At 69.8% G+C, this 57,671-nt stretch carries 55 protein-coding genes (2 of these 55 running past the window's edge); 37 read left to right on the forward strand and 18 right to left on the reverse strand.

Annotated elements, in window-relative coordinates; translation table 11 throughout:
• The 11 genes from E0497_RS09365 to tpiA all read left to right on the forward strand — a co-directional run.
• Window positions 1–498 carry the 3' portion of a riboflavin synthase gene (locus E0497_RS09365; protein ID WP_137724587.1) on the forward strand. 120 nt of this gene lie to the left of the window's left edge, so the window shows 498 of its 618 coding nt (coding positions 121–618); its start codon lies off the left edge, out of view; it ends in the stop codon at window positions 496–498.
• A 98-nt stretch (window positions 499–596) separates the two neighbouring features.
• Window positions 597–1,844, forward strand: a complete 1,248-nt coding sequence (locus tag E0497_RS09370) for a bifunctional 3,4-dihydroxy-2-butanone-4-phosphate synthase/GTP cyclohydrolase II (RefSeq protein ID WP_137724514.1) — start codon at window positions 597–599, stop codon at window positions 1,842–1,844.
• Window positions 1,841–2,326 (forward strand): 6,7-dimethyl-8-ribityllumazine synthase, encoded by a 486-nt coding sequence (gene ribH, locus E0497_RS09375; RefSeq protein ID WP_137724515.1) that lies wholly within the window; start codon window positions 1,841–1,843, stop codon window positions 2,324–2,326. The genes E0497_RS09370 and ribH overlap by 4 nt, the downstream gene beginning before the upstream one ends.
• Window positions 2,327–2,334: 8 nt before the next feature.
• Window positions 2,335–2,796, forward strand: a complete 462-nt coding sequence (locus E0497_RS09380; protein WP_137724588.1) for a PH domain-containing protein — start codon at window positions 2,335–2,337, stop codon at window positions 2,794–2,796.
• 32 nt (window positions 2,797–2,828) lie between these two features.
• On the forward strand, window positions 2,829–4,934 hold the full coding sequence (gene uvrC / locus E0497_RS09385; protein ID WP_137724516.1) for an excinuclease ABC subunit UvrC: 2,106 nt from the start codon (window positions 2,829–2,831) through the stop codon (window positions 4,932–4,934).
• 41 nt (window positions 4,935–4,975) lie between these two features.
• A complete protein-coding gene (gene rapZ / locus E0497_RS09390) occupies window positions 4,976–5,842 on the forward strand; it encodes an RNase adapter RapZ (RefSeq protein WP_137724589.1) in 867 nt (288 codons plus the stop codon).
• A complete protein-coding gene (locus tag E0497_RS09395; protein WP_137724517.1) occupies window positions 5,839–6,861 on the forward strand; it encodes a gluconeogenesis factor YvcK family protein in 1,023 nt (340 codons plus the stop codon). Before rapZ ends, E0497_RS09395 begins: the two co-directional genes overlap by 4 nt.
• On the forward strand, window positions 6,858–7,835 hold the full coding sequence (gene whiA, locus E0497_RS09400) for a DNA-binding protein WhiA (protein ID WP_170312930.1): 978 nt from the start codon (window positions 6,858–6,860) through the stop codon (window positions 7,833–7,835). The genes E0497_RS09395 and whiA overlap by 4 nt, the downstream gene beginning before the upstream one ends.
• Before the next feature lie 111 nt (window positions 7,836–7,946).
• A complete protein-coding gene (gene gap / locus E0497_RS09405) occupies window positions 7,947–8,966 on the forward strand; it encodes a type I glyceraldehyde-3-phosphate dehydrogenase (RefSeq protein WP_031937510.1) in 1,020 nt (339 codons plus the stop codon).
• Between the two features lie 19 nt (window positions 8,967–8,985).
• Entirely contained in the window at window positions 8,986–10,197 is a 1,212-nt protein-coding gene (locus tag E0497_RS09410) for a phosphoglycerate kinase (RefSeq protein ID WP_137724519.1), read from the forward strand.
• Between the two features lie 3 nt (window positions 10,198–10,200).
• Window positions 10,201–10,986: a triose-phosphate isomerase gene (gene tpiA, locus E0497_RS09415; RefSeq protein ID WP_137724520.1), complete on the forward strand. Its 786-nt coding sequence runs from the start codon at window positions 10,201–10,203 to the stop codon at window positions 10,984–10,986.
• Window positions 10,987–11,130: 144 nt separating this feature from the next.
• Here tpiA and speG read toward each other — a convergent pair whose 3' ends face one another.
• A complete protein-coding gene (speG, locus tag E0497_RS09420) occupies window positions 11,131–11,655 on the reverse strand; it encodes a spermidine N1-acetyltransferase (RefSeq protein WP_137724521.1) in 525 nt (174 codons plus the stop codon).
• A 136-nt stretch (window positions 11,656–11,791) separates the two neighbouring features.
• Between speG and secG the strand changes: the two genes are divergently transcribed.
• The 3 genes from secG to ppc are packed head-to-tail and all read left to right on the forward strand — an operon-like array spanning window position 11,792 to window position 15,271.
• Entirely contained in the window at window positions 11,792–12,025 is a 234-nt protein-coding gene (secG, locus tag E0497_RS09425) for a preprotein translocase subunit SecG (protein ID WP_137724522.1), read from the forward strand.
• Between the two features lie 2 nt (window positions 12,026–12,027).
• Window positions 12,028–12,438 carry a PPOX class F420-dependent oxidoreductase gene (locus tag E0497_RS09430; protein WP_137724523.1) on the forward strand — a complete coding sequence of 137 codons (411 nt, stop codon included), beginning with the start codon at window positions 12,028–12,030 and terminating at the stop codon, window positions 12,436–12,438.
• Between the two features lie 52 nt (window positions 12,439–12,490).
• Window positions 12,491–15,271: a phosphoenolpyruvate carboxylase gene (gene ppc / locus E0497_RS09435; protein ID WP_137724524.1), complete on the forward strand. Its 2,781-nt coding sequence runs from the start codon at window positions 12,491–12,493 to the stop codon at window positions 15,269–15,271.
• A 64-nt stretch (window positions 15,272–15,335) separates the two neighbouring features.
• On the opposite strand, the gene E0497_RS20425 is transcribed toward ppc, so the two are convergent.
• A complete protein-coding gene (locus E0497_RS20425) occupies window positions 15,336–15,482 on the reverse strand; it encodes a hypothetical protein (RefSeq protein WP_161987404.1) in 147 nt (48 codons plus the stop codon).
• Window positions 15,483–15,727: 245 nt separating this feature from the next.
• Between E0497_RS20425 and E0497_RS09440 the strand changes: the two genes are divergently transcribed.
• The 6 genes from E0497_RS09440 (at window position 15,728) to E0497_RS09465 (ending at window position 20,827) form a co-directional block, all read left to right on the forward strand.
• Window positions 15,728–17,017, forward strand: coding sequence for a TerD family protein (locus E0497_RS09440; RefSeq protein WP_137724525.1), 1,290 nt, complete (start codon window positions 15,728–15,730; stop codon window positions 17,015–17,017).
• A gap of 41 nt (window positions 17,018–17,058) precedes the next feature.
• Window positions 17,059–17,514: a tellurite resistance TerB family protein gene (locus E0497_RS09445; protein WP_137724526.1), complete on the forward strand. Its 456-nt coding sequence runs from the start codon at window positions 17,059–17,061 to the stop codon at window positions 17,512–17,514.
• A gap of 125 nt (window positions 17,515–17,639) precedes the next feature.
• Window positions 17,640–18,215 (forward strand): TerD family protein, encoded by a 576-nt coding sequence (locus E0497_RS09450; RefSeq protein ID WP_137724527.1) that lies wholly within the window; start codon window positions 17,640–17,642, stop codon window positions 18,213–18,215.
• Between the two features lie 175 nt (window positions 18,216–18,390).
• Window positions 18,391–18,966, forward strand: coding sequence for a TerD family protein (locus E0497_RS09455; protein WP_137724528.1), 576 nt, complete (start codon window positions 18,391–18,393; stop codon window positions 18,964–18,966).
• An 89-nt stretch (window positions 18,967–19,055) separates the two neighbouring features.
• Window positions 19,056–20,171: a DUF475 domain-containing protein gene (locus E0497_RS09460; protein ID WP_137724529.1), complete on the forward strand. Its 1,116-nt coding sequence runs from the start codon at window positions 19,056–19,058 to the stop codon at window positions 20,169–20,171.
• A gap of 26 nt (window positions 20,172–20,197) precedes the next feature.
• Complete coding sequence (locus E0497_RS09465; RefSeq protein ID WP_137724530.1) at window positions 20,198–20,827, forward strand: TerD family protein; 630 nt, start codon at window positions 20,198–20,200, stop codon at window positions 20,825–20,827.
• 46 nt (window positions 20,828–20,873) lie between these two features.
• Here E0497_RS09465 and E0497_RS09470 read toward each other — a convergent pair whose 3' ends face one another.
• Window positions 20,874–22,193: a VWA domain-containing protein gene (locus E0497_RS09470; protein WP_137724531.1), complete on the reverse strand. Its 1,320-nt coding sequence runs from the start codon at window positions 22,191–22,193 to the stop codon at window positions 20,874–20,876.
• Between the two features lie 146 nt (window positions 22,194–22,339).
• Here E0497_RS09470 and E0497_RS09475 point away from each other — a divergent pair, with 146 nt between their 5' ends.
• The 7 genes from E0497_RS09475 to E0497_RS09505 are packed head-to-tail and all read left to right on the forward strand — an operon-like array spanning window position 22,340 to window position 30,773.
• Entirely contained in the window at window positions 22,340–23,530 is a 1,191-nt protein-coding gene (locus E0497_RS09475; protein WP_137724532.1) for a hypothetical protein, read from the forward strand.
• Window positions 23,527–24,729 carry an HpcH/HpaI aldolase/citrate lyase family protein gene (locus E0497_RS09480; RefSeq protein WP_137724533.1) on the forward strand — a complete coding sequence of 401 codons (1,203 nt, stop codon included), beginning with the start codon at window positions 23,527–23,529 and terminating at the stop codon, window positions 24,727–24,729. The genes E0497_RS09475 and E0497_RS09480 overlap by 4 nt, the downstream gene beginning before the upstream one ends.
• Window positions 24,726–26,021, forward strand: coding sequence for a phosphoribosyltransferase family protein (locus E0497_RS09485; protein ID WP_137724534.1), 1,296 nt, complete (start codon window positions 24,726–24,728; stop codon window positions 26,019–26,021). Before E0497_RS09480 ends, E0497_RS09485 begins: the two co-directional genes overlap by 4 nt.
• Window positions 26,018–27,145 (forward strand): cysteine protease StiP family protein, encoded by a 1,128-nt coding sequence (locus tag E0497_RS09490; RefSeq protein WP_137724535.1) that lies wholly within the window; start codon window positions 26,018–26,020, stop codon window positions 27,143–27,145. The genes E0497_RS09485 and E0497_RS09490 overlap by 4 nt, the downstream gene beginning before the upstream one ends.
• A 41-nt stretch (window positions 27,146–27,186) precedes the next feature.
• Window positions 27,187–28,005 carry an HAD family hydrolase gene (locus tag E0497_RS09495; protein ID WP_137724590.1) on the forward strand — a complete coding sequence of 273 codons (819 nt, stop codon included), beginning with the start codon at window positions 27,187–27,189 and terminating at the stop codon, window positions 28,003–28,005.
• Entirely contained in the window at window positions 28,002–29,198 is a 1,197-nt protein-coding gene (locus E0497_RS09500) for a TerD family protein (protein ID WP_137724536.1), read from the forward strand. The genes E0497_RS09495 and E0497_RS09500 overlap by 4 nt, the downstream gene beginning before the upstream one ends.
• 27 nt (window positions 29,199–29,225) lie before the next feature.
• Complete coding sequence (locus E0497_RS09505) at window positions 29,226–30,773, forward strand: TerD family protein (RefSeq protein WP_137724537.1); 1,548 nt, start codon at window positions 29,226–29,228, stop codon at window positions 30,771–30,773.
• A gap of 21 nt (window positions 30,774–30,794) precedes the next feature.
• On the opposite strand, the gene E0497_RS09510 is transcribed toward E0497_RS09505, so the two are convergent.
• From E0497_RS09510 to tkt, 6 genes are all read right to left on the reverse strand, one after another.
• A complete protein-coding gene (locus E0497_RS09510; protein ID WP_137724538.1) occupies window positions 30,795–32,648 on the reverse strand; it encodes a TerD family protein in 1,854 nt (617 codons plus the stop codon).
• 334 nt (window positions 32,649–32,982) lie between these two features.
• The gene (pgl, locus tag E0497_RS09515) at window positions 32,983–33,732 is read right to left on the reverse strand and encodes a 6-phosphogluconolactonase (RefSeq protein ID WP_137724539.1); all 750 of its coding nucleotides are present in this window, start codon (window positions 33,730–33,732) and stop codon (window positions 32,983–32,985) included.
• Window positions 33,725–34,636 carry a glucose-6-phosphate dehydrogenase assembly protein OpcA gene (gene opcA / locus E0497_RS09520; protein ID WP_170312926.1) on the reverse strand — a complete coding sequence of 304 codons (912 nt, stop codon included), beginning with the start codon at window positions 34,634–34,636 and terminating at the stop codon, window positions 33,725–33,727. Before opcA ends, pgl begins: the two co-directional genes overlap by 8 nt.
• Window positions 34,633–36,174, reverse strand: a complete 1,542-nt coding sequence (zwf, locus tag E0497_RS09525) for a glucose-6-phosphate dehydrogenase (RefSeq protein WP_137724541.1) — start codon at window positions 36,172–36,174, stop codon at window positions 34,633–34,635. Before zwf ends, opcA begins: the two co-directional genes overlap by 4 nt.
• A 3-nt stretch (window positions 36,175–36,177) precedes the next feature.
• The gene (tal, locus tag E0497_RS09530; RefSeq protein ID WP_137724542.1) at window positions 36,178–37,296 is read right to left on the reverse strand and encodes a transaldolase; all 1,119 of its coding nucleotides are present in this window, start codon (window positions 37,294–37,296) and stop codon (window positions 36,178–36,180) included.
• Between the two features lie 5 nt (window positions 37,297–37,301).
• Window positions 37,302–39,404: a transketolase gene (tkt, locus tag E0497_RS09535; RefSeq protein ID WP_137724543.1), complete on the reverse strand. Its 2,103-nt coding sequence runs from the start codon at window positions 39,402–39,404 to the stop codon at window positions 37,302–37,304.
• 206 nt (window positions 39,405–39,610) lie between these two features.
• Between tkt and E0497_RS09540 the strand changes: the two genes are divergently transcribed.
• Window positions 39,611–40,600: a heme o synthase gene (locus E0497_RS09540; protein ID WP_137724544.1), complete on the forward strand. Its 990-nt coding sequence runs from the start codon at window positions 39,611–39,613 to the stop codon at window positions 40,598–40,600.
• Between the two features lie 60 nt (window positions 40,601–40,660).
• Here the strand turns inward: E0497_RS09540 and E0497_RS09545 are convergent, their stop codons facing one another.
• Window positions 40,661–41,626: a quinone oxidoreductase family protein gene (locus E0497_RS09545; protein WP_137724545.1), complete on the reverse strand. Its 966-nt coding sequence runs from the start codon at window positions 41,624–41,626 to the stop codon at window positions 40,661–40,663.
• 23 nt (window positions 41,627–41,649) lie between these two features.
• Between E0497_RS09545 and E0497_RS09550 the strand changes: the two genes are divergently transcribed.
• Window positions 41,650–42,003, forward strand: a complete 354-nt coding sequence (locus E0497_RS09550) for a hypothetical protein (protein ID WP_137724546.1) — start codon at window positions 41,650–41,652, stop codon at window positions 42,001–42,003.
• 61 nt (window positions 42,004–42,064) lie between these two features.
• On the opposite strand, the gene E0497_RS09555 is transcribed toward E0497_RS09550, so the two are convergent.
• From E0497_RS09555 to mptB, 5 genes are all read right to left on the reverse strand, one after another.
• Window positions 42,065–43,033, reverse strand: a complete 969-nt coding sequence (locus E0497_RS09555) for a COX15/CtaA family protein (protein ID WP_137724547.1) — start codon at window positions 43,031–43,033, stop codon at window positions 42,065–42,067.
• A 47-nt stretch (window positions 43,034–43,080) separates the two neighbouring features.
• Window positions 43,081–44,664 (reverse strand): hypothetical protein, encoded by a 1,584-nt coding sequence (locus E0497_RS09560; protein WP_137724548.1) that lies wholly within the window; start codon window positions 44,662–44,664, stop codon window positions 43,081–43,083.
• A gap of 57 nt (window positions 44,665–44,721) precedes the next feature.
• Complete coding sequence (locus tag E0497_RS09565; RefSeq protein ID WP_137724549.1) at window positions 44,722–45,519, reverse strand: ABC transporter permease; 798 nt, start codon at window positions 45,517–45,519, stop codon at window positions 44,722–44,724.
• The gene (locus tag E0497_RS09570) at window positions 45,516–46,406 is read right to left on the reverse strand and encodes an ABC transporter ATP-binding protein (RefSeq protein WP_137724591.1); all 891 of its coding nucleotides are present in this window, start codon (window positions 46,404–46,406) and stop codon (window positions 45,516–45,518) included. Before E0497_RS09570 ends, E0497_RS09565 begins: the two co-directional genes overlap by 4 nt.
• A 77-nt stretch (window positions 46,407–46,483) precedes the next feature.
• Window positions 46,484–48,187: a polyprenol phosphomannose-dependent alpha 1,6 mannosyltransferase MptB gene (gene mptB, locus E0497_RS09575; RefSeq protein WP_137724550.1), complete on the reverse strand. Its 1,704-nt coding sequence runs from the start codon at window positions 48,185–48,187 to the stop codon at window positions 46,484–46,486.
• 155 nt (window positions 48,188–48,342) lie between these two features.
• Between mptB and E0497_RS09580 the strand changes: the two genes are divergently transcribed.
• The 8 genes from E0497_RS09580 to E0497_RS09615 are packed head-to-tail and all read left to right on the forward strand — an operon-like array spanning window position 48,343 to window position 55,254.
• Window positions 48,343–49,065, forward strand: a complete 723-nt coding sequence (locus tag E0497_RS09580; RefSeq protein ID WP_137724551.1) for a helix-turn-helix domain-containing protein — start codon at window positions 48,343–48,345, stop codon at window positions 49,063–49,065.
• Between the two features lie 59 nt (window positions 49,066–49,124).
• Window positions 49,125–50,570, forward strand: coding sequence for a Fe-S cluster assembly protein SufB (gene sufB, locus E0497_RS09585; protein ID WP_137724552.1), 1,446 nt, complete (start codon window positions 49,125–49,127; stop codon window positions 50,568–50,570).
• Entirely contained in the window at window positions 50,570–51,766 is a 1,197-nt protein-coding gene (sufD, locus tag E0497_RS09590) for a Fe-S cluster assembly protein SufD (RefSeq protein WP_137724553.1), read from the forward strand. The genes sufB and sufD overlap by 1 nt, the downstream gene beginning before the upstream one ends.
• Window positions 51,767–51,816: 50 nt before the next feature.
• On the forward strand, window positions 51,817–52,605 hold the full coding sequence (gene sufC, locus E0497_RS09595; RefSeq protein WP_137724554.1) for a Fe-S cluster assembly ATPase SufC: 789 nt from the start codon (window positions 51,817–51,819) through the stop codon (window positions 52,603–52,605).
• A 4-nt stretch (window positions 52,606–52,609) separates the two neighbouring features.
• Complete coding sequence (locus tag E0497_RS09600; protein ID WP_137724555.1) at window positions 52,610–53,869, forward strand: cysteine desulfurase; 1,260 nt, start codon at window positions 52,610–52,612, stop codon at window positions 53,867–53,869.
• A gap of 2 nt (window positions 53,870–53,871) precedes the next feature.
• Window positions 53,872–54,387: a Fe-S cluster assembly sulfur transfer protein SufU gene (gene sufU, locus E0497_RS09605; RefSeq protein ID WP_137724556.1), complete on the forward strand. Its 516-nt coding sequence runs from the start codon at window positions 53,872–53,874 to the stop codon at window positions 54,385–54,387.
• Window positions 54,384–54,782, forward strand: coding sequence for a metal-sulfur cluster assembly factor (locus E0497_RS09610; protein ID WP_137724557.1), 399 nt, complete (start codon window positions 54,384–54,386; stop codon window positions 54,780–54,782). The genes sufU and E0497_RS09610 overlap by 4 nt, the downstream gene beginning before the upstream one ends.
• Before the next feature lies 1 nt (window position 54,783).
• Complete coding sequence (locus E0497_RS09615) at window positions 54,784–55,254, forward strand: DUF1990 family protein (protein WP_241665816.1); 471 nt, start codon at window positions 54,784–54,786, stop codon at window positions 55,252–55,254.
• Window positions 55,255–55,268: 14 nt separating this feature from the next.
• Here the strand turns inward: E0497_RS09615 and ku are convergent, their stop codons facing one another.
• From ku to E0497_RS09630, 3 genes are all read right to left on the reverse strand, one after another.
• Complete coding sequence (gene ku, locus E0497_RS09620) at window positions 55,269–56,111, reverse strand: non-homologous end joining protein Ku (RefSeq protein ID WP_137724559.1); 843 nt, start codon at window positions 56,109–56,111, stop codon at window positions 55,269–55,271.
• Window positions 56,112–56,181: 70 nt separating this feature from the next.
• Complete coding sequence (locus E0497_RS09625; RefSeq protein WP_137724592.1) at window positions 56,182–57,303, reverse strand: lycopene cyclase family protein; 1,122 nt, start codon at window positions 57,301–57,303, stop codon at window positions 56,182–56,184.
• Window positions 57,300–57,671, reverse strand: the end of a protein-coding gene (locus tag E0497_RS09630) for an SDR family oxidoreductase (RefSeq protein WP_137724560.1). Its footprint extends 399 nt past the window's final position; the window shows 372 of its 771 coding nt (coding positions 400–771); its start codon lies off the right edge, out of view — the gene reads right to left on this strand; it ends in the stop codon at window positions 57,300–57,302. The genes E0497_RS09625 and E0497_RS09630 overlap by 4 nt, the downstream gene beginning before the upstream one ends.

Genomic DNA, 57,671 nt, shown 5'->3' on the forward strand with positions numbered 1-57,671 from the left:
ATCGCCGTCAACGGCGTCTGCCTGACTGTGGTCGACGTGGTCGACGGGAACGCGTTCACCGCCGACGTGATGCGCGAGACCCTGGTGCGGTCGAGCCTCGGGGCCCTCGCGCCGGGCAGCCGCGTCAACCTCGAACGGGCCGCCGCGGTGAACAGCCGTCTCGGTGGCCACATCGTGCAGGGGCACGTCGATGGCACCGGCACGGTCATCTCCAGAAGCCCGTCCGAGCACTGGACGGTGGTGCGAATCGCGCTGCCGGCCACCATTTCCCGCTACGTCGTGGAGAAGGGGTCGATCACCGTCGACGGCGTCTCCCTGACCGTGTCGGCGCTCGGCGGGCAGCCCGGCGACGAGTACTTCGAGATCTCCCTGATCCCGACGACGCTCGCGCTCACCACCCTCGGGGCCGCGGAGCCGGGTACCCCGGTCAACCTCGAGGTCGACGTCATCGCCAAGTACGTCGAGCGTCTGCACACCGCCACCCACCAGCCGGGATAACGACCGGATATCGACAGGTCGTACTGTTGAGGTGCATCCGAGCCGATGCACCGGGACTTACTCGAGCACACCAGTTCAAGAAGTTGGAGACCGAGAACGTGACCAGGTTCGACAGCATCGAGCGCGCAATCGCCGATATCGCTGCAGGTAAAGCGGTCGTGGTCGTCGACGACGAGGACCGTGAGAACGAGGGCGACCTCATCTTCGCGGCCGAGAAGGCGACCCCCGAACTCGTGGCGTTCATGGTGCGCTACACGTCCGGTTACCTGTGTGTTCCGCTCGACGGCGACGATTGTGACCGGCTCGGGCTGCCCCCGATGTACGCCACCAACCAGGACAAGCACGGCACCGCGTACACGGTCACCGTCGATGCGAAGGACGGCATCGGCACCGGTATCTCCGCGTCGGACCGGGCCGCGACGATGCGTCTGCTGGCAGATCCGGCCTCGGGTGCCGCCGACTTCACCCGTCCGGGCCACGTCGTCCCGCTGCGCGCCAAGGAGGGTGGCGTGCTGCGTCGCCCCGGCCACACGGAGGCGGCCGTCGACCTGTCCCGGATGGCGGGTCTGCGTCCGGCCGGCGTGATCTGCGAGATCGTCAGCCAGAAGGACGAGGGCCACATGGCCCAGACCGACGAGTTGCGGGTCTTCGCCGACGACCACGACCTCGCGCTGATCTCCATCGCCGACCTCATCGCGTGGCGTCGTAAGCACGAGAAGCACGTCGAACGGGTCGCCGCGGCCCGCATCCCCACCCGTCACGGCGACTTCACCGCCGTCGGCTACCGCAGCATCTACGACGACGTCGAGCACGTCGCCCTCGTCAAGGGCGACGTCACCACCGACGACGGCAACGACGTGCTGGTCCGCGTGCACTCCGAATGCCTCACCGGTGACGTGTTCGGTTCGCTGCGCTGCGACTGCGGTCCGCAGCTCGACGCCGCCCTCGAGATGGTCGCGGAGGAGGGCCGCGGTGTGGTTCTGTACATGCGCGGTCACGAGGGCCGTGGCATCGGTCTGATCCACAAGCTGCAGGCCTACCAGCTGCAGGACGCCGGTTCCGACACCGTCGACGCCAACCTGCAGCTCGGGCTGCCCGCGGACGCCCGCGACTACGGCATCGGCGCACAGATCCTCGTCGACCTGGGGATCACGTCGATGCGGTTGCTCACCAACAACCCGGCCAAGCGGGTGGGACTCGACGGCTACGGCCTGCAGATCACCGATCGGGTGCCGATGCCGTTGCGTGCCAACGCCGAGAACCTCACCTACCTGCGCACCAAGCGGGACCGGATGGGCCACGACCTGGTCGGTCTCGACGAGTTCGAGGCCGGTGACGCGCTGTGAGCGGTGTCGGGCGCCCCGACCTGCAGTTGGGGATGGCGAAGAGCCTGAAGCTGGCGATCGTCGCCGGACAGTGGCATCCGGAGATCAGTGAGGCGCTGATCGCCGGTGCCAAGCGGGTCGCGAAGCAGGCGCAGATCGAGGAGCCCACCCTGATCCGGGTCGCCGGTGCGATCGAACTGCCCGTCGTCGTGCAGGAACTCGCCAAGTCGCACGACGCCGTCGTCGCGCTCGGTGTCGTGATCCGCGGCGGCACACCGCATTTCGAGTACGTGTGCGACGCGGTGACCGCCGGTCTGACCCGGGTCTCGCTGGACGAGGCCACCCCGGTCGGCAACGGTGTGCTCACGTGTGACACCGAGAAGCAGGCCCTCGACCGGTCCGGGCTGCCCGGGTCCGTGGAGGACAAGGGCGGCGAGGCGTGCGCGGCGGCCATCGACACCGCCGTCACGCTCGCGCAGCTGCGCCGGAAGCGGGCGGGGTGACCGCCACGATGACCGAACGGCAGGGCGACTGGGATTTCGAGGTCCGGTCGAGGAAGTCGTCCCGGTACGCGATGATCGTGGCCGGTGTGCTGGTGGCCGTCCACGTCACGCTCGCGGTGCTGCTGCGGGTGTCGTCGACCGGCGTCTACTTCCGGCTCGTCGACCAGTTCGCGCTCGCCGGGATCGGGATGCTGCTCGCGGGCGGCATCCTCATGCTCACCCGGCCGCGGCTGCGGGTCGGCCCGCGGGGGATCGCCGTCCGGAACGTGCTCGGTGAGCGGATCGTCGAGTGGGATCTCGACCGGGGCCTGTCGTTCCCCGACGGCGCGTCGTGGGCGCGGATCGAACTGCCCGACGACGAGTACGTGCCGGTGATGGCGATCCAGGCCAACGACGGCGACCACGCCGTGGCCGCGGTGCGCCGGTTCCGGGAGCTCGAGGCGAAGTACACGGGCTCCCGCACCGAATGAGCACTGTCGGTCCCGCCGACTAGCCTGGACACGTGCCCGATCCCTCGACGTACCGTCCCGCCCCCGGAACCATCCCGGTGGCGCCGGGTGTCTACAAGTTCCGGGACCCGCACGGGCGGGTGATCTACGTCGGCAAGGCGAAGAGTCTGCGGTCGCGGCTGAACTCGTATTTCGCGGATGTGGCGTCGCTGCATCCACGGACCCGGCAGATGGTCACCACTGCCACGAGTGTCGAGTGGACGGTCGTCGGCACCGAGGTCGAGGCGCTGCAGCTCGAGTACAACTGGATCAAGGAGTTCGATCCGCGGTTCAACGTCCGCTACCGCGACGACAAGACGTACCCGGTCCTCGCGGTCACGTTGAACGAGGAGTTCCCGCGGCTGTTCCTCTACCGCGGTCCGCGTCGTAAGGGGGTGCGCTACTTCGGCCCCTACCCGCATGCGTGGGCCATCCGGGAAACCCTGGATCTGCTGCTGCGGGTGTTCCCGGCCCGCACGTGCTCGGCGGGGGTGTTCAAGCGGCACCAGGGGATCGGCCGGCCGTGTCTGCTCGGCTACATCGACAAGTGCAGTGCGCCGTGCGTCGGCCGGGTCACCGCCGACGAGCACCGGGAGATCGTCGAGAACTTCTGCGATTTCCTGGCCGGCCGCACCGACCGGCTGGTTCGGCAGCTCGAGGCCCGCATGCAGGCGGCCGCCGAGGACCTCGACTTCGAGACCGCGGCCCGGCTGCGCGACGACGTGGGAGCCCTGAGGAAGGCGCTCGAGAAGCAGGCGGTGGTGCTCGGTGACGGCACCGACGCCGACCTGGTGGCGTTCGCGTCGGACGATCTCGAGGCAGCCGTGCAGGTGTTCCACGTGCGGGGCGGACGGGTCCGCGGGCAACGCGGCTGGGTGGTCGAGACATCCGAACGCGGCGACAACCCCGACGCCTCGGTCGCGCTGGTGGAGCAGTTCCTCACCCAGTTCTACGGCGAGCAGGCCGCGCTCACCGACCAGCCGGGCCCGCAGGGCGACCGTGGCACCGCGGTGCCACGGGAGGTGCTGGTGCCGGTGCTGCCGGACGGCGCCGACGAGATCGAGGCGTGGCTGTCGGGGCTGCGCGGGTCGGCGGTGCGGCTGCGGGTGCCGCAGCGCGGCGACAAGAAGGCGCTCGCCGAGACGGTGGAACGGAACGCGAAAGAGGTGCTGGCGCAACACAAGCTGAAGCGGGCCGGGGATCTGACGTCCCGGTCGGAGGCGCTGCAGGGCATCCAGGAGGCCCTCGACCTCGACACCGCGCCGCTGCGCATCGAATGCGTCGACATCAGCCACGTGCAGGGCACCGATGTCGTCGCGTCGCTCGTCGTGTTCGAGGACGGGCTGCCCCGCAAGTCCGACTACCGGCACTACGCGATCAAGGAGGCCGCCGGCGACGGCCGGTCCGACGACGTCGCGTCGATCGCGGAGGTCACCCGGCGCCGGTTCCTGCGGCACCACCGGGACACCGCCGCCCTGGACACCACCGGCTCGGACACCACCGGCGGTGACCTGTCCCCGGAGGCCGCCCTGGACCCGCAGACCGGGCGTCCACGCCGGTTCGCGTACCCGCCCAACCTGTTCGTCGTCGACGGTGGCGCCCCGCAGGTCGCGGCCGCAGCCGCGGTCCTCGACGAACTCGGGGTCACCGATGTCGCGGTGATCGGTCTGGCCAAACGCCTCGAGGAGGTGTGGGTGCCCGGCGAGGAGGATCCGGTGATCCTGCCGCGGACCAGCGAATCGCTGTATCTGCTGCAACGTGTTCGCGACGAGGCGCACCGGTTCGCGATCACATTCCACCGCAGCAAGCGGTCCAAGCGGATGACGGCGTCGGCGCTGGATGCGGTCCGCGGGCTGGGGGAGACGCGGCGTACCGCCCTGGTCCGGCACTTCGGGTCGGTGGCCCGGTTGCGGGAGGCGAGTGTCGAGGAGATCACCGCGGTCCCGGGGATCGGGGTCACCACGGCACGGGCGGTCCGGGCGGCACTCACGGGTGAACCCGGCGTCACGGGTGGACCCGATGCCACCGGTGGACCCGATGTCACTGCGGTGACCGTGCCGGTGGGGGATGATGTGACAGGCATCGACCAATCGGAACGAACAGGACACGACACCGAGTGAACGACCACGAGAAACGGGACGACTCCGCCGTGGGGCACACCATGGAGGTCGCGCTCGTCACGGGACTGTCGGGTGCCGGGCTGAGTACGGCTGCGAACGTCCTCGAGGACCTCGGCTGGTATGTCGTCGACAACCTGCCGCCGGAACTGATCACCCGCATGGTGGACCTCGGACTCGAATCCGATCCGCCGATCCGTCGGCTCGCGGTCGTCATCGACGTGCGCAGCCGCCCGTTCTCGGGGGATCTGGGCCGGGTGATCACCGACCTCGAGGAGATGCCCGTGCAGATGCGGGTGCTCTACCTGGAGGCCACCGATGCGGTGCTGATCCGCCGGTTCGAGCACGTGCGGCGCAGCCACCCGCTGCAGTCCGACGGCAAGGACGGCACCCTGTCCGAGGGCATCGCCGCGGAACGGACGAAACTCGCGCACGCGAAGTCCGTCGCCGACCTGGTCGTGGACACGTCGCAGCTCGCGGTGCGGGAACTGCGGGAGAAGATCGAGACCGCGTTCGGCGGTGAGGGCAGCGGTGACATCCAGGTGACCGTGCAGTCCTTCGGGTTCAAACACGGACTGCCGATGGACGCCGACCTGGTGTGCGACGTCCGGTTCCTGCCCAATCCGCACTGGATCCCGGAGCTGCGCCCGCACACCGGTCTCGAGGAGGCGGTGCGCGACTACGTCCTGTCCCGGGACGGGGCCGACGAGTTCCTCGACACGTATCTGCGGTTACTGGAGTTGACGACGGCGGGTTACCGTCGAGAGGGGAAGCGCTACATGACGATCGCGGTCGGATGCACCGGCGGCAAGCATCGCAGTGTGGCCGTGTCCGAGGCCCTCGCGGCCCGACTGCGGGAGACGGACGGGCTCGCCGTCCGCGTCGTCCACCGCGACGTGGGACGCGAATGAGCGGGATGCCACAGCAGCGGATCGTCGCGTTCGGTGGCGGGCACGGCCTGTATGCGACGCTGCGCGCCGTCCGCCGGCTCAGCCCCGACGTCACCGCGGTCGTGACGGTCGCCGACGACGGCGGCTCGTCGGGCCGGCTGCGCAGCGAACTCGGCATGATCCCGCCCGGTGACCTGCGGATGGCGTTGGCGGCGCTCGCCGGTGACGGCGCCCACGTCCGGTCGTGGACCGACACCGTCCAGCACCGGTTCGGCGGTACCGGCGCGCTCGCCGGGCACTCGGTCGGCAACCTCATCCTGGCCGGGCTCACGGAGGTCCTCGGCGATCCGGTCGCCGCCCTCGACACCGTCGGACGGCTCCTCGAGGTGGAGGGGCGGGTGCTGCCGATGTCGACGGTCGCCCTCGAGATCGAGGCGGACGTGGTGGGGCTGGAAACCGATCCGCGGGTCAGCCGCTGCATTCGCGGTCAGGTCGCGGTCGCGACCACACCGGGCAAGGTGCGACGGGTGCGGTTGTGCCCGCCGAACCCGCCGGCGTGCCCCGACGCGCTCGCCGCGGTCGCTGCCGCCGACGTCGTCGTCCTCGGTCCGGGATCGTGGTTCTCGAGTGTCATCCCGCACGTTCTGGTGCCGGAGTTGCTCGCCGCGATCATGCGGTCGACGGCCCGTAAGGTGCTCGTCCTGAACCTGGCACCGCAGCCGGGGGAGACCGCGGGATTCTCCGCCGAACGGCATCTGCACGTACTCTCCCAGCACGCACCCGAATTCCGGGTCGATCACGTGATCGTCGATTCGGCGTCCGTGCCGCCGGGCCGGGAACGCGACCATCTGTGCCGGGCGGCCGGTCTGCTCGGGGCCGACGTCGTCTACGCGGACGTCGCCGAACACGGCACGCACACGCATCATGCGGGCAAACTCGCGGCGGTGCTGGACAGGCTCGGCGCGCGGGCCGACCGTGACGAGAACGACGACACCGCCGGACGGCGAGTCGGGGGAAGGGAGAGCGCCTCGTGGCGATGACAGCCGAGGTCAAGGACGAACTGAGCCGGCTCGCGGTGACGCAGGTCAGCTGCCGCAAGGCGGAGGTGTCGTCGCTGCTGCGGTTCGCGGGTGGCCTGCACATCGTCGGCGGCCGGGTCGTCGTGGAGGCCGAGGTGGATCTCGGTTCGATCGCCCGGCGGCTCCGCAGCGAGATCCTCGACCTGTACGGCTACCACGCGGACATCCACGTGCTGAGCCCCGGCGGGTTGCGCAAGAGTTCCCGGTACGTGGTGCGGGTCGCGAAGGACGGTGAGGCCCTGGCCCGCCGCACCGGCCTGCTCGACATGCGCGGCCGCCCGGTGCGCGGTCTGCCCACGCAGGTGGTCGGCGGCGGTATCGGCGATGCGGAGGCGGCGTGGCGGGGTGCGTTCCTGGCGCACGGTTCGCTCACCGAGCCCGGCCGGTCGTCGGCGCTCGAGATCAGTTGTCCGGGCCCGGAGGCGGCGCTGGCGCTGGTCGGTGCGGCCCGCCGGCTCGGGATCACCGCGAAGGCCCGCGAGGTGCGCGGCACCGACCGGGTCGTGGTGCGTGACGGTGAGACGATCGGCGCGCTGCTCACCCGGATGGGGGCGCAGGACACGCGGTTGACGTGGGAGGAGCGCCGGATGCGGCGGGAGGTGCGGGCGACGGCGAACCGGCTCGCGAACTTCGACGACGCGAATCTGCGCCGGTCGGCGCGGGCTGCGGTCGCCGCGGCGGCCCGGGTGGAGCGGGCCCTCGACATTCTCGGCGAGGACGTCCCGGACCATCTCGCGGCGGCCGGTGCGCTGCGCGTCGAGCACCGGCAGGCGTCGCTCGAGGAGCTCGGGCAGTTCGCGGATCCGCCGATGACCAAGGACGCGGTCGCCGGACGGATCCGGCGGCTGCTGTCGATGGCGGATCGACGCGCCAAGGAGACGGGCATCCCGGACACCGAGTCGGCGGTCACCGCGGAGCTGCTCGAGGACGCGTGACCGTCTCGCCCCGGTCCTGGTGAGCGGGGCAGATGCGCGTCCGGAAGCGCGGGCACATTATGGTGGGGGCCGAACACTGGCATTCCAGAGTGATGGGCAAAGGAGCTAACTGTGACGGTCCGGGTAGGCATCAACGGCTTCGGTCGTATCGGACGTAACTTCTTCAGGGCGGTCGATGCGCAGAAGGCGCTCGGCACCACCGACATCGAGATCGTGGCGGTCAACGACCTCACGGACAATGCGACGCTGGCTCACCTGCTCAAGTACGACTCGATCCTGGGTCGTCTGCCGTACGACGTCTCGCTCGAGGGCGAAGACACCATCGTCGTGGGCGACACCAAGATCAAGGCGCTGGCGCACCGCGGTCCGCTGAACGAGCTCCCCTGGGGCGAGCTGGGCGTCGACGTCGTCGTCGAGTCCACGGGCATCTTCACCGACGCCGCCAAGGCCAAGGGGCACCTCGAGGCCGGCGCCAAGAAGGTCATCATCTCCGCGCCCGCCAAGGGCGAGGATCTGACCGTGGTGATGGGCGTCAACGACGACCAGTACGACGGCAGCCAGAACATCATCTCCAACGCCTCGTGCACCACCAACTGCCTCGGCCCGATCGCCAAGGTCCTCGACGACGAGTTCGGCATCGTCAAGGGTCTGATGACCACGATCCACGCGTACACGCAGGATCAGAACCTGCAGGACGCCCCGCACAGCGACCTGCGTCGCGCGCGTGCCGCGGCCCTGAACATCGTCCCGACCGGCACCGGTGCGGCCAAGGCCATCGGCCTGGTCCTCCCGCAGCTGCTGGGCAAGCTCGACGGCTACGCCCTGCGCGTGCCGATCCCCACGGGCTCGGTCACCGACCTCACGGCGAACCTGCGCAAGCCGGCCACCGCCGAAGAGATCAACGCCGCGATGAAGGCTGCCGCCGAGGGTCCGCTGAAGGGCATCCTCAAGTACACCGAGGCCCCCATCGTGTCTTCGGACATCGTGACGGATCCGCACTCCTCGATCTTCGACGCCGGCCTGACCAAGGTCATCGACGACCAGGTCAAGATCGTCTCCTGGTACGACAACGAGTGGGGCTACTCGAACCGCCTCGCGGACCTCATCGGCCTCGTCGCCAAGTCCCTCTGATCGGAGTTCGACGACCATCATGGCTGTCAAGACTCTGAAGGATCTGCTGGACGAGGGGGTCGAGGGCCGCACTGTGCTGGTGCGCTCCGACCTCAACGTCCCGCTGGACAACGGCACGATCACCGATCCGGGCCGCATCGTGGCGTCCGCGCCGACCATCGCGGCACTGGCCGAGGCCGGCGCCAAGGTCATCGTGATGGCACACCTCGGCCGCCCGAAGGGTGCGGTCGATCCGGCGCTGTCGCTGGCCCCGGTCGCCGCGAAGCTCGGCGAGGTGCTGGGCCGCAACGTCCAGCTCGCCGGTGACGTCGTCGGCCAGGACGCGCTCGCGCGTTCCGAGGGCCTCACCGACGGGGACGTGCTCCTGCTGGAGAACGTCCGCTTCGATCCGCGTGAGACCAGCAAGGACGACGCAGAGCGGGCCGCGCTCGCGAAGGCACTCGTCGAGCTGGTCGACGGTGACGGCGCGTTCGTCTCCGACGGTTTCGGTGTCGTGCACCGCAAGCAGGCGTCGGTCTACGACGTCGCGGCACTGCTGCCGCACTACGCGGGCACGCTGGTCGCGGCCGAGATCGAGGTCCTGCAGAAGCTGACGCAGGACTCCGAGCGCCCGTACGCGGTCGTGCTCGGCGGCTCGAAGGTATCGGACAAGCTCGCCGTGATCGAGGCGTTGGCCCCCAAGGTCGACACCCTCGTCATCGGTGGCGGCATGTACTACACCTTCCTTGCCGCACAGGGCATCTCGGTGGGCAACTCGCTGTGCCAGGAAGAGATGATCGGCACCTGCAAGGACCTGCTCGAGCGGTTCGCGGACGTCATCCACATCCCGCAGGACGTGGTGATCGCGGACTCGTTCTCGGCGGATGCCGAGTCGAAGACGGTCTCCGTCCTCGAGATCGAGGACGGCTGGATGGGCCTGGACATCGGACCGGAGTCGGTGGAGCGCTTCGCGGCGATCCTCTCGGGTGCCAAGACGGTGTTCTGGAACGGCCCGATGGGCGTGTTCGAGTTCCCGAAGTTCGCGGCCGGCACCAAGGGTGTCGCCGAGGCGATCGTCGAGGCCACCGGCAAGGGCGCGTTCAGCGTCGTCGGCGGCGGCGATTCCGCGGCGGCCGTGCGTCAGCTCGGTCTGCCCGAGGACGGCTTCTCGCACATCTCGACCGGCGGCGGTGCGTCCCTCGAATACCTCGAGGGCAAGACGCTTCCCGGCATTTCGGCACTGGAGGACTGACGCATGGCTCGTAAGCCTCTGATCGCCGGCAACTGGAAGATGAACCTCAACCATCTCGAGGCCATCGCACTGGTGCAGAAGCTGGCGTTCGCGCTGCCGGAGAAGTACACCGAGAAGGTCGACGTGACGGTGATCCCGCCGTTCACCGACATCCGCAGCGTGCAGACGCTGGTCGAGGGCGACAAGCTGCACGTCAGCTACGGCGCCCAGGACGTCTCGGCGCACGACTCCGGCGCCTACACCGGCGAGGTCAGCGGTTCGATGCTGGCCAAGCTGGGCTGCACGTTCGTGGTGGTCGGGCATTCGGAGCGTCGCCAGTACCACGGCGAAACCGACGAGATCGTGCTCGCCAAGGCTCAGGCCGCGCTGCGTCACGGCATCACCCCGATCGTGTGCATCGGTGAGGGCCTGGACGTCCGCGAGGCCGGCGACCACGTCGCGTACAACGTCGCACAGCTGAAGGGTTCACTCGCGGGCCTGTCGGCCGACGACATCGCGAAGACCGTCGTCGCGTACGAGCCCGTGTGGGCCATCGGCACCGGCAAGGTGGCCTCGGCCGCCGACGCCCAGGAGGTCTGCAAGGCGGTGCGGGACACGCTCGCCGAGCTGGCCGGCCCGGAGATCGCCGAGCAGGTGCGGGTCCTCTACGGCGGATCCGTCAACGCCAAGAACGTCGGTGAGCTCATCGCTCAGCCCGACGTCGACGGCGGCCTGGTCGGTGGCGCGTCGCTCAAGGCGGACGAGTTCGCGCAGCTGTCGGCGATCGCCGCCGGCGGTCCGCTGCTCTGACGCGGCGGACGCCACTGCGGTGATCTGATCGATCGCAGTACGAGACGCGGTGGGCGCGTGGACCTTTCGAGGTCCACGCGCCCACCGCCGTTTCGGCGTCGATGTGACCGCCGTTTCGGCGTCGAGATCGCCGCCGTTGCGGTCCTAGTCCCGTGTGGCGAGGAAGTCGCGTTGGAAGATGCCCATGCGGGTGGCGTCCCGGTAGCGGCCCGCCGCGAAGTATTCCTCGCGTAGCACTCCCTCGACGGCGAAGCCGACCTTCTCGTAGATGTGGACGGCGGCATGATTCTCGGTGTCGACGAGTAGATACACCTTGTGCAGGTTGAGGGTCGCGAACGCGTGCGCGAGCACCTTGCGGGTCGCGACGCCGGCGTATCCGCGGCCCTGATGTCCGGGGGCGACGATGATCTGGAACTCGCAATTGCGGTGGATGTGGTCGATCTCCACGAGTTCGACGAGGCCCACCGCATTGCCGTCGACCTCGATGACGAAACGCCGCTGCCGCTCGTCGTGAACGTGCCGGTCGTACAGTTCGGTGAGTGCGGCGAGCGACGTGTACGGTTCCTCGAACCAGTACCGCATCACCTGCGCATCGATGAACAGTGCATGCACGAACGGCAGGTCCGCTCGCTCGAGGGGACGAAGGGCGACGGTCGAATTGTCGGTCACGGATCGAGCCTATCGGCGACGGACCCGATGCGGCAGGACCGGCGCGACGGGAGTGCGGACGGCCCGGCGGGCAGCAGGTAAGCTGAGCGCGCTAGTGGCCGACATCCGACGTGTGTGAAGGGCAGCGAATACCGAAATGGCACTGTTCCTGGAGATTCTGCTGGTGATCACCAGTCTGCTGCTCATCCTGCTGGTGCTGCTGCACCGGGCGAAGGGCGGCGGTCTGTCCAGCCTCTTCGGTGGTGGTGTCCAGTCCAGCCTGTCCGGTTCGACGGTGGTGGAGAAGAACCTCGACCGCATCACCGTGTTCACGGCGCTGGTGTGGCTGATCGCGATCCTCGGTATCGGGCTCGAGATCAAGTTCAGCTGATCGTGGCGGGACACGAATCCTTCACGTCGCTTCCCGAGGCCACTGCGGCCCTGATCGACGCCCCCGAGTTCGCGACGCTGGCGACTGTCGAACCGGACGGGCATCCGCAGTTGTCGGTGGTGTGGCTGGACCGGGACGGCGACGACATCCTCGTCTCCACCGTCCGGGGCCGGCGTAAGACCGACAATCTGTTGCGTGATCCGCGGGCCACGGTGCTGGTGTATCCGGCGTCCGGCCCGTACAGCTACGTCGAGATCCGTGGCACCGTGACGGTCACCGACGATCCGGGTGGTTCCCTGATCCACACCCTGGCGCGCAAGTACACCGGCGCCGAACGCTGGGAGCAGGACACCCCGGACACCCCTCGGGTGATCGTCCGATTGACGCCGTCGAAGGTGGTCGTCAAGGGCTGAGCGGCCCCCTCGTCGTCGTGCGGGGGACCGGTCCACGGCCGATAATCGGGTGATGACCGGGAACCCTGAGTCGTCGTCCGTACCGTCTGCCACCGAGCCGTTGCGGGAGGACATCCGTCTCCTCGGTGGCCTGCTCGGTGACATCGTGCGGGAGCAGGCCGGCGCCGACGTGTTCGCGCTCGTCGAACGGGCGCGGGTCGAATCGTTCCGGCTGCGCCGTTCGGAGATCGACCGGACGCAGCTCGCGGAGATGTTCGCGCAGATCGACACCGGTGATGCGATCCCGGTGATCCGCGCGTTCAGCCATTTCGCGTTGCTCGCGAACGTCGCCGAGGACCTGCACCGGGAGCGGCGTCGCGCGATCCACGTCCGGGCGGGGGAACCACCGCAGGACAGCAGTCTCGCCGCTACCTACACGAAACTCGATGCCGCGAACGTGGATTCGGCCACCGCGGCGCGGGCGTTGACGGGGGCGCTGGTGGCGCCGGTGATCACCGCGCATCCCACCGAGACCCGGCGCCGGACGGTGTTCGAGACGCAGCATCGGATCATCGAACTGATGCGCCGGCGGGCCTGGGTGTCGTCGGATCCCGGGGAGACCGCGGACGTGGACCGGCAGCTGCGCCGGCAGATTCTCACGCTGTGGCAGACCGCGCTGATCCGGTTGTCCCGCTTGCGGATCCAGGACGAGATCGAGGTCGGCCTGCGCTACTACGACGCGTCCTTCTTCGAGGTGATCCCGCAGATCAACGCGGACCTGCGGGACGCGCTGCAGGCCCGCTGGCCCGGTTCGCGTGTGCTCGACACGCCGATGCTGCGGCCCGGATCGTGGATCGGCGGCGATCGGGACGGCAACCCGTTCGTCACCGCCGACGTGGTCACGCGGGCGACGCACCGGGCCGCGGAAACCGCACTCGACCACCATCTGTCGGAACTCGAACTGCTGGAACGGGACCTGTCGATGTCGGCGCGGCTGGTGACCGTCACCGACGATCTGACCCGGCTCGCGGACGTGTCGGGTGACGAATCCGCGTTCCGCGCCGACGAACCCTACCGGCGCGCCGTCCGCGGTCTGCGGATGCGCCTGTCCGTCACAGCCGCACGGATTCTCGGGCACCCCGCAGGAGCCGGTGTCGCCGGGGACCGGCCGGGCTACGACGACCCGGGTGATCTGCTGGCCGACCTGGACGTGATCGACGTGTCGCTGCGGTCGCACGGCGATGCGACGGTGGCCGACGACCGGCTTGCCCGGCTGCGGAACGCGGTGGCGGTCTTCGGGTTCCATCTGTGCGGGCTGGATCTGCGGCAGAACTCGGAGATCCACGAGACGGTGATCGCGGAGTTGTTCGCGTGGGCGGGGGTGCACCCCGACTACCGGTCGTTGCCCGAGGAGCAGCGGGTCCGGCTGCTCGCCGCCGAACTGGCCACCCGCCGACCCCTGGCCGGCCCGCACACCGAGTTCAGCGAACTCACCGCGAAGGAACTCGGCATCCTGCGGGCCGCGGCCGACGCGGTGGACCGGATCGGCCCGGCCGCGATCCCGAACTATGTGATCAGCATGTGCGATTCGGTGAGCGATATGCTCGAGGTGGCGGTGCTGCTCGCCGAGGTCGGGCTGTTCGACCCCGGCACCCCGGACGGCGGTGCCGGCCCGACCTGTCCGGTGGGGATCGTGCCGCTGTTCGAGACCATCGACGATCTGCGGGGTGGTGCCGCCACCCTCACCGCGACCCTGGACGTGCCGATCTACCGGACGCTGGTCACGAACCGGGGTGAGCGTCAGGAAGTGATGCTCGGCTACTCCGACTCCAACAAGGACGGTGGCTATCTCGCGGCGAACTGGGCGCTGTACCGGGCCGAACTCGATCTCGTCGCGGTCGCCCGGACGGCGGGAATCCGGTTGCGGCTCTTCCACGGTCGTGGCGGCACCGTCGGACGCGGGGGAGGGCCCAGCTACGACGCGATCCTCGCGCAGCCGCCCGGTGCGGTGCAGGGGGCGCTGCGGCTCACCGAGCAGGGGGAGATCATCGCCGCCAAGTACGCCGAGCCGCGGCTGGCCCGACGCAACCTCGAGGCACTGGTGTCGGCCACTCTGGAATCGACGCTGCTCGACGTCGAGGGGCTCGGTGACGACGCGTCCGCCGTGTACGAGATCCTCGACGAGCTCGCGGAACTGGCCCGCGCCGCCTACGCGGACCTCGTGCACGACACCCCCGGATTCGTCGACTACTTCACGGCGTCGACGCCGGTCGCCGAGATCGGGGCACTCAACATCGGCAGCCGTCCGGTGACGCGGAAACCGACGCAGTCGATCGCGGATCTGCGGGCGATCCCGTGGGTGCTGTCGTGGAGTCAGTCGCGGGTGATGCTGCCCGGCTGGTACGGCACCGGCTCGGCGTTCGAGACGTGGGTGGGCGGGGACCGGGACCGCCTGGCCGTGCTCACCGACCTGTACGAGCGGTGGCCGTTCTTCCGGACGGTGCTGTCGAACCTGGCGCAGGTGATGTCGAAGTCGGACATGGGATTGGCGGCCCGCTATTCCGAACTCGTCCCGGACGTCGCGCTCCGGGACGAGGTGTTCGGGAAGATCGCTGCCGAGCATGCCCGCACGATCGCGATGGTCCGGGCGATCACCGGGCACGACGAGCTGCTGTGGGACAACCCGGCCCTCGACCGGTCCGTGCACAACCGGTTCCCGTACCTCGAGCCGCTCAACCATCTGCAGGTGGAGTTGCTGCGCCGTTACCGTGCCGGCAACGACTCCGACACCGTCCGGCGCGGCATCCAACTGACGATGAACGGGCTCGCGACCGCGCTGCGCAACAGTGGCTGACACACGGAACCGCCCGTGGGACGTGTGGTCCCACGGGCGGTGTCCGGCCGGAACCGGGTGCGGGTCAGGACCCGAAGTCGAACCCGCCGCCACCGTTACCGCCACCACCGGCGTTGCCGGTGGATCCGAATCCGCTGTCCCCGGAACCGACGTTGAACTGGCCGCCGAACATCGCGTTGAGCATGGACGAGAAGAGAGCCGAAAGGGACATGGGTGCTCCTGTGGTGACTCGAACCGGTCGACACCGGACGGTGTCAGGAGCCATTCGATCGCGCGGCGGGGCCGTCGATGTACCGATCGGCCGCGGATTAGGGGACGATTAGGGGCGGATAGGGGATTCGGGGTACTCGATCCCGAGGGCCGGATACGATAGTCCATATTGTCCGAAAATGATCGTCGGTGCGGGTGTGTCCGGCCGGGATCGGGGAAACCGATGCAATCGGTAAAGGGGGACGGGTGGAGCTGGTGAAGGGGTCGAAGACCGACCTGACCGGTGACCGGTACACCGTCGCGATCACCGCGACGGCCGCGGCGAACGCCGTCGATATCGCCGCAGTACTCCTCGGCGCTGACGGCCGGGTCCGTAGCGACGACGACTTCGTGTTCTTCAACAACCCGAAAGCCGACGGGGTCACGCTGGCCTCGGATGCGGCGATCACCGTCGACCTGGGATCCGTTCCGGCGGACGTGCACCGGGTGCTGGTCACTGCGAGCACCGAAGCGCAGGGCACGACGTTCCAGGCGGTGCCGGGGCTGTCCGTCGACCTCACCGCGCCCGGGCAGCAGTCGACGTTCGTCCCGCCGGGGCTGAGCGTCGAGACGGTGCTGCAGGTGGTCGCGTTCTACCGCCGCGGGGCCGGGTGGCGGCTCGACGCGATCGGGCAGGGCTACAGCGAGGGCCTGGCGGCATTCGCCACCGAGCACGGCATCACCGTCGACGACCCCGGTACCACCGAGAGTCCGGCTGTGGCCGCACCGGTCCCGGCTGCCGCGCCGATCAGCTTCGCCAAGGTGCAGGTGTCCCTGACGAAGGACTCGGCCGACAAGACCGCCCGCATCGACCTGCGGAAGAGTCAGGGCGACCCGAACTGGGTGCTGACCGTCGGACTCGAGTGGGACGGCCGCGGCGTCAAGTACGACCGCAACGGCAATGTGAAGCGGTACGGGGACGGCGATCTCGACGTCTACTTCTTCTGCCGGAACGAGGACACCGACGGGTTCGTCGTCGTCAGCGGCGAGAACGGGCACCGCGGCAGCCTCGACACCTGGCCGTACATGCACCACTACGGTGACAGCGCGGGGCCCGGCCGCGGCAACAGGCCGGCCACCGAGCAGGTGCGGGTTCTTCCCCAGGAGAACGGGGATCTGCTGGTGAACGTCTACCAGAGCGTGGACAACGGCGGCGGCGCGATCGACACGTTCGGCCGGCCCCGCGTCGCGATCCGGTACGGCCGCGCCGGATTCGACGGTCTCCCCGGACCCGACGCCGACGAGATCCTCGTCTACGTCGGCAACGGCCGTGATTCCTACTGGGCGACGGTCGCGCACATCGACGTCCGCGACGGTGTCCTCACCGTCGACGGGGAAACGCGCTACAGCCTGCCCGGCAGCGAACGGATGCCGGTCCTGGACAGGACCGGCGGCTGGGTGCAGGAATCTGCGGACGGTCCGGTGGGCCGCAGCAAGAAGGCTCATCGCGGAATCGGGCTCACGACGTACACCGGGCGGTGTCCCGACCCGAGATGAACCCGGTATCAATGACCTACACCACCGACACAGGAGGACGAATGGGATTCTGGGACCAGCTCAAGGCCAAGACGCAGGAGCTGAACGGGCAGCTGCAGGTGCGGACGGCGCAGTTCAAGAACAAGGAGTTCGCGAACGGTGCGATGGCGATGTGCGCACTGATCGCCGCCGCGGACGGCAGCATCGACCCGTCGGAGCGGCAGAAGACCGCGGCACTGATCATGTCGAACGAGTCGCTCAAGGTGTTCACCCCGGACGAACTGCGTCAGAAGTTCGACTGGTACTGCGACAAGCTGCAGGGCGACTTCGACTTCGGCAAGGTCGAGGCCACCGCCACGATCGGCAAGCTCAAGGCCAAGCCGGAACAGGCGCGTGCGGTGATCCAGATCGGCATCATCATCGGTGGTGCGGACGGCAACTTCGACCAGTACGAGAAGACCGCGGTCAAGGAAGCGTGCTTCGCCGTGGGCATCGATCCGGCCGAGTTCGACCTCTGATCGCCGCTTGTCCTCGAGCATTGTCGGTGGCCCCGACTATGTTCGGTGGGTGACCCCGCACACAGACCCCGATTCCCGGGAGATGCCGGGAATCGTTTCAGCACAACGAGTCCAGGAGGACGAACATGGGCGTGAGCCTGACCAAGGGTGGCAATGTCTCGCTGACCAAGGAGGCTCCCGGACTGACCGCGGTCGCCGTCGGTCTCGGCTGGGACGTGCGTACCACGACCGGGCAGGACTTCGACCTCGACGCGTCCGCGATCGGCCTGGGCGCGGACAAGAAGGTGGTCTCCGACCAGCACTTCGTGTTCTTCAACAACCTCAAGTCCCCGGACGGCTCGATCGAGCACACCGGTGACAACACCACCGGTGAGGGCGAGGGCGACGACGAGGTCATCAAGGTCGATCTCGCGGCGGTGCCGGCGAACATCGACTCGATCGTGTTCCCGGTCTCGATCTACGATGCCGACAACCGCAGCCAGTCGTTCGGCCAGGTCCGCAACGCCTACATCCGTGTCGCCAACCAGGCCGACAACTCGGAGCTGGCCCGCTACGACCTGTCGGAGGATGCGTCCACCGAGACCGCGATGGTCTTCGGTGAGCTGTACCGCAACGGTGCGGACTGGAAGTTCCGGGCCGTCGGCCAGGGCTACGCGTCGGGTCTGTCGGGCATCGCCCGCGACTACGGCGTCAACGTCTAATACGTAACACCCGGTGGCGGCGCTCCGATGAGAACGGTTGCGCCGCCACCGTTTCCGAGCGGCGTCGGCAGCGAAGTTCCGGGGGAGCTGCCGCACCGTTCACATCATCATCAGCAGGGGGTGGCGTAGTCGTGCGATCGTCCCCTCCTTCCCACTACTTTCGGATGGAGTTTCCATGAGCGTGTCACTGGCCAAGGGCGGCAACGTCTCCCTGTCGAAGCAGTCGGCGAACCTGACGTCGATCACCGTCGGTCTCGGATGGGATCAGCGCACCACCACCGGCGCCGCCTACGATCTCGACGCCTCCGTGCTGCTGACCGGACCGGAGCGCAAGGTGCTCTCCGACAGCCACTTCGTGTTCTACAACAACCTCAAGTCCCCGGACGGTGCGGTCGAGCACACCGGCGACAACCTCACCGGCGAGGGCGAGGGCGACGACGAGTCGATCAACATCGACCTCACGGCCCTGGACCCGAAGGTCACGAACATCTTCTTCCCGGTCTCGATCCACGAGGCTGTCGAGCGCGGCCAGTCGTTCGGTCAGGTCATCAACGCGTTCATCCGTGTCGTCGACCGCAACACCGGTGTCGAGCTGGCCCGCTACGACCTGTCGGAGGACGCGTCCACCGAGACCGCCATGATCTTCGGCGAGGTCTACCGCAACGGCGCCGAGTGGAAGTTCCGGGCGATCGGCCAGGGCTACGCCTCCGGACTGGCGGGCATCGCCCGCGACTACGGCGTCAACATCTGACCGCCGCCCCATCATCTGATCGGTGAGTGCGGCCGCGAACCTCGATCGCGGCCGCACCACCCCCTCACACGAGAAAGGGCCACCACCCCGTGGTTCTCCGCATTTTCGGAGTCTCGTTTGCCGTCACCGTCGTCTCCCTCGTGGTGGCGTTCCTCTACGGTGGCCCGCAAGCACTGCTCCTCGTCACCATCCTCGGCATCCTCGAGGTGTCCCTGTCGTTCGACAACGCCGTCATCAACGCCACCGTCCTGCGACGGATGAGCGAGTTCTGGCAGAAGATCTTCCTCACCGTCGGCATCCTGATCGCCGTCTTCGGTATGCGCCTGGTGTTCCCGCTGGCGATCGTGTGGATCGCTTCCGGTCTCGGCCCGATCGACGCGATCGACCTCGCCCTGAATCCGCCGGCGGACGGTGCCGCGTACTTCCCCGACGGCTCGGCCAGCTACGAAACGCTGATCACCGACGCTCACCCGCAGATCGCGGCGTTCGGCGGCATGTTCCTGCTGATGCTGTTCCTCGGCTTCGTGCTCGAGGAGAAGGAGATCACCTGGCTCTCCTGGATCGAGCGGCCCCTCGAGAAGATCGGCAAGCTCGCCCAGCTCGAGGTCGTCATCGCCACCGCCCTGCTGGTGGTGACCGCGGTGTTCATCGCCCCGGAGGACAAGACCGCCACCGTGATGATCGCCGGCGCACTCGGCATGATCACCTACATGATCGTCAACGGTCTCGGCGAGATGTTCAACGTCGACGAGGACAGCGACGAGAAGAGCAGCGGCCCCAGCGATCTCGCGAAGGCCACCGGTAAGGCCGGCTTCTTCCTGTTCCTGTACCTCGAGGTGCTCGACGCGTCGTTCTCGTTCGACGGTGTGATCGGCGCGTTCGCGATCACCGCCGACCCGATCATCATCGCCCTCGGCCTCGGCTTCATCGGCGCCATGTTCGTCCGCTCGCTGACCGTGTACCTGGTCCGTCAGGGCACCCTGTCGGAGTACGTGTACCTCGAGCACGGCGCGCACTGGGCGATCGGCGCACTCGCCCTGATCCTGATGTACTCCATCGGCACCCACGTTCCGGAGGTCGTCACCGGCCTCGTCGGTGTCGTCCTGATCGCCGCGGCCCTGATCACCAGCATCATCCGCAACAAGCGCAACCCGGAGGCCGGCGACGACGCCGACACCTCGGCCGACATACCCGCCAACGCCTGACCCCGTATCGACCCAAGGAGCCGACCATGGCGATCAACCTGAACAAGGTCACCCTCGACAAGGCCAACCCCACCGTCTCGCTCGCCAAGTCGGGGGACGGGCAGGGCACCATGCGCGTCAACCTGAACTGGACTGCCGGCGCCGCCCCTGCCGGCAAGGGCCTCTTCGCGAAGCTCAAGGCGGCCGCCGCCCCGTCCGTCGACCTCGACCTCGGTGCGATGTACGAACTGGCCGACGGCAGCCGTGGCGTCGTGCAGGCCCTCGGCAACTCGTTCGGTTCCCTGAACCAGCCGCCGTTCATCCACCTCGACGGCGACGACCGCAGCGGCAGCAACACCGCCGGGGAGAACCTGCACATCAACCTCGCCGACATCACCAAGTTCCGGCGGATCCTGATCTTCGCCTACATCTACGAGGGTGTCCCGAACTGGTCGCAGGCCGACGGTGTCGTCACCCTGTTCCCGTCGTCCGGCCCCCAGGTCGAGGTCCGTCTCGACTCGGCCGACAACCAGGCCGTCTCGTGTGCGATCGCGATGCTCGAGAGCAACGGGCGGGAACTGACCGTCACCCGCGAGGTCCGCTACATCCGCGGCTCCCAGCAGGACATCGACAACACGTACGGATTCGGCATGAACTGGACACCCGGCCGCAAGTAGCAGCCGGCCGGTGGCCCCACCCGGCGTGGGTCCACCGGTGTCCGGGTCACCGCAGGATGTTCGCGGCGCGGGCGGCCCGCAACCAGTCCGGGTACTCCGACAGCAGCAGCTCGTAGAGGCGGCTGTCCGGCACCGAGTCGACGTTGTCGACGGAGAAGAATCCGGCGTTGTCGACGGTCCGGCCGGATAGGGTGTCGAGCTTCTCCAGGACACCGAAGCCGCTGCGGCCGATCCCGATGAACTGCCAGAACGCCGGCCGGGACGACGCCTGACGCATCAGCTTCTGGATGGCGCCGCGCTTGTTGAAGCCGCCGTCGGTGAAGAACAGCACCAGCGTCGGAACCGTGGCGTCACGGTCGAGGCTCGCGATGATCTCGGACATGATCGGGATCTCGTCGTTGATGCCGCCGATCTGCTTGTCGTAGTCGATGCCGCCGTGCCGGCCGTGCAGGTGGATGTACTCGTCGATCCACTCGTCGGCCCGGTCGACGGTCACGTCGGGCAGCTTCGCGAACTTCACGCCGTACAGGTACGCCTCGAGCTGCCCGTCCGAGTCGAGCTGGGTGGCGACCGGCACCATACGTCGGACGGTCTCGGCGACTTCGCCGCCGGAGTAGCGGCGGCTCATCGACCCGGTCTTGTCGATCACCAGGATCACCCGCCCGACGTAGTCCCGCGCCCCCTTGGTCAGGAGAACCTTGGCGACTTCCTTCTTCCGCAGATCGAGTTTCTGCCGCTTCTCGAGCGACAGCCTCGCCTCCGCGGGCACCGTCCGCACCCCGGACGCATCGACCGTCGCCACACCCGACGGTGCCGCCGGTACGGGTGCCGGTGTCGGTGCGGCAGGTGCCGGGTGCTCGCCGGGGGCGTCGTCGACGGCGACACCGTGCTCGGTGACCAACGCGACCAGACCGCCCTCCCAACCGGCGGACACGTTGCGGGCCTTCCAGATTCCGTTCCGGCGGTACACCTCGAGCAGCACCGCCGACCGTTCCGTGGTGAGCCCGTCGACGGCGGCGGTGAGGGTCTCCCCGCCGGGCTGGGTGAGGGTGACCGCCAGTGTCGGGACCGCCGAGAGCGGGCCGGGCACCGTCTCGTCCACCGACACGGCGACGGCGATCATGCCGATGTCGGCGGGGATCGCGGGAAGGTCGAGGCGTACCTGCCCGGCCGCATCGAGGGTGACCGAGCCGTCGGGGGAGGCCGGATTGTTGAAGAACACCAGGTCGTCGTCGCTGCGGACGGTGCGGGTGGCGTCGAGCAGGAACACGAACAGGTCGACGCTGCCGGGAGTGGTTCCGGTGACGGCGACGGTGGCGGGGGCATCCGAGACGGCGGTGTTCGCGCCTCGGGTCAGGACGGTCACGGGAAGCAGGGTCCTTTCGGGAGGGAACCGGTCGACGACGGAAAAGGTTGCGGTACCGGCGTTTCGCAGCGCATCGTACGACGGCCGCAGGCGGCACCGGAGTGGGGAGTCGTGGCGCTGTCGGGGCACGTCGATACCATCGACGGGTGGCCAGAACCTTCATGCGCCGCTGGTTTCCTGGGGGACCGGACGATGATCCTGCGGCGATCAGCGCCTACAACGCGATGACGACCGCGTTCCTGCAGACCGACCGGCTCCTCGCCGACATCGAGGACGGTGTCGCGGCGTCCCGCGACACCGACCCGACCCGTGATGTCGTGTCCCGGTGGGCTCCGGTGCGGGAGAGTCACGCGCAGGCGACGTCGACGTACCTGCAGTTGCAGCGCCCCGAACCCGACTCCCCGTACGCGGCGGCCGCCGTCTACCAGGACTGCACCCGGGCGCTCGAGCAGGTGTCGGCGGACATGACCGCGTTCCGGGACCGGTTCGGGGAGAACCTGTCCCGCGCGCGGGCGGCCCGGCAGATCGCGGCCGGGGCGGTGCAGCAGGCACGGGTCGCCGCGAACCGGGCCGTCGCCGCCCTCGACCGGCCGGAGAGTCTGCCGTTCCTGCAGTACCCGTCGGTGATCGCCGCCGTCGACGTCCTCGCCGCGCAGATCCGCACACTCGACACGGTCGCCGACAGCGCCGATCAGCAGGAGGCCGCGGCCGCGGTCACCACGGCGGCCGCCTCCGTGCACACCGCACTGTCGGCCGCCCCCGGACGGGGGACGGAAGCGCAGAACGCGGTCCGGTCGATCGCGACCCGGATCAGTGCGGTCGCCACCCGTGCCGACCAGTTGGGGCCGGTCCGCTCGGCGTTGCTACGGGAATTCAGTGCCGCCTGCTCGAACGACCTGGTCGACAACGACCGGATCGCCGCCGCGGCGGCGGCCGCCGCCGAGCAGGAGGTGCAGGCCGCCCGCGGCGAGATCACCGCCGGCCGGCCCGAGGCCGCCCTGGCGCACTGCGCGTCGGCCCGCGACCAGTTGCGGGAGGCCGACGCCGCCGTGGACGCGGTCACCGACCGACTGCGGTCCCTGCACGACGTACGCGCGAACCCCGCCCGGACGGCGGACAAGGTGCGGTTCCGGTTGCGGGACGCACAACAGTTGGCGATGCAACGCGACCTCGTCGGTGAGTGGGGGTCGGTCCTCGACGCCCAGGTCGACCGCATCGACCGTGCGTGTGTCGCACTCGACGGGGTGCATCCCGACTATTGGACCTACACGACCGACCTCGAGGCGATCGACCGCTTCGTCAGCGGGGTCGTCGACCGCATGAGAGGACGCGGATGACCCGTCACCTTGCCGACCCCGAACCCCGGATCGGGCAGGCCCTGACACATTTCCACCAGCTCGATCCGCAGACCCGGGACCGGCTGTTCCTGCACCGGCCGACCCCGGTCACCGACACCGACACCCGGGAACGCCTGGCACTCGCGCTCGGCGCCACCCTGTACGTGCCGGGGAACCGGCCGGATCTGGCCGACACCATCGCCCGACGCTGCACCGAGGGGGTGATGTCGATGGTGATCGACCTCGAGGACGCGGTCGCCGACGACCAGGTCGACGCCGCCCTCGCCGGTGCGGTCGACGCCCTCGACACGCTCGCCGGCACTCCGGCCGCCGGGATGCTGCTGTTCGTGCGGGTCCGCACCGCCACCGAGATCCGTGCCGTCACCGCGGCACTCGGCGCCGGAGTCGAGGCACTGACCGGGTTCGTGGTCCCGAAGTTCACCGCCGCCACCGGCGGCGACACCCTGACCGCGGTGCGGGAGGCGTCGGAGACGTCGGGCAAGCACCTGTACGTGATGCCGGTCCTCGAATCCCCGGTCCTGGCGTATCGGGAGGCCCGCGACACCGAACTGCAGGCGATCGCGGCCCTGCTCGCCGAGCATCGGGACCGGGTACTCGCGGTGCGGATCGGGGCCACCGACATGTGCGGGCTGTTCGGGATCCGCCGCGACCGCGACCTGACGATCTACGACGTGCGCGTCGTCTCCGACGTGATCGCCGGCATCGTCAACTATCTGGGCCGCGCGGACGGCACCGGGTTCGTGATCACCGGCCCGGTGTGGGAATACTTCGCCGACCACGAACGCATGTTCCGGCCGCAACTACGGGAAACCCCGTTCGCGGAACAGGACGCGGTGCGGTTCCGACAGCAACTCGTCAGCCGCGACCTCGACGGACTGCTGCGGGAGATCGCCCTCGACCACGCCAACGGCATCCAGGGCAAGACCGTCATCCATCCCTCGCATGTCGCGCCGGTGCACGCGCTGGCCGCGGTCACCGCGGAGGAGTACCACGACGCGGTCGACATCCTCGGCGGCGACACCGGCGGGGTCCTCGCGTCGGGGTACGGCAACAAGATGAACGAACTCAAACCACACCGGCAGTGGGCGCAGCGGGTCGTGCTGCGCGCCTCGGTGTTCGGTGTGACCAACCCGGGAGTGACCTTCGTGGACCTGCTGACCGCCCTGGCGGCCCGATGACCACCACCGCCGCCTCTGCCGCGCCGGCGTGGGCGACCGCACGATTCGGCCTCACCCTCCACGACAGCGACAGCGACAGCGACAGTCGGTGGCGGGTCACCGATCTCGTGCAGCCCGGCCTGCGCCGCAACCCGCGGCGCGCACACCTGCTGGTGTCCACCGTCCTCGGCAAGCATGTGCCGACCGACCCGGTGCGGGTGCGCGCGGCCGCGGACGACCTCGCCGAGAAGGTGACCGCGGTCCTCGGCGCCGATGTCGCCGCCGACGCGATCGTCCTCGGATTCGCGGAAACCGCAACCGGTCTCGGGCATGCGGTCGCCGCCCGGATGGGTGCCGCCTGCTATCTGCACTCGACCCGCCGCCGCACCCCGGGTGTCCCGGTCCTGGGCGGGTTCGAGGAGGGGCATTCGCACGCCACCTCGCATCTGCTGCAGCCGACCTCCCCGGACCTGTTCACCGGTGATGCGCCGCTGGTTCTCGTCGACGACGAGATCTCCACCGGCGCCACCGCCGTCGACGCGATCCGGGCCCTGCACCGGATCACGGCCCGCGACCGGTACGTGATCGCGTCGCTGGTCGACATGAGCGAACCCCACCACCGGGCGGCGATCGATGTGGCCGCCGCCGAAATGGGAACCCGGATCGACCACGTCGCGCTCGCCGCCGGCCGCACCCACCTCCCGGACGGGCTCACCGCACAGGTCACCGCGCTGGAAGCGCCGACCCTGAACCCGGTCGCCGACCGGGTCGGGGAGGTGGCAGACGTTCGGATCGCATGGCCCGCGCACGTGCCCGACGGCGGCCGCTACGGCATCCTCGCCGCCGACGCCGGCGCGTTCACCGCCGCCACCGCGGCGGCCGCGGACACCGTCGTCCCGCACCTGGATCCGGCACGCCCGGTGATCGTGATCGGGCACGAGGAGTTGATGTACCTGCCGCTGTGCATCGCCGAACATCTCGCGCACCGAGGGTTCGCGGTCCGCTACCAGACCACCACCCGGTCCCCGGCGTACGTCCACGATCATCCCGGCTACCCGCTGCGCCGCGGCTTCGAGTTCTGTGCCCCGGAGCCGGATCCCTATGCTCGCCGCTACCTGTACAACGCCGTCCGGCCCGATCCGGGACCGGATGCGCAGCTGCTGGTGGTGATCGACAGCCCCGCCGACACCGTCGAACTGCGTTCTCCCGGTGGGCTTCTCGACGTTCTCACGGCCGCCGGCCACGACGTCGTCGTCGCTGTCGTCCCGACCACCGACCACCAGGCCCTCACCGCCGCGAGGAACCACCCATGACCACCATCCCTGTCGCGACACCGCCGTTGACCGGCCCCGGCTTCGGCTCCTACGACGCCGACGAGGTCACCTGGCTGCTCAAGGACCTCTCCGACCTCGACCTCGAGGCCGACCTCGCCGACCGCGAGAAGGCCATCCAGGCGGGGACCGCGCACTACGCCGAATCCCTGCCCGTCGAATACCAGCCCGACGCCGCCTACCGGGAACTCTTCGACACCGCCCTGGCCGACTCCGCGGCGCGTCTCGCGCACGCGGTCGGCACCGTCACCGAACTCCTCGTCGCCGAACGCGGCCCGAACCTGACCCTGGTGTCGCTGGCGCGGGCCGGTACTCCCGTCGGCATCCTGATCCGCCGCTGGGCCAGGCGATTCCATCAGGTGTCGTGGCCGCACTACGCGGTCTCGATCGTCCGCGGCCGCGGAATCGACACCGTCGCCCTCGACCACATCACCGGCCGCCACGACCCCGGCTCGGTGGTGTTCGTCGACGGCTGGACCGGCAAGGGCGCCATCACCCGCGAACTCACCGCTGCACTGGACGCCTACGCCGCCGCCGGTGGCCCGCGCCTGTCGGACGATCTCGCGGTCCTCGCCGACCCCGGCCACTGCGTCCGCACCTACGGCACCCGCGACGACTTCCTCATCGCGTCCGCCTGCCTGAACTCCACCGTCTCCGGGCTGGTGTCGCGCACCGTCCTGAGCGACCGGCACATCGGGCCCGGCGAATTCCACGGCGCCAAGTTCTACCGCGACCTCACCGGCCAGGACGTGTCGAACCGCCTGCTGGACACCGTCACCGCCGAGTTCGACGCCGCCCACCCGGCGGCCGCCGTGGCCGCCGGCGCGATCGCCGCGGGGGACCGGACACCGTCGTGGACGGGATGGGCGTCGGTGGACGCGGTCCGCGTCGAGTACGGCATCGGCTCGGTGAACTTCGTCAAACCCGGTGTCGGGGAAACCACCCGCGTCCTACTGCGACGCATCCCGTGGAAGGTCCTCGTCCGCGACGCCGACGCCCCCGAACACGCCCACATCCGCATGCTCGCCGCCGCCCGCGACGTCCCCGTCGAGGTCGTGCCCGACCTCGCGTACTCGTGCATGGGCCTGATCAAGGAACAGCCGTGACCGCACGTTCGGTGCTGGTGGCCACCGACCTCGACCGCACCATGATCTACTCCCGAACCGCCGCCGGCGAGGAGCAGTTCGCGGCCACCGCGCCGGTGTGCGTGGAGATCTACGACGACGCCCCGCTGTCGTACATGACCGCCACCGCCCACACCCTCCTCGCCGACCTGACCGCGCGCACGGTGGTCGTGCCCACCACCACCCGCACCCCCGCCCAGTACCGGCGGATCACCCTGCCGGGCGGCCCGTATCGGTACGCGGTCACCAGCAACGGCGGCGCCGTCCTCGTCGACGGCCGGCCGGATCCGGTGTGGCGGCAGCGGATCGACCGGGCCGTCGCTGCCGCCGGCCCGCCGGTCACCGCGGTCGTCGATGCACTGGGCACCCGCATCGACGACGGCTGGGTGCGCAGCCTGCGGACCGCCGACGACCTGTTCTGCTACCTCGTCGTCGACACCGCCGCCCAACCCGACGGCTTCGTCGCCGCCTGGCGGGCGTGGTGCGAGCCGCGCGGCTGGAACGTCTCCCAGCAGGGCCGCAAGATCTACACGATGCCGAACGCGGTCACCAAGAGCGCCGCCCTGCGCGACGTCCACGACCGTCTCGTCGCCGACGGCACCCTGGACCCCGGCAGCCGGGTCCTCGCCGCCGGTGACGGTGTCCTCGACATCGACCTCCTCGAACACGCCGACGCCGCGATCCGCCCCCGCCACGGCGAACTCGAGGACACCGGCTGGCAGCACCCGGACGTCGCCGTCACCGCGGCCCGCGGTATCACCGCCGGCGAGGAGATCCTCACCTGGTTCCACCACCACACCGCCCCCACCGAAGCACTTCTCCCGCAAAGGAAGTCGATGTGACCCACCAGCTGACCAAAGGCCAGAACGCGCCCCTGCACTCCGACACGATCGTCGTCTCCGTCGCCCTGTCGGCGCCGGCCGACGTGTCCGCACTGTTGCTCACCGAATCGGGGAAGGTGCGCACCGACGCGGACTTCGTCTTCTACAACCAGCCCACCGGCCCCGGTGTGCAACTGGTGACCGGCGCCGCCGGGACGAACCTGCGGATCACCACCGGCGGGATCCCCGCCGACATCGACAAGGTCCGCGCGATCATCACCCTGGACGATCCGGGTGCCGCGTTCGGGCAGTTCCCGGCTCCGACCGCGCACGTCGCCGACGCGTCCGGGAACCCGCTGTACGAGTACAGCATCGACGGACTGTCCAGCGAGTCCGTCGTCATCGCCCTCGAGATCTACCGCCGCCAGGACACCTGGAAGGTGCGCGCCGTCGGGCAGGGATACGCCGGTGGGTTCGCGGCCCTGGTCACCGACCACGGCATCACCGTCGACGACGCACCCGCGCCTGCACCTGCACCGACACCGCCCCCGGCGCCCGCACCGCAGCCCTCGTACACGCCGCCGCCCGCCCCCGCGCCCCCGGCGGCGCCCGCCGAGGTCAATCTCACCAGGGGGCGTCCCGTCAGCCTCGCCAAGGGACAGAAGGTGAGCCTGCGTAAGGACGGTGGTGTCGCACTGACGATGGTGAAGATGGGTCTCGGCTGGGATCCGGTGGAGAAGCGCGGCATGTTCGGCAGCCGCGCCGTCGACATCGACCTCGACGCCTCCGCAGTCCTGTTCGCCGACGACCAGATCGTCGACGTCTGCTACTACGGGCAGCTCCGCTCGAAGGACGGCTCCATCCACCACCAGGGCGACAACCTCACCGGCGCCGGTGACGGCGACGACGAGGTGATCAACGTCGACCTCACCCGCATCCCCCCGTACGTCACCACCGTCCTGTTCATCGTCACCTCCTACAAGGGACAGACGTTCGCGCAGGTCCAGAACGCGTTCTGCCGGCTCGTCGACGCCACCACCGACAGCGAACTCGCCCGCTACACCCTCCACGGCGGCATGCCGTTCACCGGCATGGTGATGGCCAAGGTGTTCCGCGGCCCCGACGGCTGGAAGCTCCAGGCGATCGGTGACGGCATCCAAGCCAAGCACCCCGGCGAGGCCGCACCGCAACTGGCGCCGTTCGCCCGGAACTGAGCACACCCGAACGAAGGAGGAGCGACAGTGCAGCTGACCTGCGGGCAGAACATCGTGCTGCCGACCACGACACTGCGGTTCACCGCCACCGGTGACACCGCACTCGACGTGTCCGCGTTGGTCACCGACACCGCCCTGCGGGCACTGTCGTCCGAGGATTTCGTGTTCTACAACCAGCCGCACACGCGTGGCGTCCGGATGGGGGAGGGCAGCGTCGAGATCGACCTCGACGCTGTCCGCCCCGACGCCCACGCGGTGCTGTGCATCGCCAGCGTCGACCCCCTCGCCGCCGGGTCCGTCGTCACCACCGTCACCGCGGCCCTGACCGACCCGGCGGGGACACCGGTCGCCGCAGTGGACGTCGACTGCCGGTCCGCCGAAACCGCGGTGATCTGCTGGGAGCTGTACCGGCGGTCCGGGCAGTGGAAGGTCCGGGCCGTCGGCCAGGGCTACGCCGACGGACTCGCCGGCCTGATCACCCACCACGGCGTCGACGTCGACCCCGGTGACACCGACCCCGGATCCACCTCGGAACCGATCCCGGACGCCGGAACCTACGGGCCGATCGAACCCCTCGACCCGAACCACATCGTCGAACGATTCACCATGATCATGGAAGATGCGGCCCGCTCCGCCGGCGCCCTGATCGCTGCCCGCAGCTTCGCCGAGAACCGTCTCGACCGGGAACTGACCGCCGCCGTCGCCGACCCGGCCACCCGCAACAGCGCCCACACCGCCGGCATCCGCGACCAGGCCCGCCGTCGGCACGACACCGTCGTCGCCGACGCCGACACCCGCTACCGTCGGGACGCCGCCCACCTCGACACCGAACTGCGCACCATCGGCCCGCTGTTGCCGCGGTTGTTCGCCGACTGGAACGCCCCCGCCTGGACCGCCGGCACCCCGGAATCCGGTACGGCCGACGGGATCCGGATCGGTGACCTGTCCGCCCCCGGGTGCGGGCCCCTCCGCGTCCCGGTCTGCCTGCCGTTCCCGCTGAGGCAACCGCTGCACATCCTGGGCGCCGACACCCCGGCGACCGCGTCCGTCACCGCCGCCGCCGTCCTCCGGATCCTGGCCGCCGACCCGGACGTCGTCCTCGACGTCGTCGACCTGTCCGGTGGCCTCCGCCCGCTCGCCGACGGATTCGCCCACCGTGGGGGAGTCACGATCACCCGAGCCGACGACATCGGCCCCTACCTCGACACCACCGCGGCGGCCGCCGAACTCGCGCTCCTCGACCGCGGGACCCCGCACAGCGTTCCGCCGGCGCCGCGGCTGATCGTGCTCGACCACTTCCCCTACGGTTACGACCCGAGGCAGCTACCGGCCATCGCGTTCCTCACCGAACACGGCCCGGCACTCGGTGTCTCCACCGTCCTCGTCTCCGACGACCCCGCCGCGGTCGAACAGATCCACCCCGACCTGCCGCACCGCAGCTACGCCCTGCCCGTCGCCGGCAACGACGACTGGCGCGACCCCTGGACCTCGAACCCGTGGACGTTCACCCCCGACCGGGCCCCCGCCGACATCGGCCGCGTCGTCGACGTCCTCACACACGCCACGAGGCGGTAGGCCGGTCCGAGGCGTGCGCGCTCAGTCGTCCTCGACCTCGAGGCCGTATCCGGTGGCCATCGCCGCCAGATCGTCGTCGTGGCCCTGGCCGACGGCGCGAATTCGCCAGACGCCGTGCCGCCGGTAGATCTCGGTGAGGATCATGGTCCGTTCGACGGTGCCGGCGTCCAGCACGAACGTCGCGAAGGTGTGATCCGGGCCGTCGACGCCGACCGCGACCGCACCGAGGTCACCGAAGGTGCGGCCGCCCTCGATCGCCGCGGCGATCACGATGCGGTGGCATTCGTCGGGCAGTGCCGCGAGGTCGACCCGGATGCACTGCTCGCTGCTGCCGTCGATGGAGAGTGCGACCGCGTCGTCCCCGTCGGCGGGATTGTTGTAGAACACGAAGTCCTGATCCGAATCCACCCGCCGGTCCTCCCCGAGCAGGAAGGCGACGACATCGACGTCGAACTCGTCGCCGACATTCTCGGCCCGCCACGACACGTTGACGGACCACACCGTCGGTGCCGCGGGTAGATCGACCGTCTGCCCACGCAGCAGGACCGGGGCGGACACCCGCGATTCGTGACGCATGTGCGGCGGGACGAACCCGGAGGTGACCCCGTCGTTCACGTCGGACTCCCGGATCACCGGCAGCCCGCGTGCCTCGACCCGCGGCATGCGCCGGTCGGTGTCGCCGCCCGACAACACGAGCACATCCGTGACCGCAGCGGTGAGGTTGAGCGAGGGGCGGGCACCGAGCTGGATGATGCGGGACCGCATCATCACGCATTCCAGGTGTGTCCCACCCATCAGCAGCACACGGCGTCCCCGCCACGCCGCACCCCTACCCGTGGCGGCCGGCACGGGAGCCGGGGCCGGAACGGGGGTCGGCACCGTCGCCGGAGCCACCACCTCGAGCACCGCGACACTCGGGATCGCGACGTTCGGGAGCACGGTGGGCTGCGACGCCTTCGGGACACCGGGGACGACCCGCGTCAGCAGGGCGTCCAACTGTGTCTCGGAGACGATCGGGATCCCCTCCGCGGCCGCCCGCCGCACCTTGGCGTTCGACGAGCCCGGGTCGTTGCAGACGACGACACTGGTATGGCGGCTCACCGAATTCATGACGTCGAATCCGGCGGCGGACAGGGTGGCGGCGAGCGCGAGCCGCGGGGTACGTGTCGCGCCGCTGACGACCACTTTCATGCCCTGCACGAGACCGACCGCCGGATCGAGCCGGCCCGGATTCCGGTAGTCGGACGGCACCCGCTGCACCTGATCCGGATACACTGCGGTGCGCCGGCCCGCGCAGTCGACGACGGGCAGCGGCAACTGCAGCGTCTCCGCCAGCGACACGCTGCGGGTGAAGATCTCGGTGAGGACCCGGGCGTCGTCGCCGGCGTCGTGCGCATGGAACTGCGGGACGTGCCAGTAGTCGGCGAGAGTGGCCAGCTGATGGTTGGGGACGTCGAGTTCGAGCCGCCGCGACAACGCCAGCGTGCACAGCCGATTCTCGATCGGGGTGTTCGCCCCGGCGCGCTGGAACTCCGCGTCCAGGAAGCCGTAGTCGAACGACGCATTGTGCGCGACCATCGTCCGGCCGGTCAGGAGTGCGGCGAACTCGTCGGCGATGTCACCGAACCGCGGTGCCCCCGCCAACCGGTCCGGGGTGAGACCGTGCACGTGGACGGGCCCCGGATCGCATCCCGGATTCAGCAGCGTCGAGAACTCGCGTTCGACGGACCCGTCCTCCCGCAACACCAGTGCCGCCACACTCAGGATCCGATGCGACGCCGCCCGCATGCCGGACGTCTCGGTGTCGACCACTACCCACTTACGGCCCTTCGGTAGGCCTCGGGTCCCGGCCTCGTCGACCCCCGCGCTCGTCATTCCCTACCTCCGTCGTCCCCTGACCCAGAATTGTCCGGCCATCATCGCCGATGCCACCGACAGTCGACGGAGCACCCCGGCCGTCGGCGGGAACCGATCGGCGTCCGCCCGCGTCCAAGCAGTCACACGGGCCGGACCACCGGGACCGGCAGGGGAGGGGTGCGTCGATGGGGCAGCACGGTGCGGGACGGGCGTATCGGCGGGGGATCACGCGGGCGGGCAGCGGGCCGCGCAGCCAGGGGCTGTGGGCGAGGTGCCCGACGGTTCCGGTGGACGACGGTGCGCCGCACCCGGTCCCGGGTGGGGACCGGGGCGACGACCCCGCCGAGTGAACTCAGGCGCGGGGCAGTCCGGCCGCCGCGGTCTCGTCGAGCAGCCACACCGTCTTCTCGATGCCGACCGCACCGGCGGCCGGGATCTCCTCGGGGGACGCGCCGTCGACCGCGGCGGCGACCGCGTCGGCCTTGGCTCCGCCGGAGGTGATCAGCCACACCTCGCGGGCGGAACGCAGCGCGGGCAGGGTCAGTGTCACCCGCACCGCCGGCGGCTTCGGCGAATCGGTCACCGCGACCACCAGCTTCTCGGCTTCACGAACCGCGTCGGTGTGCGGGAACAGCGAATTGACGTGTCCCTCCCCGCCCATGCCGAGCAGGTGGACGTCGAACAGGGGGCCGGTCCGGTCGGCGGCGAACGCGTCGAGCACCTCGGCGTACGCGGCGGCCGCGGTCACCGGATCGCTACCGTACGCACCGTCGGAGGCGGCCACGACGTGCACCCGCGCCGGATCGACCGGCACGTGGTCGAGCAGCGCGGTATGCGCTTGCACCTCGTTGCGTTCGGGATCCCCGGCCGGCAGGAACCGTTCGTCACCGAAGAACACGTCCAGCGCCGACCAGTCGATCGCCCCCGGGTTCTCGCGGACATGCTCGAGCAGTGCGATGCCGGTGCCGCCGCCGGTGAGGACGACCGCCGCCGAGCCGCGGGCCCGCTGCGCCGCGACGACCGCATCGACGAACCGTTCCGCGGCAGCCCGCACCAGGGCGTCGGTGTCGGGGTAACGGCGAATCTCGTTGGAGTCAGACATAGTTCACCTTCGACAGTCCGGTCAGGGCGGCTTCGTAGATCTCGTCGTGGTCGAGCCGGCGCAACTCTTCCGCGAGACAGTCCCGCGTCTCCCGGCGAGCGAGGGCGACGAGAGCGTCCGGCTGCCCGGTGCGGGCCAGGGTCGCGGTCGTCTCACCCTGCGGACGGCTGATCGAGATCCGGTCGTCGCCGGTCAACTGCAGTTCGACGAACAGGTCACCGGTCTGCCGGCGGACCGGGCCGTCGATCCGGTCGGCCAGCCAGCCGGCGAGGATGTCGAGCGCCGGTTCGGTCGCCAGACCGGACACGGTCGCCGACAGGATCTTCCCGTGCGGCGGCTGGTCGAGTGCGGACGTGAGCAGCGCCCGCCAGTACGTGACCCGGCTCCACGCCAGATCGGTGTCGCCGGGCGCGTACGAGCCGAGCCGACTCTTGATCGTCGCCGTCGGCTCGTCGGCGCGGGTGGCGTCGGTGATCCGCCGGATCGCCAAACGCCCCACCGGATCCAGCGACGGGAACGTCGGGGCGTCGTCCGGCCACCATGCCACCACCGGGGTGTCGGGCAGCAGGAACGGCACCACGACACTGGACTCGTGGTCGGCGAGCTCACCGTGCAGCCGCAGGATCACCACCTCGGACGCGCCGGCGTCACCACCGACCCGGATCTCCGCGTCCAGCCGCGTCTCCTCCGACCGGGAGCCGCGGGCGACGACGATGACACGGCACGGATGCTCGCGGCTGGCGTCGTTCGCGGCGTCGATGACGTCCTCGGAGTTCTTGGACTCGCGGGTGGACACCACCAGCGTCAGCACCCGGCCGAGGGTGACCGCGCCACCCGTCTCCCGCAGTTCGACGAGTTTCTTGTTGACGGCGCCGGTCGTGGTCGACGGCAACTCGATGATCACGGTCTTCTCCATTCACGACCGGACCGGCGCAGCATCTCCTGCGCCGACGGCGGACCCCACGTCCCGGCCTCGTACGGCTCGGGCCTGCCCTGCGTCGCCCAGTGCTCGAGCACCGGGTCGAGGATCTTCCAGGACAACTCCACCTCGGCGTTCACCGGGAACAGGGACGGCTCGCCGAGGAGGACGTCGAGGATCAGCCGCTCGTAGGCTTCCGGCGACGACTCGGTGAACGCCTGCCCGTAGCTGAAGTCCATGTTGACGTCCCGGACCTCCATGCTCGAACCCGGCACCTTCGACCCGAACCGCATGGTGACACCCTCGTCGGGCTGCACCCGGATGACGAGCGCGTTCTGGCCGAGTTCCTCGGTCATGGTGGCGTCGAACGGCAGGTGCGGGGCCCGTTTGAACACGACCGCGATCTCGGTGACCCGCCGGCCCAGCCGCTTGCCGGTCCGCAGATAGAACGGCACCCCCGCCCAGCGGCGGGTGTCCACCTCGAGGGTGATCGCGGCGTACGTCTCGGTGGTCGAGTCCTGCGCGAACCCGTCCTCCTCGTGCAGTCCGACGACCTTCTGGCCGCCCTGCCAGCCGCCCGAGTACTGGCCGCGGGCGGTGGTCTCGTCGAGCGGCTGCGCGAGCCGGGTCGCCGACAGCACCTTGATCTTCTCGGCCTGCAACTCCGACGGATCGAAGCTCACCGGCTCCTCCATCGCGGTGAACGCGAGGAGCTGCAGCAGATGGTTCTGGATGACGTCGCGGGCGGCGCCGATACCGTCGTAGTAGCCGGCCCGGCCACCGAGACCGATGTCCTCGGCCATCGTGATCTGCACGTGGTCGACGTAGTGGGCGTTCCAGATCGGGTCGAACAACTGGTTCGCGAAGCGCAACGCCAGAATGTTCTGGACCGTCTCCTTGCCCAGGTAGTGGTCGATGCGGAACACCGCGTCCTCGGGGAAGACGGTGTTCACCACCGCGTTCAGTTCCTTCGCCGACTCGAGGTCGTGGCCGAACGGCTTCTCGATGACGACGCGGCGCCACTGCCCGTCCGTCGACTGCGCGAGCCCCGACGTGGAGAGCTGCTCGCACACCGTCGGGAACTGCGCCGGCGGCACCGACAGGTAGAACGCATGATTGCCGCGGGTGCCGCGTTCCCGGTCGAGCGCGGCCAGGGTGTCGGCCAGCTCGGTGAACGCGGCCTCGTCGTCGAAGCTGCCCTGCACGAAGCGGATGCCCTGCGACAACTGCTCCCACACGTCCTCACGGAACTCGGTGCGCGCATGTTCACGCACCGCGTCGTGGACGATCTTTCCGAAATCCTCGTTCGCCCAGTCCCGCCGGGCGAACCCGACGAGAGCGAACCCGGGCGGCAACAGCCCCCTGTTGGCGAGGTCGTACACCGCCGGCATCAGCTTCTTGCGTGCCAGATCACCGGTGACGCCGAAGATCACCAGGCCGCAGGGGCCGGCGATGCGAGGCAGTCGCCGGTCCCTGCTGTCCCGGAGTGGATTACTCCACCGGTCCGCCGCGGGTCCGCTCACGGATCAGCTCTCGCGAGCAGCCGCGAGCTGCTCCGTGATCGCGTCGAGCAGCTCGTTCCACGCCACCTCGAACTTGTCGACCCCCTCGGTCTCGAGCGTCTCGAACACCGCGGGGATGTCGATGCCGACCGCGGTGAGCGCGTCGAACACCTGCTGCGACGCCGCCGCCGTCCCGGAGATGGTGTCCCCGGTGACGGTGCCGTGATCGGCAACCGCCTCGAGGGTCTTCTCCGGGATCGTGTTGACGGTGTGCGGGGCGACGAGCTCGGTCACGTACAGCGTGTCCGGGTAGGCGGGGTTCTTCACACCCGTCGACGCCCACAGCGCGCGCTGCACGCGCGCCCCGGCGGCCGCGAGCGGCGCCCAGCGGTCGCCGCCCTCGAACACCCGCTGGTACGACGCGTACGCGAGCCGCGCATTGGCCAGACCGGCCTGGCCGCGCAGCGCGAGCGCCTCCTCGGAGCCGATCTTGTCGAGCTGTGCGTCGATCTCGGTGTCCACCCGGGAGACGAAGAACGACGCCACCGAATGGATCTTCGACAGGTCGTGCCCGGCGGCGTGGGCGGCCTCGAGGCCGGACAGGTAGGCGTCGATGACGGCCTCGTAGCGTTCCACCGAGAAGATCAGGGTCACGTTGACGCTGATGCCCTCCGCGATCACCCGGGTGATCGCGGGCAGGCCCGCCTTCGTGGCCGGGATCTTGATGAACAGGTTGTCCCGGTCGACGGCCTTCCACAGTTCGATCGCCTGCGCGACGGTGCCGTCGGTGTCGTGGGCGAGCCGCGGATCGACCTCGATCGACACGCGTCCGTCGACGCCGCCGGTCGCGGCCGCCGTCGGGGCGAGCACGTCGCACGCGTCGCGCACGTCGTCGGTGGTCAGCGCCCGGACCGTTTCGTCGACGCCGGCACCGCGCGCGGCCAGCTCGTGCAGCTGCGCGTGGTACTCGGGGCCCTTGAGTGCGGCCTGGAAGATCGACGGGTTCGTGGTGACGCCGACGACGCTGCGGGTCGCGACCAGATCGGCGAGGTTGCCGGTCTGCAGCCGCGAACGGGACAGGTCGTCGAGCCACACGGACACGCCGGCCGCGGACAGTGCCGCAAGGTTCTGGTTCTGTGTCATGGAGATCAGCCCTTCACTCGAGTCAGGGTGCGGCGGGCGGCGTCGGTGACCGCGTCGGCGGTGATACCGAACTCGCGGAACAGCGTCTTGTAGTCGGCCGAGGCACCGTAGTGCTCGAGCGACACGGCCTCGCCGTCACTTCCGATGATCTTGTACCACGGCATCGCGATACCGGCCTCGACCGAGACCCGCGCCCGCACCGACGGCGGCAGGACCTCGTCGCGGTAGCCCTGGTCCTGCTGCTCGAACCAGTCGAGGCACGGGACCGACACGACGCGGGTGGCGATGCCGTCCGCCTCGAGCGCCTCGCGGGCGGCGACGGCCAGCTGCAGCTCCGAACCGGTGCCGAGCAGGATCACCTCGGGGGTGCCGGTCGACGCCTCGGCGAGCACGTATGCGCCGCGCGCAACACCCTCGGCGGCCTTGCTCTTGGTGCCCTCGAGGACGGGGACGTCCTGACGGGTCAGGGCCAGCGCGGTCGGGCCGGTCTTGTGCTCGAGCGCGGCCTTCCACGCCTGCGCGGTCTCGTTGGCGTCACCCGGGCGGATCACCGACAGGTTCGGGATCGCGCGCAGCGCCGCGAGGTGCTCGATCGGCTGGTGCGTCGGGCCGTCCTCGCCGAGACCGATGGAGTCGTGCGTCCACACGTACAGCGACGGGGTGCCCATCAGCGCGGCCAGGCGCACCGCGGGACGCATGTAGTCGCTGAACACCATGAACGTGCCGCCGTACGGGCGGGTCGGGCCGTGCAGCGCGATGCCGTTGAGGATCGAGCCCATCGCGTGCTCACGGATACCGAAGTGGAGGGTCCGGCCGTACGGCTGGGCGTTCCAGTCCTTCGTGGAGATCGACGACGGGCCGAACGAGTCGGAGCCGTCGATCGTGGTGTTGTTGGAGCCGGCGAGGTCGGCCGAGCCGCCCCACAGCTCCGGCAGGATCGGGCCCAGCGCGTTGAGGGTCTTGCCGGACGCCTTGCGGGTCGCGACACCCTTCGCGTCGGCGTCCCACGACGGCAGGACGTCCGCCCAGCCCTCCGGGAACTCGCCGGCGTGCAGACGGTCGAACAGGGCCTTGCGCTCGGGCTCGCGGGCGGCCCACGCGTCGAACTCGGCCTGCCACGCGGCGTGCGCCTGCGCGCCCCGGTCGGCGACCTGGCGGGCGTGCGCGAGGGCGGCCGGATCGACGTCGAAGCTCTTCTCCGGATCGAAACCGAGGGCCCGCTTGACGCCCGCGACCTCGTCGGCGCCGAGCGCGGCACCGTGCACGTCACCGGTGTTCATCATGGTCGGGGCCGGGTAGCCGATGATGGTGCGCATCACGATGATCGACGGCTTGTCGGTGACCGCCTTCGCGGCCTCGACGGCGTCCAGGAGCGCGGAGACGTTCTCGCCGCCCTCGACCCGCTGCACGTGCCAGCCGTACGCCTCGTACCGCTTCGCGACGTCCTCGCCGAACGCGATCGCGGTGTCGTGCTCGATGGAGATCTCGTTGTCGTCGTAGAAGACGATCAGGTTGCCCAGCTGCTGCACGCCCGCGATGGACGACGCCTCGGAGGTGACACCCTCCTGCAGGTCGCCGTCGGACGCGATCACGTACACGTGGTGGTCGAACGGGCTGGTGCCGGCCGCGGCGTCCGGATCGAACAGGCCGCGCTCACGGCGGGCCGCCATCGCCATACCCACCGACGACGCCAGACCCTGACCCAGCGGACCGGTGGTCATCTCGACGCCGGTGGTGTGACCGAACTCCGGGTGGCCCGGGGTGAGCGAGCCCCACGTGCGCAGCGCCTCGATGTCGGACAGCTCCAGGCCGTACCCCGACAGGTACAGCTGCAGGTACAGCGTCAGGCTGGAGTGGCCGCACGACAGGACGAAACGGTCACGTCCGACCCAGTCGGCGTCCTTCGGGTCGTGCCGCAGCACCCGCTGGAACAGTGTGTAGGCGAGCGGCGCCAGGCTCATCGCGGTGCCCGGATGGCCGTTGCCGACCTTCTGGACCGCGTCCGCGGCGAGAACGCGAGCGGTGTCGACGGCCTTGGTGTCCAGGTCGGTCCAGTCGCTGGGATGGACCGGCTGGGTGAGGACGCGGATCTCGTCTGTGATCGACACGGGCAGATGTCTCCTGACATGGTTGGACGTGGAGCCGGAGGACAGCACGATGATGCGGTGGGCGTCGCCGAGCCTCTGGTGCGCCTCCAGCCTAATAGGCCACCCAGTTCGGGTCGATTCGGTTGGCGCCCGAGTGCCGTCTACCATCGGTTGTAGTAGTGCACCAGCAAAAATGAGGATGTAGTCGCGTGGGGCAAGGAGACAGCGTGCGTACAGGGCATAGGCCGAGCGGACACGGCTTCGGCGGCCCGGGCGACGCTTCCGGATCGAACACTGCGCGGGACACCTCGACGCTGTGGGGTCGTGTGACGTCGACCATTCTGGCGTACATCGCACTGACCAAGCCGCGCGTCATCGAGTTGCTGCTCGTCGCGACGATCCCGGCGATGCTCCTCGCGGACCGCGGGCACATCGACCTGCCGCTCATCCTCAGCACCCTGTTCGGTGGCTGGATGGGTGCCGCGAGCGCCAACTCCCTCAACTGTGTCGTCGACGCCGACATCGACAAGGTGATGAAGCGCACGGCGCTGCGCCCCCTCGCCCGCCAGGCGGTGCCGACGCGGAACGCGTTCGTGTTCGGCATGACCCTCGGGGTGGCGTCGTTCCTGTGGCTGTGGTGGGCCACCACCCTGCTCGCCGGCATCCTCGTCGTCGTCACGATCGCGTTCTACGTGCTCGTCTACACGATGGTCCTCAAGCGCCGCACCTGGCAGAACGTCATCTGGGGCGGTGCCGCCGGGTGTATGCCCGTCATGGTCGGCTGGGCCGCCGTCACCGGCTCGCTCAGCTGGGAACCGGTCGTCCTGTTCCTGATCATCTTCTTCTGGACGCCGCCGCACACGTGGGCGCTCGCGATGCGCTACAAGGAGGACTACAAGGCCGCGGGCGTGCCGATGCTCCCCGTGATCGCCTCCGAGGAACACGTCACCAAGCAGATCGTCATCTACACGTGGGCCACCGTCCTCGCGTCCCTGGCACTGGTGCCCGCCGCCGGCTGGATCTACGCGATCGTCACCCTCCTCGCCGGCGCCTGGTTCCTGTTCGTCGCCCACCAGCTGTACCGCAGCGTCCGCGGCGGCACCCCCATCAAACCGCTGAAACTGTTCCTGCAGTCCAACAACTACCTCGCCGTCGTCTGCTGCGGCCTGGCCGTCGACTCGATCCTCGGCTGGAACACCATCGCCGGCTACTTCTGACGCGCGGATCACGGAGGCCCCGGTCGACCACGACCGGGGCCTCCGTCGTCTATGTAGCGGTCACGGCACCAGCACGATCGCCCCGGTCGTCCGGCGTCCTTCGAGATCTCGGTGCGCCTGTGCGGCGTCGTCCAGTCGGTAGCTGCCGCCGACCCGCAGTCGCAGGGTGCCGGCGGCGATCGCGTCGAGGACGGCACCGGCCCGCCACGTGAGTTCGTCGCGGTCCCGGACGTAGTGGGCGAGGGTGGGGCGGGTGACGAACAGGGAGCCGCCCGCGTTGAGACGCTGCAGATCGAACGGCGGCACCGGGCCGCTCGCGCCACCGAACAGCACCAGCGTGCCGCGGATCCGCAGCGACGCCAGACTCGCATCGACCGTGTCCTTGCCGACGCCGTCGTACACCGCGGCGACGCCCTCGCCGCCGGTCAGCTCCCGCACCCGCTCCGCCAGGTCGTCGCCGTACCGCAGCACCCGCCACGCGCCCGCCTCGCGGGACAACTGCTCCTTCTCGTCCGTCGACACCGTCGTGATCACCTGGACGCCCTTCGCGGCTGCCATCTGCGTCAGCAGCAGCCCCACACCGCCCGCCCCGGCATGCACGAGCACCGTGTCACCGGGCTGCGCCGGATATGCGGACTCGATCAGATAGTGCGCGGTCATGCCCTGCAGCAGCGCCGACGCCGCCTGCTCCGGCGCGACCCCGTCGGGCACCGCCACCGCGACGTCGGTGGGGACGAGTACCTGCTCGGCGTAACTGCCCGGCGCCGTCGCCCACGCCACCCGGTCACCGACCGCGAACCCGGTCACCTCGGCGCCGACCGCAGTGACCCGGCCGGTGCCCTCCTGGCCGGGGACGAACGGCAGATCCTGGGTGTAGGTGCCGGTGCGGAAGTAGGTGTCGATGAAGTTGACGCCGATCGCCTCGGTCGCCACCAGCAGATCCCGCGGACCGGGCTGCGGGACGGGGACCTCCGACGGGGTGAGGACGTCGGGACCACCAGTGTGGGACACCACGATTGCGCGCATGACCCGCACAGTAGTCTGGCCCCATGAGCACCGACACCCAGAGCACCGCCGCGGCCCCGGTTCTGCCGTCGGGCACGGTCGCCGCGATCCGTAAGTTCCTGTCCGAGCACGGAGGCACCGCCAGCGCCGTCGTCCAGCCCGTCGGCCGGGCGGGCGTGCGCATCACCCTCGTCGGCGCCGACGGCATCCTCGGCGACCAGGTCGTCGACACCCTCGCGATCGCCAACGCCGTCGTCGCGTCGTTCGACGAGATCACCGTCTCCGAATGGGAGCGCGCGTTGGTCAGCGTCGTCACCCCGCGTCAGGGTCACTGGGCCAAGATGGCCGGCTGGGTCGCGAACCAGAAGCGGTTCCCGAAGGCGCGCAACGAGCGCTGACACCCACCGACGACCGAAGGCCGGGACCCGAACGGGTCCCGGCCTTCGTGGTTCGTGCGGGTCAGGCCACTGCCGTCTCCCGATCGGGTGCGGGCGCGGTCTCGCGGACCCGACCCGCGGCATACAGGGCGGCGGTCGCGGCGGTGCAGGCCCCGGCCATCGCAACGTGGATCGTGACGAGGACGGCCGGAATGTCGGTCCAGAACTGGATCAGACCCACACACGCCTGCCCGACGACCAGCGCGATCACGACCTTGAGTCGCAGCTTCACCGCCGCGCGCGCCCCGACGGCATACAGGCCGAACCCGAGACCGACGAGCAGCGCCAGGTAGCCGACCACCAGTTCCGCGTGCAGATGCACCAGATTGGTGATGTCCAGGTTCAGGCGTTCGACGGTGCGCTCGGGGTTCTTGTCACCGGCGTGCGGGCCGGCACCGGTGACCATCGTGCCCGCGACCAGCGACCCGGCGAGCACGACACCGGACAGCGCGGTCAGCCAGCGCAGCTGCTTGGGCAGCGTCGTGACCTCCACACCGTCGTCCGGCTGATCGATCTTGTGGTAGAGCAGCACCGACAGCCACACCATGCCCATCGACACCAGCAGATGGACGGCGACCGTCCACCACAGCAGACCGGTCAGGACGGTGATGCCACCGATGATCGCCTGCGCGACCGTCGACGCCGGCATCAGCCACGCGTAGAACCGGACCTCGCTGCGGCGGGCGGCGCGGGTGACCGCGATGACGACCGCCGCGGACACGGCGACCACCACGAACGTGAGCAGCCGGTTACCGAACTCGACGGCTTGATGGAACCACGGTGCCGTCGACGACCCGGTCGGGACGAAACTGCCCGGATAGCACTGCGGCCACGTGGTGCAGCCCAGCCCGGACGCCGTCACCCGGACCACCGAACCGGTGACCGCGATGCCGCCCTGGGCGACGATCACCGCGAACGCGATCCACTTCTGGACCGCGAGCGACGGCAGCGGCAGACGATTGACGAGGTTCACAAAGCCGCGATACAGCACACGACGATGGTAGAGGTACGTCCACTACGTGATGTAGTTGCCCCTGGTTACGAGCCCGTCGAGCCACCGGATCCGGACGACCCGCCGGAGCCCGATCCGCCCGGATTCACGGCCGCGATCCCGGAGATGGTGCCCTGCAGGTAGCGGCCGTCGTCCGTGATGAGCGCCGCCATCTGCAGGGTGTCTCCGAGCAGGGTTCCGGTCGCGGTCTTCGTCGTTTTCACCGCACCGGTCTCGGGGTCGATCACCGCGAACGCGAACGAATCCAAGGGGGTGGTGGAGTCGAGGCCCTGCCGGACCATCGTGTAGATGTTCCCGTCGGCGGTCGACAACTGCGGGACCGCGGAACTGCGCACCCGGTTCTGCCACACCGTCTCACAGCCGGCACCGGACGAGTCGACGTCCACACGGGTCATGCCGCCGTGGAACGGGGCGGACGCCGGGACCGCCTCACCGGCACCGGCCGGGACCGTCGGATACGGGTAGCCGTACGTGCTCGCCACGAACACCGACCGGCCGACGGCGATGGGGGAGTTCTCGCTGCCACTGCCCGATCCGACGGACCCGCCGACACTGCCGGACAGGCTGCCCGCCGACCCGGTGTCGCTGCCCGAGCTGCCACCCCCATCGACGGCCGGGATCACCGGCTCCTTGCAGACTTCGCTGCCGTCGGCGGTCCGGTACACCAGCAGGTTCACCTGGCCGTCGGCGTTGTCGACGATCGTCACGTACTCGGAGCCGGTCTGCGGGCCGAAGTAGGTGGGGGTGGAGCCGGTGCCCCAGCTGAGCTGGCCGGGCTTGCGGGCCGACCCGCGGTCGTACGGCTGCCGCCAGTCGATGTGCGGCTGCCCGTCCGTACCGGCACTGAGCTGGTACGTCGCGTGGGTCGACGCGACCGACGTGCCGAGCACGGACGTCGAAATACTGTTCTGCACCTGCTCGCCGGCCGGCAGCGGCACGGTTCGGGCCACCCCGGAGGCGTCGACGGTGCCGACGATGCCGCCGCCGGTCGCGAACCACACCCGACCGTCCCAGTCGGGGGCGAGGCCGGTGACGTTGTCGCCGTCCGGGATGGCCGAGGTCAGGTCGACGCTCGAGTCGACGGTCAGCGCCCACTTCCCGTTCGTCTGCGTGTGCCCGATCCGCAGCAGGTGCCGGGTGCCGTCGACGACGACGAGCCGGTCGTCGGAGTCGAGGTACGCGTACACGCCGCCGAGGAGGCTGCCCTTGGTGAGCTGCAGCTGGGCGAGGGTGCCGCCGACCGGGACGGTCGGCGCGTTCGGATCGAGCAGGTGCACGGTCGGGTTCTGCCCGATCATCGTGGTGCACAGCGCGACGACCAGCCCGTCCGAGCCCTGCAGCAGTGTCGGGCACGCCGACAGCAGCGGATACTGCGCGATCGACACGTCCCCGATACCGGGTCCGGCGAGCCGCGTCGCGTCCGACGAGCCGGCGTCGCCGTGCATCGTGGACGTGCCGTCCGGCCCGAGATACGGATTCGGTGGGGCCAGCGGCCCCCACACGGGGGCGGCGGACGCGGTCAGGGGCGCGGTGGCCAGGGCGACCGCGCCGATCGTGGCGATCGAGGCGCGACGGACTCCGGTGAGCAATGAGGCAGACACGACGCCCATTGTGGTACCGGACGGTCGGTCACGGAGGCGTTTCGCGCGACACGGCGTGGAACCGGCTCAGACGAACTTGAACGTCCTCGTCGCCAGCGTCCCCGCGGCGATCGCCCACACCGCGAGGATCGCGACGCAGGCGACGTTGATGCTGCCGCCGGACGCGTCCTCGAGGGCCTGCGCGAGCGCCCCGGACGGGACGAGTTGCGCACCGATCCGGGCGCCGGCGTGCAAGTTGTCGGCGAAGACGACGCTGCCGATACCGGCCATCACGAACCACAGCACGTTGGCGAGGGCGAGCACGATCTCGGCGCGCAGGCTGCCGCCGAGCAGCAGGCCCAGGGACGCGAACGTGACGGTGCCGAGCGCGATGACCAGCGCGCCGAGGGCGAGTCCGAGCAGGCCCGGACGCCAGCCCAACGCGACGCCGATACCGCCGATGAGGAGCGACTGCAGGGCGACGACGATCACCACCGCGGCGCTCTTGCCGGCGATGATGCCCCACCGCGGCAGCGGGGTGGCGCCGAGTCGTTTGAGGGCGCCGTAGCGGCGGTCGAAGCCGACGGCGATAGCCTGCCCGGTGAACGCCGTCGACATGATCGCCACCATCATCACGGCCGGCACGATCGTGTCGACGCGGTCCGGCCCGAAGTCGCCGATCGGGAGCAGCGTCAGTCCGATCAGCAGGGTGATCGGGATGAGCATCGTCAGCAGCAACTGTTCGCCGTTGCGCAGCAGTAGCGTCAGCTCGAGCCGCGTCTGGGCGGCCAGCATCTGCGCGGGCGGTGCCGGCTGCGGGCGCGGCGTGAACGTGCCGTCGGCGAAGCGGTTGTCGGCCAGGCGGTCGTGGTGCGTCACGCTCATCCCCTCAGATCCCGTCCGGTGAGTTCGAGGAAGACGTCCTCGAGGCGGCGCTGGTCGACCCGGATCTCGGTGGCCAGCGCATCCTGTCCGGCGCACCACGACGTGACCGCCGCGACGACGTGCGGATCGACGGCGCCGTGGACCACGTAGTTGCCGGGGGTGGACTCCTGCACCCGGAAGTCGGTGGGCAGCGCGGCCCGCAGCGGCGCGAGATCGAGACCGGCGGGCGCGACCAGGCTGAGCCGGCCCTCCGCACCGGTGCGGGTGACCTCCGACGGCGTCCCGGACGCCACGATCCGGCCGTGGTCGACGATGACGAGTTCGTCGGCGAGTTCTTCGGCCTCGTCCATGAGATGCGTGGTGAGCAGGACGGAGACGCCGTCGCGGCGCAGCGCGTCGATCAGTTCCCACACCAGCAGCCGGGCCTGCGCGTCGAGACCGGCGGTCGGCTCGTCGAGGAACACCAGTTCGGGGCGGCCGACGAGCGCGCACGCGAGCGCGAGCCGCTGCTGCTGGCCGCCGGACAGGCGACGGTAGGGGGTGCGGCGGGCATCGGTCAGCCCGAGGCTGGACAGCAGCCAGTCGGGGTCGAGGGGGTCCGCCGAGTAGGACGCGACCAGGTCGAGCATCTCGCCGGCCTTGGAGCCGGGGTAGGCGCCGCCGCCCTGCAGCATGACGCCGATGCGGGGCCGCAGGGCCGCCGAGTCGGCGATCGGGTCGAGTCCGAGGACCCGGACGGTGCCGGCGTCGGGGGTGACGAAGCCCTCGCACATCTCGACGGTGGTGGTCTTCCCGGCACCGTTCGGTCCGAGCAGGGCCAGGACCTGGGCGCGTTCGACGGTGAGGTCGAGGCCGCCGACGGCGCGGACGTCGCCGAACGACTTCACGACCCCGCGGAGGGAAACGGCGGGCGGGCCACTGCTCGACGTCGCGTCCGACGCTCTGACACTCACGGGCAACCAGCCTAGGCGTTGGCGGCTTCGGGTCGTCCGGTGGCCGGGGACTGCACCCGCCACGGCAGGTGGTTGCGGGTGGCGGCGATGAGGACGACGGCGGTGAGGGTGGTCGCGATCGCGGCCTGCACGATCATGAACGGCTCGTATTCGGCGCCGTTGGGCATGAGGATACTGCTCACCACGGACGAGAAGACGATGGCGGGGATGCGGAACACCGGACGGGTGGCCCACGCCGCGAGGGGGATGACGGCCCACAGCAGATACCACGGCTGCACGACGGGGAACAGCAGCACGATCGCGCCGAGGGAGACACCGAGTGCACCGACCGGGTGGATGCGGCCGATCAGGACCGCGATCAGCATTCGCAGCGTCACGAACGCGGCGACGACGGACGCGATCGGCCGGGTCAGGCTCAGGACCGCGGTGGTGTGGTCGCCGAGACCCAGGAGCACCCCGACCAGTCCGGTGCCCAGGCCGAGGAGAGTAGGGATCGACATCCAGCTGCGGACCTCGGTCGCGGTCCCGAGGGTCTGGGTCCAGCCCATGCCGAGTCCGCTCGCGACGCTGACGAACACGGTGACGGCGACGGTGACGACACCGAGCAGCGCGGCCGCCGCGGCGAGGGCCTTGACGCCGCCGCCCCAGCGTCGGGCCAGCGCCATGCCGACGAAGCCGAGGGCGAGCAGCGACGGAATCTTGATGGTCGACGACAGTGCGACGAGGGTGGCACCGGTGAGGAGCAGGGCCAGCGTGCGGCCTCGGATCGGTCCACGGTCCCCGATCGCCCGCAGCGCCAGTTCGACACCGGCGAGCATGAGGCCGAGCATGAGGGCCTCGTTGTGGATGCCCGCGACGAGGTGGAACAGGACGAGCGGGTTGGCGGCGCCGAGCCACAGCGCGCTGACGGCCGAGACGCCGCAGCGGCGGGCGAGGCGGGGCAGCGCCCACACGATCAGGCCGACGCCGACGAGCGCGAGCAGTCGGTGCAGGAAGATGCCGGCGACGATGTTCTCGCCGGTCAGCCAGGTGATGCCGCGGCCCATCCACAGGAACAGCGGCCCGTACGGGGCGGGGGTGTCGCGCCAGATGGTCGGGACCGTCCGGGTGAGGACGTGGTCGACGCCGAGCGCCCCGGCCGGGCCGATCGCATACGGGTCGAGTCCGCGGGCGGTGATCTCGCTCTGCGCGAGATACGAGTAGACGTCCCGGCTGAACATCGGCGGCGCGACGGTGAGCGGGATCACCCACAGCAGCAGGGTGCGGTCGAGTTGGGAGCGGCTGAGCTGGCGGGGGGCGCGGCCGCCGCGCACACTGCCGACCGCGAACCGGCCGAGCAGCAGCCACGCGAGGACCACCATGACGGTGCCGGTCATCGCCATGCTCAGGGTGGCGCTCGGCATGCGGGCGGGCAGCCCGAGGATCCGGAGTCCCTGGACCGGGTTCTGCAGTACCGGTTGGGCGCCGGCGCCGAGGGCCCCGACCGCCATGAGGACGGCACCGGTCGCGCCGAACAGGCGGATCCGGTGCAGTTGCCGGGTTTCGCGGGGGTTCAGGCCCGGCGCCTCGGTCTCGTCGCCGTGCAGTGCGTCGACGACGGTGGGGCGGGATGCGGGCCGGTCGATGCCGAGTGCGCGCGCAGCGGCGGACCTCACCCGGTCGGCCCGGGACCGGGTCGGGGCGTCCGACTCGTGATCCATCTCGGTCTGCGGCACACGGTGCAGCGTAGCGGGATGTTCGGTGTGCCCTGTTCGGGACCGAACGCCACATTCGCGCAGGTCTGTGGTGCGGATCACCCAGGGTGCCCTTCGTGGACCGGCGCAGCTAATTCCGTCACACTGGTGTTGTGAAATCGGCAGCGACTCGACGCGTGAACGGAGAAGGTGCAGGTCGGCGACCTGCAGGCCACTCCGTCGGCTCGTCGCTGCCCGTCGCTGCCGGTCAGGAAGGCCGGACGCGGGCCGCCGTCGTGCAGTTGCTCGTCGAGGAGGGGCCGATCACGGCCACCGACATCGGCGACCGGCTCGGACTCGGCGCGGCCGGTGTCCGACGGCACCTCGACGTCCTCATCGAGGCCGGCGAGGCGCAGGAGGCCAGCTCTGCGAGCTGGCGTCAGCGCGGACGTGGACGTCCCGCGAAACTGTTCCAGATCACCGCGGCCGGCCGCGGCAAGCTCGGACACACGTACGACGATCTCGCCGGTGCCGCGATGCGGCAGCTGCGGGAGATCGGCGGCGACGCCGCGATCGAGGAATTCGCCCGCCGTCGGGTGCATTCCATCGTGGGCGACGTGACACCGGTGACCGGGGACGAGCCGGCGGCCGTGGAATCGACCGCGGAGGAGATCGCGAACGCGTTCACCTCCGCCGGGTTCGCGGCGTCGATCCGTCCGGTCGGCAACGGTGTGCAGATCTGCCAGCACCACTGCCCGGTCTCGCACGTCGCCGAGGAGTTCCCCGAACTGTGCGAGGCGGAGCAGCAGGCGTTCGCCGATCTGCTCGGCCGGCACGTCCAGCAGTTGGCGACGATCGCGAACGGCGACTGCGCCTGCACCACCCACGTCCCCCTCGTGCCGCCGCGCACGACCCCCTAGATGTTCCCTCCGGTGACCAGCTCGCACCGGTACGCAACAAGACTCCGGAAGGAGCTCGCATGACCGTCACACCAGACCAGGTGACAGCCGAGGCGCCACTCTCGCAGGAAGAGACGATCGCGTCGCTGGGCCACTACGAGTACGGCTGGTCGGATACCGACACGGCCGGTGCCAGCGCGCAGCGTGGTCTGTCCGAGGACGTCGTGCGGGACATCTCCGGGAAGAAGAACGAACCCGACTGGATGCTCGACGTCCGGCTCAAGGCGCTGCGCACCTTCGACAAGAAGCCGATGCCGCACTGGGGCTCCAACCTCGACGGCATCGACTTCGACAACATCAAGTACTTCGTCCGCTCGAGCGAGAAGCAGGCCGAGTCCTGGGAGGACCTGCCCGAGGACATCAAGAACACGTACGACAAGCTGGGCATCCCCGAGGCGGAGAAGCAGCGCCTGGTCGCGGGTGTCGCCGCGCAGTACGAGTCGGAGGTCGTCTACCACTCGATCCGCGAGGACCTCGAGGCCCAGGGTGTGATCTTCCTCGACACGGACACCGGGCTCAAGCAGCACCCGGAGCTGTTCCAGGAGTACTTCGGCTCGGTCATCCCGGCCGGTGACAACAAGTTCTCCGCCCTGAACACCGCCGTCTGGTCGGGCGGCTCGTTCATCTACGTGCCGCCGGGCGTGCACGTCGACATCCCGCTGCAGGCCTACTTCCGGATCAACACCGAGAACATGGGCCAGTTCGAGCGGACCCTGATCATCGTCGACGAGAACGCCTCCGTGCACTACGTCGAGGGCTGCACCGCGCCGATCTACAAGTCGGATTCGCTGCACTCCGCGGTCGTCGAGATCATCGTCAAGAAGGGCGGCCACTGCCGCTACACGACGATCCAGAACTGGTCGAACAACGTCTACAACCTGGTGACCAAGCGCACCAAGGTCGAGGCGGGCGGCTCGATGGAGTGGATCGACGGCAACATCGGCTCCAAGGTGACGATGAAGTACCCGGCCGTGTGGATGATGGGCGAGCACGCCCGCGGCGAGGTGCTCTCCGTCGCGTTCGCCGGCGAGGGCCAGCACCAGGACACCGGCGCGAAGATGCTGCACCTGGCGCCGCACACGTCGTCGACGATCGTGTCGAAGTCGGTGGCGCGCGGTGGTGGCCGGTCGTCGTACCGCGGCCTGGTCCAGATGAACAAGGGCGCGTACGGCTCGAAGGCGAGCGTGCAGTGCGATGCGCTGCTCGTCGACCAGATCTCCCGCTCGGACACCTACCCGTACGTCGACATCCGCGAGGACGACGTGTCGATGGGTCACGAGGCGACGGTCTCCAAGGTGAGCGACGACCAGTTGTTCTACCTGATGAGCCGCGGCCTCACCGAGGAAGAAGCGATGGCGATGGTCGTGCGCGGCTTCGTCGAGCCGATCGCGAAGGAACTCCCGATGGAGTACGCGCTCGAACTCAATCGCCTGATCGAACTGCAGATGGAAGGGGCCGTGGGTTAGTGGCCAGCGCGAATGAGGCGACCGGCGTGAAAGCCGCTGTCGCCGGTGAGAATGTCGTCCCCGCCACGAACAAGGGCGAGGTGTTCACGTCGTTCGACGTGAACGCGTTCGAGGTACCGGCCGGACGTGACGAGGCGTGGCGGTTCACCCCGATGCGCCGGCTGCGCGGCCTGCACGACGGCACCGCGGTCCGCTCCGGGGACGCGACCGTCGACGTGACCGCGGGCGACGGGGTCACCGTCGAGACCGTCGGACGCGACGACGCCCGCCTCGGTCAGGGCGGCGTGCCCGCCGACCGGGTGGCGGCGCAGGCGTACTCGTCGTTCGAGTCGGCCACCGTGGTGACCGTCGCCGCCGAGCGTGAGGTCGCCGAGCCGGTCACCGTCGTCGTCACCGGTCCCGGTGTCGATCAGGTGGCGTTCGGGCACATCCAGATCCGGCTCGAATCGTTCGCCGTCGCGACCGTCGTCCTCGACCAGAAGGGCAGCGGCACCTACGCGGAGAACGTCGAGTTCGTGCTCGGTGACAGCGCCAAGCTGACCGTCGTCGCGGTCCAGGAGTGGGCCGACGACGCCGTGCACACCGCCGCCCACCACATCCGGGTCGGCCGGGACGCGACGCTGCGCTACACGACCGTCACCCTCGGTGGCGACGTCGTGCGCGTCACCCCGACGGTCCGCTACGCGGGGCCGGGCGGTGACGCCGAACTGCTGGGCCTGTACTTCGCGGACGCCGGCCAGTTCTTCGAGCACCGTCTGCTCGTCGATCACGCGCAGCCGCACTGCAAGTCGAACGTCGTCTACAAGGGTGCGCTGCAGGGTGCCCCCGGGTCGGGCAAGCCGGACGCGCACACGGTGTGGGTCGGCGACGTGCTGATCCGGGCCGCGGCCGAGGGCACCGACACGTACGAGATGAACCGCAACCTGGTGCTCACCGACGGTGCGCGCGCCGATTCGGTGCCGAACCTCGAGATCGAGACCGGCGAGATCGTCGGCGCCGGCCACGCCAGCGCCACCGGCCGGTTCGACGACGAGCAGCTGTTCTACCTGCGTGCCCGTGGTATCCCGGAGGAGCAGGCCCGCCGACTGGTGGTCCGCGGCTTCTTCCACGAGATCATCGAGCGCATCTCGGTCCCGGAGGTGCGGGAGCGCCTCGAAGCGGCCGTCGAGGTCGAGCTCGCCGCCATCGGCGTCTGACGCTCACCGACACAGTCGCCGGCACAACTCTTCTCACAAGGACTCAATCAATGACGAACAGCGAATCCCCCTCCGTGCTCGACATCAAGGATCTGCATGTGCGGGTCGCGCAGACCGACGAGAACGCCGAGCCGATCAACATCCTCAAGGGTGTGAACCTGACGGTCCGCTCGGGGGAGACCCACGCGATCATGGGCCCCAACGGGTCCGGCAAGTCGACCCTGTCGTATGCGATCGCCGGCCACCCCAAGTACGAGGTGACCTCCGGGTCGATCACCCTCGACGGCGAGAACGTGCTCGAGATGAGCGTCGACGAGCGTGCCCGTGCCGGCCTGTTCCTCGCGATGCAGTACCCGGTCGAGGTGCCCGGCGTCTCGATGTCGAACTTCCTGCGCACCGCGGCCACCGCGGTCCGTGGCGAGGCCCCGAAGCTGCGCCACTGGGTCAAGGAAGTCAAGGGCGCGATGAGCGAACTCGAGATCGATCCGGCGTTCGGTGAGCGCTCGGTCAACGAGGGGTTCTCCGGTGGCGAGAAGAAGCGTCACGAGATCCTGCAGCTGGGTCTGCTGGCGCCGCGGATCGCGATCCTCGACGAGACCGACTCGGGCCTCGACGTCGACGCGCTGCGCATCGTATCCGAGGGCGTCAACCGCTACCAGGAGCGGGAGAACGGCGGCGTGCTGCTGATCACGCACTACACCCGCATCCTGCGCTACATCGAGCCGGACTTCGTGCACGTGTTCGCGAACGGTCAGATCGTCGAGTCCGGTGGACCGGAGCTCGCCGACGAGCTCGAGGCCAACGGCTACGTCCGGTTCACCCAGGCCGCAGGGGCGTAGGGCCGTGACCACCACCGCGGCTGCACTGGACGTCACCCGGATCCGGGCGGACTTCCCGATCCTGGGACGCACCGTGCGTGACGGAAAACCCCTCGTCTACCTGGATTCGGGCGCGACATCGCAGCGTCCGGTGCAGGTGCTCGACGCCGAGCGGGACTTCCTGACCACGTGCAACGCCGCGGTGCACCGGGGTGCGCATCAGCTGGCCGAGGAGGCCACCGACGCGTACGAGGGTGCCCGCGCGGCCATCGCCTCGTTCGTCGGTGCCGACTCCGACGAGCTGGTGTTCACCAAGAACGCCACCGAATCGCTCAATCTGGTCGCGTACGTGTTCGGTGACGACCGGTTCGAGCATGCGGTCGGGCCCGGTGACGAGATCGTCGTCACCGAACTCGAGCATCATGCGAACCTGGTGCCGTGGCAGGAACTGGCCCGGCGTACCGGCGCGACCCTGCGCTGGTACGGCATCACCGACGACGGCCGCATCGACCTGGAGTCGCTGGAGCTCACCGACAAGGTGAAGGTCGTCGCGTTCACGCACCAGTCGAACGTGACGGGCGCGATCTCGCCGGTGGCCGAGCTGGTCCGCCGCGCGAAGGCGGTCGGCGCGATCACCGTGCTCGACGCGTGCCAGTCGGTGCCGCACCTCGCGGTCGACTTCCGCGGTCTCGGCGTCGATTTCGCGGCGTTCTCCGGCCACAAGATGCTCGGCCCGTCCGGTGTCGGTGTGCTGTACGGGCGCCGGGAGCTGTTGGCGTCGATGCCGCCGTTCCTCACGGGCGGCTCGATGATCGAGACCGTCACGATGGAGGGCAGCACGTACGCGCCGCCGCCGCAGAGGTTCGAGGCGGGCGTGCCGATGACGTCGCAGGTCGTCGGTCTCGGTGCGGCCGTGAACTATCTGTCGGCGATCGGCATGGACGCGGTGGCCGCGCACGAGCACCAACTGGTCACCGCGGCCCTCGCGGGCCTCGCCGGCATCGACGGCGTCCGGATCGTCGGCCCCACCGACGGGGTGGACCGCGGGTCGGCTGTCGCGTTCCTGGTCGACGGCATCCACGCCCACGACCTGGGGCAGGTCCTCGACGACGACGGTGTCGCCGTCCGCGTCGGACATCACTGTGCGTGGCCGATGCATCAGCGGTTCGGGATCGCCGCGACCGCGCGGGCATCGTTCGCGCTGTACAACACCCTCGACGAGGTGGATGCGCTGGTCGCCGGGATCCGGCGGGCGCAGGCCTTCTTCGGGGTCGGAGGGAACTGAGCGTGCGACTCGAGCAGATGTACCAGGAAGTGATCCTGGACCACTACAAGCACCCGCACGGCCGCGGGTTGCGGGATCCGTTCGGTGCCGAGGTACATCACGTGAACCCGACGTGCGGTGACGAGATCACGTTGCGTGCCGCGCTCACCGAGGGTGCGGACGGGCGGCTCGTCGTCGCCGACATCTCGTACGACGGGCAGGGCTGCTCGATCAGCCAGGCGTCGACGTCGGTGCTGTTCGATCAGATCGTCGGTATGCCGCTCGACGAGGCACTCGCCGCCGTCGACGCGTTCAACGAGATGATCACCAGCCGCGGCACCGTCGAGGGTGACGAGGACGTCATCGGGGACGGCATCGCGTTCAGTGGGGTGTCGAAGTACCCGGCGCGCGTCAAGTGCGCGCTGCTGGGGTGGATGGCGTTCAAGGACGCCGTCGTGCAGATCGTCGACGAAACGTCAGTCGACATCGATACAGCGGACGACAACGGACTGGCTCGAACCGGAGGACAGGCATCATGACGGACACCCAGGCCGAGCAGGCCGGCGGCGAGCCCGCCGCGGAGGTTGCAGAGTACGGTGCGACGCTCACCCCGGAGCGTCTCGACGAGCTCGAGGAGGCAATGCGCGACGTCGTCGACCCCGAACTCGGCATCAACGTCGTCGATCTCGGGCTGGTCTACGACTTCAAAGAGCTCGACGAGAACGGCATCGACGTCGTCCTGCTGGACATGACGCTCACGTCGGCGGCATGCCCGCTGACCGACGTCATCGAGGAGCAGTCGAAGCGGGCACTGGTGAACGCCAGCCTGTGCGACGAACTGCGCATCAACTGGGTGTGGATGCCGCCGTGGGGCCCGGACAAGATCACCGACGACGGACGCGAGCAGCTGCGTGCCCTCGGGTTCACCGTCTAGGTTGCTGACCTACCCGGAGGTCGGGGCCACCGCCGGCGATCTGCCGGCCGGCTACCGGCACATCCGGGAAACACTGTGCATCGGACGCGGTGAGGACACGTTCCTCGCCGCGTCCGACGCGCTTGTCGGGTGGGATGTGCACCGCCGTGCGGGACTGCGGGTGGAGGCGCCCGGTCCGGCCGCCGTCGGTGTCGACGTGGTGTTGCGCTGGTTCGGATTCCGGATCCCGTGCCGCGTCGTCTACACGATCGACGAACCGGGCCGCCGCGGCTTCGCGTACGGCACCCTGACCGGGCATCCGGAATCGGGGGAGGAACGCTTCTGCGTCGAACACCGGCCCGACGGATCGGTGTACGCCGTCGTCACCGCGTTCTCGCGGCCCGGACGCTGGTTCACCCGGATCGGGGACCCGGTCGCGCGGCGGGTGCAACGGCACATGACACGGCGGTATCTGCGGGCCATGACCGGCTGACCGACTGGCACCGCTCACGCACGCCTGCGCCGCGCAGACCTCTTCTTCGCGGGCACCGATGCGGGGTGGGCGTGGGCCGCGGCCTCGTCGAGGCTGCGTTGCAGTGCGGCGACCAGGTCGACGACCTCGGCGTCCTCGGCGGCGCGGGCGCGTTCGGCGGCGGGGACGACTTTTTCACCGCCGTGGGAGATGGTGTCGTCGAGCAGGTGACGGAGTTCGACCTGGTAGTCGTCGGTGAAGGCGGTGGGGTCGAAGTCGTCGGCCATGGCGTCGACGAGCATGCCCGCCATCCGTAGTTCCCGGGACTTCGGTGCCGGGACACCGTCGGGTATCGGGAACTCGGCGGCCCGCACCTCGTCGGGCCACAGCAGGGTCTGGAGCACCAGGATCCCGCCGCGTTCCCGCAGGGCCGCCAGTCGTGTCTTCTGCCGCAGGGTGAAGTGCACGAGCGCGGTGCGGTCGGTCGTCGCGAGTGTCTTCGCCAGCAGCGCATACGCTTTCGGTGAAGCCGAGTCGGGTTCGAGGTAGTAGCTCTTCTCGAGCAGGATCGGATCGATCTGGTCGCTGGGGACGAACTGCAGCACCGGGATCTCGTGTTTCCCCGCGGCCGGAAGATGCTCGAAGTCGTCGTCGGTGAGGATCACCCGGTCGCCCTCGTCCGAGTCGTAGGCCCTGTCGATGTCGGTGTACTGCACGATCTCGCCGCACACGCTGCACGCCCGCTCGTAGCGGATCCGTCCGCCGTCCCGGGCGTGGACCTGATGGAAGTGGATGTCGTGGTCCTCGGTGGCCGAGTACACCTTGACCGGCACGTCGACCAGGCCGAACGCGATGGATCCCGTCCACAGTGATCGCATACCTCCACTATCGTCCCGAATGCCGGTTCGGGATCGATCCGAGTGGAGATCATGACCGACTCGAGACGGTTCAGCGACCTGTTCGGATGCCGGCCCGTGCCAGTGTCCGACGGGTCGCCGGCGTCGCCGTCCGGAACAGCGTCCACATCGCGGCCACGGTTCCGGTGACGTCGGTGCGCCCGGACAGGTAGGCGCGCTGACGGGTCACTGGCAGCGCGAAGAACGCGTCGAAGAATCCGGCGGTGGCGGACGGGTCGAGGTCGAGCAGCGCCGACAACCCCATCTCCCGCAGACGCCGTACCGTGCGGGCGGGCCACGGCCACAACGACTTCGACGGGTCGTGGCCGCGGCGCAGGGCGGCGACGACGGTGTCGACCGCGGTCAGGGACGCCGCGACGCTGTATCCGGTGCCCGGGTGGACGAGCCCGGCCCGGGCACCGAACACCGGCACCGACGTCGTCTCGCGCGGCGCCTGCACCGGGAACCGGACCCGCTCCACCTCGACGTTCGCCGGGACAGCCACGCCGCGGGCGGCCAGACGGGTGTCGAGGCGTCGCCGCAGTTCGGCTTGCGGCAGGCCGGGACGGCCGACCAGGCAGGTCTCCTCGAGCAGGACGGTGTCGTCGCCGAGCGGTACCGCGTACAGGAACGACGGCGGATCGCCGGGGGCGGCGGCGTTGTCGGGCCGCCAGTCCATGAACCAGGCGTCGGCGCCGCCCAGTGCCGGGGCCGCCACGATCGTCGGGACCACGATCCCGAACGCGGTCTGCTCCGCGAGTGTCGGATCCGGTTGCAGCCCACGGGCGTCGATCACCCGGTGCGCGTCGATGCGGGTACCGTCGCGCAGCAGCACCGACCACGGCGTCAATGCCTCGGAGAATCCGGCGACCACCCGCACCCCGGTGAGGTCGAGACGGCGGTGCAGGGCGGCGTTGTCGAGGACGCCGTATGTGCGGCCCAGGATGCGTTCCCGGGTGCCCCACACGTGCGGGCGGGGGATGCGGGACCGCCAGACGTCGTCACCCACCCAGCCCGGGATCTCGTCCACCCACGCCGCGTACGTCGCCGGCCACGGCCGGTCCGGATAGGGGTCGACCGCGACGACGTCGAGGCCGCGGGACGCCGCACGGTGTGCCAGCGCCCGGCCGGCGGGTCCGAGACCGACGACCGCGAGATCCGGGACGGTGGTCAGAGCGACCCCGTCGCGAGCAGGCCGCCGTCGACGCGGACCGTCTCCCCGGTGATCCAGGCGGCAGCGTCGGAGACGAGGAACCCGACGAGTTGCGCGACGTCCTCGGGGGTGCCGAGCCGCTGCATCGGGTACATGCTCGACACCTGGTCCTCGCCGGCCGCGACGAGCGCGGCCGCGAACTTCGTCTTCACCACGCCGGGGGCGACGGCGTTGACGCGGACGGTCGGGCCGAGCTGCCACGCGAGTTCCTCGGTGAGCCGGATCAGTGCCGCCTTCGACGCCCCGTACGCGGCGATCACCCCCGACGATCGCAGGCCTGCGACGCTCGCGAGGTTGACGATCGCGCCGCCGTGCGTCCCCATCCACGC

It is taken from the genome of Prescottella subtropica (assembly GCF_005434945.1).
GTDB lineage: Bacteria > Actinomycetota > Actinomycetes > Mycobacteriales > Mycobacteriaceae > Prescottella > Prescottella subtropica.

What these genes read in the sequence shown, in the direction of transcription:
- E0497_RS09565 (WP_137724549.1), bottom strand. Translation starts at nt 45,519, where the DNA reads ATGAGCGTGACGCACCACGACCGCCTGGCCGACAACCGCTTCGCCGAC.
- E0497_RS09445 (WP_137724526.1), top strand. Translation starts at nt 17,059, where the DNA reads ATGGGATTCTGGGACCAGCTCAAGGCCAAGACGCAGGAGCTGAACGGG.
- E0497_RS09485 (WP_137724534.1), top strand. Translation starts at nt 24,726, where the DNA reads ATGACCACCACCGCCGCCTCTGCCGCGCCGGCGTGGGCGACCGCACGA.
- ku (WP_137724559.1), bottom strand. Translation starts at nt 56,111, where the DNA reads ATGCGATCACTGTGGACGGGATCCATCGCGTTCGGCCTGGTCGACGTG.
- E0497_RS09380 (WP_137724588.1), top strand. Translation starts at nt 2,335, where the DNA reads ATGACCGAACGGCAGGGCGACTGGGATTTCGAGGTCCGGTCGAGGAAG.
- E0497_RS09395 (WP_137724517.1), top strand. Translation starts at nt 5,839, where the DNA reads ATGAGCGGGATGCCACAGCAGCGGATCGTCGCGTTCGGTGGCGGGCAC.
- E0497_RS09545 (WP_137724545.1), bottom strand. Translation starts at nt 41,626, where the DNA reads ATGCGCGCAATCGTGGTGTCCCACACTGGTGGTCCCGACGTCCTCACC.
- E0497_RS09465 (WP_137724530.1), top strand. Translation starts at nt 20,198, where the DNA reads ATGGCGATCAACCTGAACAAGGTCACCCTCGACAAGGCCAACCCCACC.
- pgl (WP_137724539.1), bottom strand. Translation starts at nt 33,732, where the DNA reads ATGTCTGACTCCAACGAGATTCGCCGTTACCCCGACACCGACGCCCTG.
- E0497_RS09490 (WP_137724535.1), top strand. Translation starts at nt 26,018, where the DNA reads ATGACCACCATCCCTGTCGCGACACCGCCGTTGACCGGCCCCGGCTTC.
- tpiA (WP_137724520.1), top strand. Translation starts at nt 10,201, where the DNA reads ATGGCTCGTAAGCCTCTGATCGCCGGCAACTGGAAGATGAACCTCAAC.
- E0497_RS09610 (WP_137724557.1), top strand. Translation starts at nt 54,384, where the DNA reads ATGACGGACACCCAGGCCGAGCAGGCCGGCGGCGAGCCCGCCGCGGAG.
- tal (WP_137724542.1), bottom strand. Translation starts at nt 37,296, where the DNA reads ATGACACAGAACCAGAACCTTGCGGCACTGTCCGCGGCCGGCGTGTCC.
- E0497_RS09495 (WP_137724590.1), top strand. Translation starts at nt 27,187, where the DNA reads ATGATCTACTCCCGAACCGCCGCCGGCGAGGAGCAGTTCGCGGCCACC.
- E0497_RS09450 (WP_137724527.1), top strand. Translation starts at nt 17,640, where the DNA reads ATGGGCGTGAGCCTGACCAAGGGTGGCAATGTCTCGCTGACCAAGGAG.
- E0497_RS09560 (WP_137724548.1), bottom strand. Translation starts at nt 44,664, where the DNA reads ATGGGCGTCGTGTCTGCCTCATTGCTCACCGGAGTCCGTCGCGCCTCG.
- E0497_RS09480 (WP_137724533.1), top strand. Translation starts at nt 23,527, where the DNA reads ATGACCCGTCACCTTGCCGACCCCGAACCCCGGATCGGGCAGGCCCTG.
- E0497_RS20425 (WP_161987404.1), bottom strand. Translation starts at nt 15,482, where the DNA reads ATGTCCCTTTCGGCTCTCTTCTCGTCCATGCTCAACGCGATGTTCGGC.
- sufC (WP_137724554.1), top strand. Translation starts at nt 51,817, where the DNA reads ATGACGAACAGCGAATCCCCCTCCGTGCTCGACATCAAGGATCTGCAT.
- secG (WP_137724522.1), top strand. Translation starts at nt 11,792, where the DNA reads ATGGCACTGTTCCTGGAGATTCTGCTGGTGATCACCAGTCTGCTGCTC.
- whiA (WP_170312930.1), top strand. Translation starts at nt 6,858, where the DNA reads ATGACAGCCGAGGTCAAGGACGAACTGAGCCGGCTCGCGGTGACGCAG.
- E0497_RS09410 (WP_137724519.1), top strand. Translation starts at nt 8,986, where the DNA reads ATGGCTGTCAAGACTCTGAAGGATCTGCTGGACGAGGGGGTCGAGGGC.
- rapZ (WP_137724589.1), top strand. Translation starts at nt 4,976, where the DNA reads ATGGAGGTCGCGCTCGTCACGGGACTGTCGGGTGCCGGGCTGAGTACG.
- ppc (WP_137724524.1), top strand. Translation starts at nt 12,491, where the DNA reads ATGACCGGGAACCCTGAGTCGTCGTCCGTACCGTCTGCCACCGAGCCG.
- E0497_RS09510 (WP_137724538.1), bottom strand. Translation starts at nt 32,648, where the DNA reads ATGACGAGCGCGGGGGTCGACGAGGCCGGGACCCGAGGCCTACCGAAG.
- sufB (WP_137724552.1), top strand. Translation starts at nt 49,125, where the DNA reads ATGACCGTCACACCAGACCAGGTGACAGCCGAGGCGCCACTCTCGCAG.
- E0497_RS09455 (WP_137724528.1), top strand. Translation starts at nt 18,391, where the DNA reads ATGAGCGTGTCACTGGCCAAGGGCGGCAACGTCTCCCTGTCGAAGCAG.
- E0497_RS09550 (WP_137724546.1), top strand. Translation starts at nt 41,650, where the DNA reads ATGAGCACCGACACCCAGAGCACCGCCGCGGCCCCGGTTCTGCCGTCG.